The sequence below is a fragment of the Streptomyces sp. NPDC110618 genome, assembly GCF_055657065.1.
Genome location: NZ_JBVKBN010000009.1, coordinates 57,672 through 115,342 on the forward strand (window position 1 = coordinate 57,672; position 57,671 = coordinate 115,342).

The following is a 57,671-nucleotide window of genomic DNA, read 5'->3' on the forward strand; positions in this document are numbered from 1 at the left end:
GGGTCACTCCATCGGCGAGATTGCCGCCGCGCACGTCGCCGGAATGTGGTCCCTGGCCGACGCCTGCAAGCTCGTCGCCGCCCGAGGCCGACTGATGCAGGCCCTCCCGGTGGGCGGCGCGATGGTCGCCGTACAGGCCTCCGAAGAGGAGGTACTGCCGCTGCTGGACCAGGCCGTCGCGGGCATCGCGGCCGTCAACGGCCCGCAGGCCGTGGTGATCGCGGGGGAGGCCGGGGCCGTGGAGTCCGTGGCCGCCCACTTCCGCGCCCAGGACCGCAAGGTCACCGCCCTCCGGGTCAGCCACGCCTTCCACTCGCCGCTGATGGAACCGATGTTCGCGGACTTCCGCGCCGTCGCGCAGGAGTTGACGTACGAGCGTCCCGAACTGCCGCTCGTCTCCACCGTCACCGGCACCCTCGTGGACCCGGCCGAACTGATGACCCCCGACTACTGGGTCACCCATGTCCGCCGCACCGTCCGCTACGCCGACGCCGTGCGCGCACTCGCCGCCCAGGGCATCACCCGATTCGTCGAGCTGGGCCCCGACGGCACCCTCACCGCCCTCGCCCAGGACTGCCTCGACGCCGGCACCGAGACCCTGGTCCCCGCCCTGCGCAAGGACCGCCCCGAGACCGAGGCGCTGCTCGCCGCCGTCGCCACGCTGTTCACGCAGGGCGGCGAGGTCGACTGGTCCGCGCACTTCACCGGCACCGGCGCGCGCACGGTCCCACTGCCGACGTACGCCTTCCAGCGCCGTACGTACTGGCCGACGCCCGACCCGCAGCGCCGCACCGGGGACATCGCCGGACTCGGCCTGGCCTCCGCCGACCATCCGCTGCTCGGCGCGGCCGTCGCCCCGGCCGACTCGGACGGCCTGGTCGTCACCGGCCGTATCTCCCTGCGCTCGCACCCCTGGCTGCGCGACCACGTCGTGTCCGGCGCGGTCCTGTTCCCCGGCACGGGCTTCCTGGAACTCGCCCTGCACGCCGCCGAACAGGTCGGCTGCGACCGAGTGGAGGAGCTGACCATCGCCGTTCCGCTCGTCCTGCCCGAGGACGGCGCCGTGCGGATCCAGGTGCTGGCCGGCGGCCCCGACGAGTCGGGCAGCCACGCCATCAGCGTCTTCTCGCGGTCCGAGGGCGCCTCCGCGGACGATGCGTGGACCCTCCACGCCAGCGGCGTCGCCGTCGCCGCGCGGCGCGACGAGGGCGGCACAGACCTGACCGTATGGCCGCCGCAGGGCGCGATCGCCGAACCGGTCGAGGGCGCGTACGAGCGCTTCGAGGGCCTGGGACTGGCGTACGGGCCGGCGTTCCGCGGACTGCGCGCCCTGTGGCGGCGCGGCGACGAGGTCTTCGCCGAGGTCGCCCTGCCCGAGAGGGAACAGGAACCCGCCGGACGCTTCGGCGTCCACCCGGCCCTGCTGGACTCGGTGCTCCACGCCGTCCTGCACGGCGCCTTCGGCGGCGACACCTCACTCCGGCTGCCGTTCTCGTGGGGCGGTGTGTCGCTGTGGGCCACGGGCGCGCGCGAGCTGCGCGTCCGCGTGGCGCCGGTCGGCGCGGACGCCGTCTCCCTGGACCTCGTCGACATGGCCGGGGGTGCGGTGGCCACGATTGACTCCCTGGTACTGCGTGAGGTGTCCGGGCCCCTTACGACGTCGCAGGACGGGCTCTTCCGGATCGACTGGACCCGACAGCCGGCGGCCATCGGGCCCGTGCCCGAAGTGAGCGCCGGGCTGCCCGCCACGGGTGACGCCGTGTCCGGGGATCTGCTCGTCCGTATCGCGCGTCCGGCCGGTTCCGTGGATCCGGCGGCCGTGCATGCCGTTGCCGCCGACGCGCTCGCGCTGGTGCGCGACTGGCTTGCCGATGAGCGGTTCGAGGCGGCCAGGCTGGTCGTCGTGACGGAGGGCGCGGTCTCCGTCGAGGCGGGCGAGGACGCCGATCCGGTGCTGGCGGCGGTGTGGGGCCTGGTGCGTGCGGCACGGGCGGAAACGCCGGGGCGGTTCGCGCTGCTGGATGTGGACGGCGCGGAGGAATCCTGGGCGGTGGTCGCGGGCGCCTTGGCCTCCGGTGAGCCGGAGGTGGCGGTGCGCGGGGGCGCGGTGTACGTGCCGCGTCTCGGCCGGGCGACGGCCGACGGTTCCCTGGTTGTGCCGGTCGACGGGTCCGCGTGGCGGCTGGACATCGTGGAGAAGGGCACGCTGGAGGGGCTGGCTCTCACGCCGGTCGCGCGGACGGAGCTGGGTGAGGGTCAGGTCCGGGTCGCGGTGCGTGCGGCGGGGGTGAACTTCCGGGATGTGCTGAACGCGCTCGGTATGTATCCGGGGGATGCGCGGGACTTCGGTCTGGAGGGCGCGGGTGTGGTCACCGAGGTCGGTCCGGGCGTGAGTGGACTGGCCGTGGGTGACCGGGTGTTCGGGATGTTCTCGGGTGCGTTCGGGCCTGTTGCTGTCGCGGACGCGCGGACTGTGGCCCGTATCCCGGTGGGGTGGTCGTTCGCGCAGGCGGCATCGGTGCCGGTGGTTTTCCTGACGGCGTACTACGCGCTCAGGGACCTGGGTTCGTTGCGGGCCGGTGAGCGGGTGCTGGTGCATGCCGCTGCTGGTGGTGTGGGTATGGCGGCGACGCAGCTCGCCCGGCATTTCGGTGCCGAGGTGTTCGGTACGGCGAGTGCCGGGAAGTGGGACTCGTTGCGGGCGGCGGGTCTGGATGACCGGCACATCGCGTCGTCGCGTGACACGGACTTCGAGGCGGCGTTCCTCGCCGCGACCGATGGTCACGGCGTGGACGTGGTTCTGGACTCGCTGGCCGGTGAGTTCGTGGACGCTTCGCTGCGGCTGTTGCCGCGTGGTGGCCGGTTCCTGGAGATGGGCAAGACCGACATCCGCGATCCGGAGACGGTCGCTGCTCAGCACCCCGGTGTGGCGTATCAGGCCTTCGACCTGATGGACGTGGCGCCCCAGCGGGTCGGGGAGATGCTCGCCGAGCTGGTGGCGTTGTTCGAGGCGGGCGTGCTGGAGCCGCTGCCGGTGACCTGTTGGGATGTGCGTCGGGCGCCCGAGGCGTTCCGGTATCTCTCCCAGGCCCGCCATATCGGCAAGGTCGTGTTGACCATGTCCGCGCCGCTGAATGTCGACGGCACGGTGCTCGTGACGGGCGGTACGGGTGGGCTGGGTGGGCTGGTCGCCCGGCACTTGGTTGTGGAGCATGGTGTACGGCACCTGCTGCTGGCCAGCCGCCGCGGCCCCGAGGCGCCGGGCGCCGCTGAACTCGTGCGGCAGCTCACGGAGTTGGGTGCCCAGGTCGAGGTGGCCGCCGTGGACGTGGCCGACCGCGACGCCCTGGCCGCCGCCCTGGCGGGTCACCGGCTCACCGCCGTCGTGCACACCGCCGGCGTGGTCGACGACGGTGTGGTGGCCTCCCTGACGCCGGAACGTCTGTCCCGGGTGCTGCGTCCGAAGGCCGACGCGGTCACGCACCTGCATGAGCTGACCCGCGACGCGGACCTGGCGGCGTTCGTCGTCTTCTCCTCCGTCATGGGCACCTTCGGCGGAGCCGGACAGGCCAACTACGCCGCCGCCAACGCCTTCCTGGACGCCTTCGCCGGCGCCCGTCGCTCGGCCGGCCTGCCCGCCACGTCCCTGGCCTGGGGCCCCTGGGCACCCGGCGCCGGGATGACGGCCGAGCTGTCCGAGGCCGACCTGCGCCGTATGGCCCGCTCGGGCATGCAGCCCCTCGCACCGGAGCGCGGACTGGCCTTGCTGGACGCGGCATTGGAGCGCGGCGGCAGCATCGGAGGCGCCACGGTCCTGCCGGTGGAGCTCGACCTCGCCGGCATGCGCCGCCGTGCGGCCGACGAGGTGCCCGCACTGTTGCGCGCCCTGGTCAAGGTACGCGCCCGCCGCAAGGCCGGAGCCGCAAACCGCGCCCACGGCCAGGACCTCACGGCGCGGCTGAGCGCGGCCCTGCCCGCCGACCGGGACCGTATGGTCGCCGACCTGGTGCGGGGTGCCGCGGCCGCCGTCCTCGGCCACGGCTCGGCCGCCGACATCGACCCCGAGCACACCTTCAAGGAGCTGGGCTTCGACTCCCTCACCTCGGTCGAACTGCGCAACCGCGTCAACGCCGCCACCGGTATGCGGCTCCCCGCCACCCTGATCTTCGACTACCCGACACCGGCCGCTCTCGTCCGGCACATCGTCACCGAGCTGGTCGACGGCACCGAACCCGAGGGCGGCGCACTCCTCCCGACGCCGGCCTCCGTCGGTGACGACCCGATCGTCATCGTGGGCATGGCCTGCCGCTTCCCGGGCGGGGTCGGTTCACCGGAGGATCTGTGGCGGCTGGTGAGCGAGGGCGGCGACGCCATCGGCGCCTTCCCGGCCGACCGAGGCTGGGACCTCGACAGCCTCTACGACCCCGAGCCGGGCCGGGCCGGACACACCTACGTCCGCGAAGGCGGCTTCCTCTACGACGCCCCGTACTTCGACGCCGCCCTCTTCGGTATCCCGCCGCGTGAGGCGCTGGCGATGGATCCGCAGCAGCGGCTGCTGCTGGAGACCTCGTGGGAGGTGTTGGAGCGGGCCGGAATCGACCCGGCGAGCTTGCGCGGCTCCCGGACCGGCGTCTTCGCGGGCGCCATGGCCCAGGACTACGGGACCAGGCTGCGCGGCACCTCCGAAGGGGCGGACGGCTACCTCCTGACCGGTAACACCGGCAGCGTCGCCTCGGGGCGCATCGCCTACACCTTCGGTTTCGAGGGACCCGCGGTCACTATCGATACGGCTTGTTCGTCGTCGCTGGTCGCCCTGCACCTGGCCGCCCAGGCCCTGCGCTCCCGCGAGTGCGACCTCGCCCTCGCCGGTGGCGTCACCGTGATGTCCACACCGGACACCTTCCTGGAGTTCTCGCGTCAGCGGGGGCTCGCGGGTGACGGACGTTGCAAGGCGTTCTCCGACGGGGCGGACGGTACCGCCTGGTCGGAGGGTGTGGGTCTGCTGCTGGTGGAGCGGCTGTCGGACGCGCGGCGCCAGGGGCACCGGGTGCTCGCGGTGGTGGCCGGGTCGGCGGTGAACCAGGACGGTGCGTCCAATGGGCTTACGGCGCCGAACGGTCCGTCGCAGCAGCGGGTGATACGGCAGGCGCTCGCCGGTGCCGGGCTCGGTCCGGCCGATGTGGACGCGGTGGAGGCGCACGGCACGGGTACGCCCCTCGGCGACCCGATCGAGGCACAGGCGCTGCTCGCCACCTACGGCCAGGACCGCTCCGCTGATCAGCCCCTGTTCCTCGGCTCGTTGAAGTCGAACATCGGTCATACGCAGGCCGCCGCGGGCGTGGGCGGTGTGATCAAGATGGTCATGGCGATGCGGCATGGTGTGCTTCCGCGCACGCTGCACGTGGACCAGCCGTCGTCGCACGTGGACTGGTCGGCGGGGGACATCGCCCTGCTGACGGAGAACGCCGAATGGACTCGCCCGGACGGCCGTCCGCGCCGGGCCGGTGTCTCGTCGTTCGGCATCAGCGGCACGAATGCCCACGTCATCCTCGAAGAAGCACCCGAGGCCGAGACGGAGATCATCACTGAGGAACGTCCGGACGTCCTGCCTTGGGTGCTGTCCGCCGCCAACGGTGCCCTCCCCGCCCAGGCGGAGCGACTGGCCCACTTCGTGGAGGCCCGTCCGCAGCTCCCGTTGACCGAAACGGCCGTTGCCTTGGCCACCACGCGCACGGTTCTGGAACACCGAGCCGTCGTCCTGGCCGGCGACCGCGACGAACTCCTGCACGCGCTCCACGCCTTGGCGGAAGGCCGCGTTGAACCCGGCATCGTCCAGAACTCGGCCCGGACCGGCGGACGTACGGCATTCCTCTTCGCGGGGCAGGGGTCGCAACGCCTGTGTATGGGGCGGGAGTTGTACGGGACGTATCCGGTGTTCGCGGACGCCTTCGATGCGGTGGACGCGGAACTGCCCTTCGACCTGAAGGCGGTTGTCTTCGGCGACGACGAAGAGGTCCTGAACCGCACGGAGTTCACCCAGCCCGCGCTCTTCGCCCTGGAAGTGGCCCTGTTCCGGCTGCTGGAGTCGTGGGGCGTCCGCCCGGACGTGCTCGCGGGTCACTCCATCGGCGAGATCGCCGCCGCCCACGTCGCCGGAGTCTGGTCCCTGGCCGACGCCTGCAAGCTCGTCGCCGCCCGCGGCCGACTGATGCAGGCCCTCCCGGTCGGCGGCGCCATGGTCGCCGTACAGGCCTCCGAAGAGGAGGTACTGCCGCTGCTCGACGGAACCGGCGTCGACCTCGCGGCCGTCAACGGCCCCCGGTCCGTCGTGATCGCCGGAGCGGCCGAAGCCGTCGAGCCGGTCGCCGCCCATTTCCGCGCCCAGGACCGCAAGGTCACCCCCCTCCGGGTCAGCCACGCCTTCCACTCGCCCCTGATGGAGCCGATGCTGGCGGACTTTCGTACCGTCGCCGAGAGCCTGACCTACTCCCGCCCCCGCATCCCCGTCGTCTCCACCCTGACCGGTGAGGCCGCCAGTGCCGAGCAGTTGATGTCGGCCGAGCACTGGGTGGAACACGTACGGCGTCCGGTGCGCTTCGCCGACTGTGTACGGACCCTTGCCCAGCAGGGTGTCACGAGCTACCTGGAACTGGGCCCCGACGGCACCCTCACCGCCCTCGCCCAGTCCACGGTCGACGACGCCGACGACCGGCTGTTCGTGCCGGTTCTGCGCACGGACCGCCCGGAAACCCGTTCGGTGCTGTCGGCGGCGGCCGAACTCTTCACCCGTGGCGCGGAGCTCGACTGGGCCGCGCTGTTCACCGGGCGGCCGACTGCGTCGACCAGGGTGGCGGCGGACCTGCCCACCTACGCCTTCCAGCGCCGCCGTTACTGGCCGTCGGCCACTACCGTGTCCGCCAACGGCCTCGGCGCGGTCGGTCTGGGGTCGGCGGAGCATCCGTTGCTGGGTGCGGCGGTGGAGCTGGCCGGTGGTGACGGTGAGGTGTTGCTCACGGGCCGTCTGTCGTCGGCCGTGCAGGGGTGGCTGCGTGATCACGTGGTGGCGGGTTCGGTGGTGTTCCCGGGGACTGGCTTCCTCGAACTGGCTCTGCGGGCGGGGGAGTCGGCGGGCTGTGACCGGGTGGAGGATCTGACGCTCGCGGCGCCGCTGGTGTTGCCCGGGCGGGGTGGGGTGCGTGTGCAGGTGCGGGTCGGCGTGGGGGACGCGTCCGGCCGGCGTGCGTTGGAGATCCATTCCCGTGCCGAGGACGCCTTGGACGGTGATGCGTGGACTCTGCACGCGACGGGCGCTCTCGCCGCAGCCTCCGGTCGGCGCGCGGAGCCGGACTTCGCTGTATGGCCGCCGCAGGGGGCCACGGCGGAGCCGGTGCAGGACGTGTACGAGCGTTTCGCCGGTCTCGGTCTGTCGTACGGGCCCGTGTTCCAGGGGCTGCGGGCCGTGTGGCGGCGGGGTGAGGAGGTCTTCGCGGAGGTAGCGCTTCCTGCTGAGCAGGAGACGGGTGGGTTTGGTCTGCATCCGGCGCTGTTGGATGCCGCGCTGCACCCGGTGCTGTTCTCTCCGGTACTGGCCGACGGGCGGGCGCGGCTGCCGTTCGCCTGGTCCGGGGTGTCCCTGTGGGCGTCCGGTGCTCGGGAACTGCGGGTACGGATGACTCCGGCCGGCACTGACACGGTGACGCTGGAACTGGGCGACACCACAGGTCAGTTGGTGGCCACTGTCGAGGCGCTGACCCTCCGGGAGGGTGCTCTCACCGGAGCCGACACGCACCGCCAGAACCTCTTCCAGGTCGACTGGACCCCGCTGGCCACGCCCGTCACCCCCGACCGACAGAACCACGACGCCCACCTGGCCGACGAACTGCCCGGCGACCCGGTCGCACCCGGCACCGACGTCCTGATCCGCGTCAAGCGCCCCGCCGCCGCGGCGGCGGACGCCGCACACGAGATCACCCGCACGCTCCTCGCCCAGGTGCAGACGTGGCTGGCGGAGGAGCGGTTCGAGGGCGCCCGGCTCGTTGTGGTGACCGAGGGCGCGGTGAACGCCGACGGCACGGAGCCCGATCCCGCCCAGGCCGCCGTATGGGGCCTGGTGCGCGCCGCACGCGCTGAAGCACCGGAGCGGTTCGCACTGCTGGACCTCGACGGCACCGACGCGTCCTGGTCAGCGGTGGGAAGCGCCCTGGCCGCCGGTGAGCCGGAGGTGGCGGTGCGCGGGGGCGCGGTGTACGTGCCGCGTCTCGGCCGGGCGACGGCCGACGGTTCCCTGGTCGTGCCGGTCGACGGGTCTGCGTGGCGGCTGGACATCGTGGAGAAGGGCACGCTGGAGGGGCTGGCTCTCACGCCGGTCGAACGGACGGAACCGGGTGAGGGCCAGGTCCGTATCGCCGTACGTGCCGCCGGACTGAACTTCCGTGACGTGCTCAACGCGCTCGGTATGTATCCCGGTGACGCGAAGGACTTCGGTCTGGAGGGCGCGGGTGTCGTCACCGAGGTCGGCCCCGGTGTGACCGAACTGGCCGTGGGCAACCGGGTGATGGGCCTGTTCTCCGGGTCCTTCGGCCCGGAGGCCGTGGCGGACGCCCGCAGAATCGCGCGGATCCCGCGGGGTTGGTCGTTCGCGGAGGCGGCGTCGGTGCCGGTGGTGTTCCTCACCGCGTACTACGCCCTCACCGACCTCGGTGAACTGCGTGCGGGTGAGCGAGTGCTGGTGCACGCGGCGGCCGGCGGTGTGGGTATGGCTGCCACCCAACTTGCGCGGCACCTGGGCGCCGAGGTGTTCGGTACGGCGAGTGCCGGGAAGTGGGACGCGCTGCGGGCGGCGGGTCTGGATGACCGGCACATCGCGTCGTCGCGTGACACGGACTTCGAGGCGGCGTTCCTCGCTGTGACCGATGGTCACGGCGTGGACGTGGTCCTGGACTCGCTGGCCGGTGAGTTCGTGGACGCTTCACTGCGGCTGTTGCCGCGTGGTGGGCGGTTCCTGGAGATGGGCAAGACCGACATCCGCGATCCGGAGACGGTCGCTGCTCAGCACCCTGGTGTGGCGTATCAGGCCTTCGACCTGATGGACGTGGCGCCCCAGCGGGTCGGGGAAATGCTCGCCGAACTGGTGGCGTTGTTCGAGACCGGCGCGTTGAAGCCTCTTCCGGTCACCTGTTGGGATGTGCGCCGGGCCCCGGACGCGTTCCGGTACCTGTCGCAGGCCCGTCACGTCGGCAAGGTGGTTCTGACGGTGCCCGCTCCGCTGGACCCGGAGGGCACGGTCCTGGTCACCGGCGGTACCGGCGGACTGGGCGCGCTGGTCGCCCGGCATCTGGTCACCGAGCACGGTGTACGGCACCTGCTGCTGGCCAGCCGCCGCGGCACCGACGCGCCGGGCGCCGCCGAACTCGTACACGAGCTGACCGAGTTGGGCGCCCAGGTCGAGGTGGCCGCCGTCGATGTGGCCGACCGCGACGCCCTGGCCGCCGCCCTGGCCGACCGACCGCTCACTGCCGTCATCCACACGGCAGGCGTCCTGGACGACGGCGTGATCTCCGCCCTCACCCCCGACCGCCTCACCCGCGTCCTGCGCCCGAAGGCCGACGCGGTCACGCACCTGCACGAGCTGACCCGCGACGCGGACCTGTCCGCCTTCGTCGTCTTCTCCTCCGTAACCGGCACCTTCGGCGGCGCCGGCCAGGCCAACTACGCGGCCGCGAACGCCTTCCTGGACGCCTTCGCGGCCACCCGCCGCACAGTCGGCCTGCCCGCCACCTCCCTGGCCTGGGGCCCCTGGGCGCCCGGCGCCGGAATGACCGCCGAACTGACCGAGGCCGACCTGCGCCGCCTCGCCCGGGCCGGGATGCTCCCACTCGCCCCCGAACACGGCCTCGCACTCCTGGACGCGGCCCTTGAGCTGGACGGCGGTCTGGAGCGGCCCGCCGTCCTCCCGGTCGAGTGGGACATCCCGGCCCTTCGGCGCCGTACCCCGGAAGACGTTCCGGCGCTGCTGCGCACACTCGTCCGCGCCCACGGCCGCCGCAAGGCCGAGGAGGTCGAGGCGCGCGGCGGCAGCGACCTGCGCGACCGGCTGCTCGGCCTGTCCCGCGCCGACCGCGAACGCTTCCTGCGGGACTTCGTCGCCACGCAGGCCGCCGCCGTCCTCGGACACGACTCCACGCACCGGGCCGAGGCCGACCAGACCTTCAAGGACCTCGGCTTCGACTCCCTCACCTCGGTCGAACTGCGCAACCGCCTCAACGCCGCCACCGGCATGCGGCTCCCCGCCACCCTCGTCTTCGACCACCCCACCCCCGCCGAGGTGGCCCGCCTGCTCCTGTCCGAGCTGGCCGACGACGGCTCCGCCGACGCGGGGACGTCCCCGGCCGCCCTTCCGGCCGCGGTCGGTGTCAACGACGACCCGGTCGTGATCGTGGGCATGGCCTGTCGGTTCCCGGGCGGCGTCAGCTCCCCCGAGGACCTGTGGCGGCTGGTGAGCGAGGGCGGCGACGCCATCGGCGCCTTCCCCGCCGACCGAGGTTGGGACCTCGACGCGCTCTTCGACCCCCAGCCGGGCACCCCGGGCCGTACGTACGTCCGCGAAGGTGGTTTCCTCCAGGGCGCCGCCGAGTTCGACGCCACGCTGTTCGGTATCTCGCCGCGTGAAGCCCTCGCCATGGACCCGCAGCAGCGGCTGCTGCTGGAGACCTCGTGGGAGGTGTTCGAGCGGGCCGGGATCGACCCCGCGTCGCTGCGCGGCTCCCGCACCGGCGTCTTCGCCGGCGCCATGGCCCAGGACTACGGCTCCTTCCTCCGCGCGGGTGAGCACGACTCGGGTGGATACCTGATGACCGGGAACACGGGCAGTGTCGCCTCCGGTCGCATCGCGTACACCTTCGGCTTCGAGGGCCCGGCGGTCACCGTCGACACGGCCTGCTCGTCCTCGCTCGTCGCCCTGCATCTCGCCGCCCAGGCCCTGCGCTCCAACGAGTGCGACCTCGCGCTCGCCGGTGGTGTGACGGTCATGGCGACCCCGGAGACCTTCCTTGAGTTCTCGCGCCAGCGCGGTCTCGCGACCGACGGCCGTTGCAAGGCGTTCTCCGATGCGGCCGACGGCACCGCGTGGTCGGAGGGGGTGGGCCTGCTGCTGGTCGAGCGGCTGTCGGACGCCCGCCGCAACGGTCACCGCGTGCTCGCCGTCGTCGCCGGTTCGGCGGTGAACCAGGACGGTGCCTCCAACGGCCTGACCGCCCCCAACGGTCCGTCCCAGCAGCGCGTCATCCGCCAGGCCCTGGCCGGTGCCGGGCTCAAGCCCGCCGACGTCGACGCGGTCGAGGCCCATGGCACCGGCACCCCCCTCGGCGACCCCATCGAGGCGCAGGCCCTCCTCGCCACCTATGGCCAGGACCGCTCCGCCGATCAGCCCCTGTACCTCGGCTCGTTGAAGTCGAACATCGGCCACGCCCAGGCCGCCGCGGGCGTCGGCGGAGTCATCAAGATGGTCATGGCCATGCGCCACGGCGTCCTCCCGCGCACCCTCCACGTCGACGAACCGTCGTCCCACGTGGACTGGACGGCCGGGGACATCACCCTGCTGACCGAGAACACCCAGTGGTCTTGCCCGGACAACCGCCCGCGCCGCGCCGGAGTCTCGTCGTTCGGCATCAGCGGCACCAACGCCCACGTCATCCTCGAAGAAGCCCCCGAGCCCCCGGCCGGTCCGCAGCCCACCACACCGGACACAGACCGCCGTACCGTCCCGCTCCCGCTCTCCGCCGCCGACCCCACGGCCCTGCGCGCCCAGGCGGAACGGCTGGCGGAGTTCCTCGCCGCCGACCCGGGACTCACCCCGCAGGACATCGGGCTCTCCCTCGCCACGACCCGGTCCGCGCTGGAGCACCGTGCCGTCGTCCTCGCCGAGGACCGCGCGCAGGCTCTCGACGGACTGCGCGCCCTGGCCCGCCAGGAGACGACGGCCCGCCTGATCACCGGCACGGCAACCGCGAGCGGCGGACGCACCGCGTTCCTCTTCGCGGGACAGGGATCGCAACGCCTCGGCATGGGGCGGGAGTTGTACGAGACCTTCCCCGTGTTCGCCGACGCCTTCGACGCGGTGGACGCGGAACTGCCCTTCGACCTGAAGGCCGTGGTCTTCGACGACGACGCAGAGGCCCTCAACCGCACCGAGTTCACCCAGCCCGCCCTCTTCGCCCTCGAAGTCGCCCTGTTCCGGCTGCTGGAGTCCTGGGACATCCGCCCGGACGTCCTGCTCGGCCACTCCATCGGCGAGCTGGCCGCCGCGCACGTCGCCGGCGTCTGGTCCCTCGCCGACGCCTGCACGTTGGTCGCCGCGCGCGGCCGGTTGATGCAGGCCCTCCCGCCCGGCGGTGCCATGGCGTCGCTCCAGGCCGCCGAGGACGAGGTGCTGCCGCTGCTCTCCGGCCGCGAGGACGAGGTCGGCATCGCCGCCGTCAACGGCGCCGAGGCGACCGTGGTCGCCGGTACCGCCGAGGCGGTCGGACCGATCGCCGCGCACTTCCGCGCCCAGGACCGCAAGGTCACCGCCCTCCGTGTCAGCCACGCCTTCCACTCGCCCCTGATGGAGCCGATGCTGGCGGACTTCCGTGCCGTCGCCCAGAGCCTCGCCTACAACCGGCCCCGGCTGACCGTGGTTTCCGCACTCACCGGCGACCTCGCGAGCGTGGACGAGCTGATGTCGCCCGAGTACTGGGTGCGGCACGTCCGTCACGCCGTGCGGTTCGCCGACGGAGTGCGTCGGGTCGCCGCCGAAGGAGCCGTCAACTGGCTGGAGTTGGGACCCGACGGCACCCTCACCGCGCTGGCGGCCGCCGAGACGCACGCCGACCCGGCCGCACCGACGCTGCACATGCCCGCACTGCGCAAGGACCGCGACGAGACGACCGCCCTGCTCACCGCCGTCGCCGCCCTCCACACGCGCGGCACCGCACCGCGCTGGACCGCCCTGTTCGTCGGGACGGGGGCCCGCCCGACCACGCTGCCCACCTACCCCTTCCAGCGGCAGCACTTCTGGCCCACCACTTCCGCTTCCGCCGCCACGGCCGGGGACGCCACCACGCTTGGCCTCACCTCGTCCGCGCACCCGCTGCTCGGTGCCGAGGTCACCCTCGCCGAGGGCACCGGCGCCCTGCTCACCGGCCGCCTCTCGCTCGCCGCCCAGCCGTGGCTGCGCGACCACGCCGTCGCGGGCGCCGTCCTCTTCCCCGGCACCGGGTTCCTCGAACTGACCCTGCAGGCCGCCCGGCGCGTCGGCTGCGCCCGGGTCGCCGACCTGACCCTGGAGGCGCCGCTCGTGCTCCCCGAGGACGGCGGCGTCCGCGTCCAGGTCACTGTCGGCGCCGCCGACGCGTCGGGACGGCGCACCGTGTCCGTCCACTCCCAGCCCGACACACCCGACGCGGCCCCCGACGCCTGGGTGCGCCACGCCGCCGGCCTCATCGACAACACCACGGACACCACGGACACCGCCGAGCCCGAGCACGCCGTCGCCCCGGCCGCCGACGCCGAACGCGTCCCCCTGGACGATTTCTACGAGCGCCTCGCCGACCGCGGTTACGCCTACGGTCCCGTCTTCCAGGGCCTGCGCGCCGTCTGGCGGGACGGTACCGACGTGTACGCCGAGGTCAGCCTCACCGCCGGACAGCAGGCCGAGGCCGCCCGCCACGGACTGCACCCGGCACTGCTCGACGCCGCCCTGCACGCCTGGCTCGCCGCCGACCGCACCGGCGCCGACCGCATCGGCTCCGACGACACCGGCGCGGTGCGGCTGCCGTTCGCGTGGAGCGGGGTCACCCTCGACGCCGTGGGCGCCTCCGCCGTACGGGTCCGGCTCACGCCCGTCGACGACGACACCCTGGCGCTCACCCTCACCGACACCGAGGGCAGGCTCGTCGCCCGCGTCGACGCGCTCACCCTGCGTCGGCTGAGCCCCGAGGCGCTGGCCCCGGCTCGGTCCGCCCGTACGGGCGTCGAGGAGTGCCTGTTCCGGGTGGACTGGAGCGCGCTGCCCCTCCCGGCCGAGTCGCCCACGCCGGGCGACACCCCCTGGGTCGTCGTCGGACCGCGCATCGACGGACTCCCCGACCCCGCCGCCGGGCACCACGCCGACCTCACGGCGCTCGCCACGGCCGTGGACGCCGGTATGACACTGCCGGACACGGTGCTCGTGGAGGCCGTACCGGCGCCCCGGGAGCCCGGGGCCGACCCGGTGCAGGCGGCCCGTACGGCACTGCACCACACCCTCGACCTGGTCCAGCACTGGCTGGCCGACGACCGCTTCGCCGCCGCCCGGCTCGTCGTCGTGACCCGCGGGGCCGTACCCGCCGACGGCGACCGCGCACCGGTGGACCCGGCCGCCTCCTCCGTGTGGGGCCTGCTGCGGTCGGCGCAGTCGGAACACCCCGGCCGCCTGAGCCTTCTCGACCTGCCCGCGGCCGGAACCGGCACCGGCGACAGCCCCACCCGCGCCGCAGCCGCCGCCCTCACCACCGACGAACCCCAGCTAGCCCTCCGCGGCGACACCGTCCACGCCCCCCGCCTGGCCCCCGCCGGCACCGGCGGCAGCCTCCTGCCGCCGCCCGGCGAGCCTCTGTGGCGGCTCGATGTCACCACCCCCGGCACCCTCGACAGCCTGGCGCTCGTCGCCTGCCCCGAGGTCGGCGGACCGCTCGCGCCGGGCCAGGTGCGGGTCGGGATGCGCGCCACCGGCGTCAACTTCCGTGACGTCCTGGTCTGCCTGGGCATGCTCGACCGCGAAGTGCCCGGACGCGAGGGCGCCGGTGTGGTCCTGGAGACCGGTCCCGAGGTCACCGGACTCGCCGTCGGCGACCACGTACTCGGCCTGTTCTCCGGCGGCTACGGCCCCGTCGCCGTCACCGACCACCGGCTGCTGGCCCGCGTACCCGACGGCTGGACCTTCACCGAGGCCGCGGCAGCACCCATCGTGTTCCTCAGCGCCTACCACGGCCTCGTCGACCTCGCCGGCCTCAAGGCGGGGGAGCGGGTGCTGATCCACGCGGGCACCGGCGGCGTCGGCATGGCCGCCGTACAACTGGCCCGGCACCTGGGCGCCGAGGTGTTCGCGACCGCGTCCCCCGCCAAGTGGCCGACGCTGCGCGACATGGGCCTCCACGACGACCACATCGCGTCCTCCCGCGACACCGGCTTCGCGGAGAAGTTCCGCGCCACCACCGGCGGACACGGTGTGGACGTCGTACTCAACTCCCTGGCCCGCGAGTTCGTGGACGCCTCCCTCGAACTCCTCGCCCCCCGAGGCCGATTCGTCGAGATGGGCAAGACCGACCTGCGCGACCCGGCCGCCGTCGCCGCCGACCACCCCGGCGTCGGCTACCAGGCGTTCGACCTGCGCGACGTCGACCCCGACCACACCCAGGCGATGCTCACCGCCGTGCTCGGCCTGTTCGAGCGACAGGCGCTGCGCCCGCTGCCGGTCACCACCTGGGACGTACGCCGGGCCCCCGAGGCCTTCCGCCACCTCAGCCAGGCCCGCCACACCGGCAAGGTCGTCCTGACCGTCCCCGAGGTCCCCGTCGATCTCACCCGCCCGGCCACCGGCCAGGACCTGACCGGCACCGTTCTCGTCACCGGCGGCACCGGCACCCTGGGCGCGCTCCTCGCCCGCCACCTCGTCACCCGGCACGGCGTACGACACCTGCTGCTCACCAGCCGCAGCGGCCCCGACGCCCCCGGTGCCGCCGAACTCACCGCCGAACTGGCCGAGTCGGGCGCCGAGGTCACCGTCGCCGCCTGCGACATCGCCGACCGCGACCAGCTGGCGGCGCTCCTGGCCGCCGTACCCGCGCAGCACCCGCTCACCGCGGTCGTCCACGCGGCCGGCGTCCTCGATGACGGCATCCTCGACGGACTCACCCCCGAACGCGTCGACCACGTCCTGCGCCCCAAGGCACAGGCCGCCTGGAACCTGCACGAACTCACCCGCGACCTGGACCTGTCGGCGTTCGTCCTGTTCTCCTCCGTGGCAGCCACCTTCGGCAGCCAGGGCCAGGCCAACTACGCCGCCGCCAACGCCTTCCTCGACGGACTCGCCCACCACCGCCGCGCCCAAGGACTGCCCGCCCTGTCCCTCGCCTGGGGACTGTGGGACACCGACAGCGGCATGGCCGGCACACTCGGCGCGGCCGATGTGCGGCGCATCGGCCGGATGGGCCTGGCACCGCTGCCCGCGGACGAAGGACTCGCCCTCTTCGACGCGGCCCTCGCCGCCGACCAGTCGCTGCTGCTGCCCACCCGCCTCGACCTGCCCGGCCTCGCCCGCCGCGGCACCGAACCGCCCGCCCTGCTCAAGGCGCTGGCCCGCACCCCCGTCCGGCGGGCCGCCGCGCCCACCGCCACGGAGACCGGCCGGCGGGACACCGAGGCACTGGCCGTCCCCTTCGCCGAACAACTGCGCCAACTGCCCCCCGAGGAACGCGAACGGGCCGCACTCGACCTGGTACGCACCCACACCGCGGCCGTCCTCGGCCACTCCGACCCCGACGCCGTCGACGCCGACCGGCCGTTCAAGTCGCTGGGCTTCGACTCGCTCACCGCGGTCGAGATGCGCAACCGCCTGGGCGCCGCCACCGGCCTCACCCTGCGCGCCACGCTGATCTTCAGCTACCCCACCCCCGCGGTCCTTGCCCGGCACCTGCTCGAACAGTGCGCCCCCGAGGGCGACTCCGCGGACGACCCCGAGCAGCGGCCCGCGGACCTGCTGCTCGCCGAACTGGACCGACTGGAGTCGGCCATGGACGCCGTCGAGGGCGAGGGCGCCGCCGAGGCACTCGACGAGAAGGTGACCGCACGCCTGAGAGACCTCCTGGCCCGATGGACCGGAGGCACCGGCGTCACCGGCGCCACCGGCACCCCGTCCACCGCCGGAACCGGACTCGAATCCGCGACGGACGACGAGATGTTCGACCTGATCAACAAAGAGCTGGGCATTTCCTGACCCCGACCGACCCCGGACCGCTCAGGACCCGACGTCTGCGGAACCCCTCGGGGCTCCTCCTAGGAAGTGGCAACGAATGGCGAGCAACGAAGAGAAGCTGCGGGACTACCTCAAGCTGGTCACGGCCGACCTTCGTCAGACACGCAAGCGTCTGCAGGACATCGAGGACCAGCGGCACGAACCCGTGGCCATCGTGGCGATGGGCTGCCGCTTCCCCGACGGAGCCGACAGCCCCGAGGCCATGTGGCGGCTGCTCGCCTCCGGCACCGACGCCGTCACCCCCTTCCCCACCGACCGCGGCTGGGACCTCGACGCCCTCTATGACCCGGACCCGGACAACCCCGGCACCTCCTATGTCCGCGAGGGCGGCTTCCTGCACGAAGCGCCCCTGTTCGACGCCGAGTTCTTCGAGATCTCCCCGCGCGAGGCGCAGGCCATGGACCCGCAGCAGCGGCTGCTGCTGGAGACCTCCTGGGAGACTGTCGAGCGGGCGGGAATCGTCCCGGCCTCGCTCCGCGGCTCCCGCACCGGAGTGTTCATCGGCGCCATCGCCCAGGACTACCTGCCGCGCTCGCGCGGCGCCCAGGCCGAACTCGGCGGCCACCTCCTCACCGGCAGCACCATCAGCGTCGCCTCCGGCCGCATCGCCTACTCCTTCGGCCTGGAGGGCCCCGCCGTCACCGTCGACACCGCCTGCTCCTCCTCCCTCGTCGCCCTCCACCTCGCCGTACGGGCCCTGCGCGCCGGCGAGTGCGACCTCGCCCTCGGCGGCGGCGTCACCGTCATGTCCGGGCCCGAGATGTTCGTCGACTTCGGCCGCCAGCGCGCCCTCGCCGCCGACGGCCGCTGCAAGGCGTTCTCCGCCGACGCGGGCGGCTTCGGCCCCGCCGAGGGCGTCGGCATGCTCCTGCTGGAACGGCTCTCCGACGCCCGCCGCAACGGCCACCCCGTCCTCGCCGTCATCCGCGGCTCGGCGGTCAACCAGGACGGCGCCTCCAACGGCCTCACCGCCCCCAACGGCCCCGCCCAGGAACGCGTCATCCGCGACGCCCTCGCCGACGCCGCGCTCACCCCCGCCGACGTCGACGCCATCGAGGCCCACGGCACCGGCACCCCGCTCGGCGACCCCATCGAGGCCGAAGCCCTGCTCGCCACCTACGGCGACCACCGCGAACGGCCCCTGTGGCTCGGCTCGGTGAAGTCCAACATCGGACACACCCAGGCCGCCGCGGGCGTCGCCGGCATCATCAAGATGGTCCTGGCCATGCGCCACGGCCTCCTGCCCCGCACCCTCCACGCCGACGAACCGTCACACCACATCGACTGGACCGCCGCCGAACTGCGCCTGCTCACCGAGGCCCAGCCCTGGCCCCAGGAGGGCGAACGCCCGCGCCGCGCCGCGATCTCCTCCTTCGGCATCAGCGGCACCAACGCCCACCTGATCGTCGAGGAAGCTCCCGCGCCGACACCCACGGAGGACGACGAGACCCCCACCAAGGAGACGTCCGACCCCCGCCCCGGCGCCCCACTGCCCTGGGTCCTCTCCGCCCGCAGCCGGGCGGCGCTCACCGCACAGGCCGCCCGCCTGCTCACCCACCTCGACACCCGCCCCGGCCAGAACCCGGCCCACATCGGCCACGCCCTCGCCACCACCCGCAGCACGTTCGAGCACCGAGCCGTCCTGACCGGCCGCACCCACGCCGACCTCCACACGGCCCTCACCGCCCTTGCCGCCGACACCGCACACGCGGGGGCTGTCGTCGGGAACGTCCGCCCCGGCGGCCGTCTCGCCGTGCTCTTCACCGGGCAGGGGTCGCAACGCCTGGGTATGGGGCGGGAGTTGTACGGGACGTACCCGGTGTTCGCGGACGCCTTCGACGCGGTGGACGCGGAACTGCCCTTCGACCTGAAGGCGGTTGCCTTCGGTGATGACCAGGAGCTGCTGAATTGTACGGAGTTCGCGCAGCCCGCGTTGTTCGCGTTGGAAGTGGCTCTGTTCCGGTTGGTGGAGTCGTGGGGCGTGCGGCCGGATGTGCTGGCGGGTCATTCGATCGGTGAGATCGCGGCGGCGCATGTGGCGGGGGTGTGGTCGCTGGCGGACGCGTGCAGGCTGGTTGCCGCGCGGGGTCGTTTGATGCAGGCGCTTCCGGCCGGGGGCGCGATGGTGGCGGTGCAGGCTTCGGAGGCGGAGGTCCTGCCGTTCGTCGACGACGAGCGTGTGGGTCTGGCGGCCGTGAACGGGCCGCGCTCGGTGGTGGTGTCGGGTGACGCGGCGGCCGTGGAGGAGGTGGCAGCGCACTTCCGGGCCCAGGACCGTAAGGTGACCGCGCTGCGGGTGAGTCATGCGTTCCACTCGCCGTTGATGGAGCCGATGCTGGCGGAGTTCCGTGCGGTCGCGGAGAGCCTGACGTACGCCCGCCCTCGCATCCCCGTCGTCTCGAACGTCACCGGCCGTCTCGCCACGGCAGCGGAACTCACCTCCGCGGACTACTGGGTGGAACACGTACGCCGCCCCGTACGCTTCGCCGACGGCATGCGCGCCCTCGCCGAGCGCAAGACAGGCCGACTCCTCGAACTCGGCCCCGACGGGACCCTCACCGCCCTCGCCCAGGACTGCCTGGACGGCGGCACCGAGATCTTCGCCGCCGCCCTGCGCAAGGACCACCCCGAACCGGAGAGCCTGCTCACCGCCCTCGCCCAGCTCTTCGTCACGGGCCTGCCCGTGGCCTGGGACGCCACAATCCCGCTGGACGACGCCACGAGCGCGGCCCAGGAACCCCTGGACCTGCCGACCTACCCCTTCCAACGCCGCCGCTACTGGTCCCGCGACACCGGTTCCGCCAGCGGCGACCTGCGTGCCGTGGGTCTGGGGTCGGCGGAGCATCCGTTGCTGGGTGCGGCGGTGGAACTGGCCGGTGGTGACGGTGAGGTGTTGCTGACGGGACGTCTGTCGCCGGGGACGCAACAGTGGTTGAGCGATCACGTCGTGGCGGGTTCGGTGGTGTTCCCGGGGACTGGTTTCCTCGAACTGGCTCTGCGGGCGGGGGAGTCGGCGGGCTGTGACCGGGTGGAGGATCTGACGCTCGCGGCGCCGCTGGTGTTGCCCGGGCGGGGTGGGGTGCGTGTGCAGGTGCGGGTCGGCGTGGCGGATGCGTCCGGCCGGCGTGCGTTGGAGATCCATTCCCGTGCCGAGGACGCCTTGGACGGTGATGCGTGGACTCTGCACGCGACGGGCGCTCTCGCCGCAGCCTCCGGCCGGTGCGCGGAGCCGGACTTCGCTGTATGGCCGCCGCAGGGGGGCACGGCGGAGCCGGTGGAGGGTGTGTACGAGCGATTCGCTGGTCTCGGTCTGTCGTACGGGCCCGTGTTCCAGGGGCTGCGGGCCGTGTGGCGGCGGGGTGAGGAGGTCTTCGCGGAGGTAGCGCTTCCTGCTGAGCAGGAGACGGGTGGGTTTGGTCTGCATCCGGCGCTGTTGGATGCCGCGCTGCACCCGGTGCTGTTCTCTCCGGTACTGGCCGACGGGCGGGCGCGGCTGCCGTTCGCCTGGTCCGGGGTGTCCTTGTGGGCGTCCGGGGCTCGGGAACTGCGGGTACGGATGAGTCCGGCCGGCACTGACACGGTGACGCTGGAACTGGCCGACACCACAGGTCTGTTGGTGGCCACTGTCGAGGCGCTGACCCTCCGGGAGGGCGCTCTCACCGGAGCCGACACGCACCGCCAGAACCTCTTCCAAGTCGACTGGACGAAGGTCCCCACCGAGCCGAGCACCACCGCACCGGATCGCCCCCGCACCGGACTCCCGGCGCCCGGGGAGACGATCACCGGCGATGTCCTCGTCCGCGTCGACCGCCCGTCCGGTGATCTCCCCGAGGCCACCCACGCCCTCACCGCGCACGTCCTGGACCTCGTACGCCAGTGGCTGGCCGACGAACGCTTCGACAACGCCCGGCTGGTCGTAGTGACCCATGGCGCCGTCGCACCCGGCGAGCGCAACGAACCCGACCCGGCCCTGGCCGCCGTCTGGGGTCTGGTGCGCGCCGCCCGTGCCGAGGCACCCGAGCGGTTCACCCTGCTGGACATCGACGACGCCGACGAGTCCTGGTCGGCGGTGGGAAGTGCCCTGGGCTCCGGCGAACCGGAGTTGGCGATCCGTGACGGAGCCGTGTTCGCACCCCGCCTGGGGCGCGCCTCCACCGGCCTTCTCACGGCCCCGGTCGACGGGTCTGCGTGGCGGCTGGACATCGTGGAGAAGGGCACTCTGGAGGGGCTGGCGCTCACGCCGGTCGAGCGGACGGAGCTGGGTGAGGGCCAGGTCCGGGTCGCGGTGCGTGCGGCGGGGGTGAACTTCCGGGATGTGCTGAACGCGCTCGGCATGTATCCGGGGGATGCGCGGGACTTCGGTCTGGAGGGCGCGGGTGTGGTCACCGAGGTCGGCCCCGGTGTGACCGAACTGGCCGTGGGTGACCGGGTGTTCGGGATGTTCTCGGGTGCGTTCGGGCCTGTTGCTGTCGCGGACGCGCGCACCATCGCTCGGGTTCCGTCGGGGTGGTCGTTCGCGCAGGCGGCATCGGTGCCGATTGTGTTCCTGACGGCGTATTACGCGCTCAGGGACCTCGGTGGGCTGCGTGCGGGTGAGCGGATTCTCGTGCACGCGGCGGCCGGTGGTGTGGGCATGGCCGCGACGCAACTCGCCCGGCATTTCGGTGCCGAGGTGTTCGGTACCGCGAGTGCCGGGAAGTGGGACGCGCTGCGGGCGGCGGGGCTGGACGACGAGCACATTGCCTCGTCCCGTGACACGGACTTCGAGTCCGCCTTCCTGGCCGCGACCGATGGCGCCGGTGTGGACGTGGTTCTGGACTCGCTGGCCGGTGAGTTCGTCGACGCCTCGCTGCGGTTGCTGCCGCGTGGCGGCCGGTTCCTGGAGATGGGCAAGACCGACATCCGCGATCCGGAGTCGGTCCCCGGCGGTGTGCTGTACCGGGCCTTCGACCTGTGGGACGCCGGGCCGGACCGGATCGGGCAGATGCTCGCCGAGCTGGTGACGTTGTTCGAGGCGGGCGCGGTGAAGCCTCTCCCGGTCACCTGTTGGGATGTGCGCCGGGCCCCGGACGCGTTCCGGTACCTGTCGCAGGCCCGTCACGTCGGCAAGGTGGTTCTGACGGTTCCGGCGCCGCTGGATCCGGAGGGCACGGTCCTGGTCACCGGCGGTACAGGCGGCCTGGGCGCGCTGGTCGCCCGGCATCTGGTCACCGAGCACGGTGTACGGCACCTGCTGCTGGCCAGCCGCCGAGGCACCGACGCGCCGGGCGCCGCCGAACTCGTACACGAGCTGGCGGAGTTGGGCGCCCAGGTCGAGGTCGCCGCCGTCGACGTGGCCGACCGCGACGCCCTCGCCGCCGCCCTGGCCGACCGACCGCTCACTGCCGTCATCCACACGGCAGGCGTCCTGGACGACGGCGTGATCTCCGCCCTCACCCCCGACCGCCTCACCCGCGTCCTGCGTCCGAAGGTCGACGCGGTGACGCACCTGCACGAGCTGACCCGCGACGCGGACCTGTCCGCCTTCGTGCTCTTCTCCTCCGTGTCCGGCACCTTCGGCGGCGCCGGCCAGGCCAACTACGCGGCAGCGAACGCCTTCCTGGACGCCTTCGCCGCGACCCGCCGCACAGCCGGCCTGCCCGCCACCTCCCTGGCCTGGGGCCCCTGGGCGCCCGGCGCCGGGATGACCGCCGAACTCTCCGAGGCCGACCTGCGCCGCATGGCCCGCGAGGGTATGCGGCCCCTCGCCCCCGACGATGCCCTCGCCCTGCTCGACACGGCCCTGGCCTCCGGCGCAGCGCTAGAACGCGCCGCCGTCCTCCCGGTCCACCTGGAGGTCGCCGCGCTGCGCAAGCGCGGACAGGACGTGCCCGTACTCCTGCGGGGCCTGGTCCGCGCACCCGCCCGCCGGGCCGTGGAGACGCAAGCCGGGGCCGCAGGAACCGCAGACCTGAGCAGGCGGGTCGCCGGGCTGCCCCCGGCCGAGCGCGAGAAGTTCGTACGGGACCTCGTGTGCAGCCAGGTTGCCTCAGTCCTCGGACACGGGTCCGCCGCCGACGTCGACGCCGAGCAGCCCTTCAAGGCCCTCGGCTTCGACTCCCTCACCTCGGTCGAACTGCGCAACCGCCTCAACGCCGCCACCGGCATGCGGCTGTCCGCCACTCTTGTCTTCGACTACCCGACACCGGCCGTCCTCGCCCGACACCTGCTCGCGCAGCTCTCCGAGGGCCAGGACGACACCGTGTCCTCCGCCACCCCGCTGCCCGCGGCACTCGGCACCGGCGACGACCCGATCGTCATCGTGGGCATGGCCTGCCGCTTCCCCGGGGGAGTCGGCTCACCCGAGGACCTGTGGCGGCTGGTCAGTGAGGGCGGCGACGCCATCGGCACCTTCCCGACCGACCGGGGCTGGGACCTCGACACGCTCTTCGACCCCGAACCCGGCCGGGCCGGGCACACCTACGTCCGCCAGGGCGGTTTCCTCTACGACGCCGCCGAGTTCGACGCCACGCTGTTCGGTATCTCGCCGCGTGAAGCCCTCGCCATGGACCCGCAGCAACGGCTGCTGCTGGAGACCTCGTGGGAGGTGTTCGAGCGGGCCGGGATCGACCCCGCGTCGCTGCGCGGCTCCCGCACCGGCGTCTTCGCCGGCGCGATCACCCAGGACTACGGCTCCTTCCTCCGCGCGGGTGAGCACGACTCGGACGGCTACCTACTGACCGGCTCCACCGGCAGCGTCGCCTCGGGCCGCATCGCGTACACCTTCGGCTTCGAGGGCCCGGCGGTCACCGTTGACACGGCCTGCTCGTCCTCGCTGGTCGCCCTGCATCTCGCCGCCCAGGCCCTCCGCTCCAACGAGTGCGACCTCGCCCTGGCCGGTGGCGTCACCGTGATGGCGGGTCCGGAGATGTTCGTGGAGTTCTCGCGCCAGCGCGGTCTCGCGACCGACGGCCGTTGCAAGGCGTTCTCCGATGCGGCCGACGGCACCGCGTGGTCGGAGGGTGTGGGCCTGCTGCTGGTCGAGCGGCTGTCGGACGCCCGCCGCAACGGTCACCGCGTGCTCGCCGTCGTCGCCGGTTCGGCGGTGAACCAGGACGGTGCCTCCAACGGCCTGACCGCCCCCAACGGTCCGTCCCAGCAGCGCGTCATCCGCCAGGCCCTGGCCGGTGCCGGGCTCAAGCCCGCCGACGTCGACGCGGTCGAGGCCCATGGCACCGGCACCCCCCTCGGCGACCCCATCGAGGCGCAGGCCCTCCTCGCCACCTATGGCCAGGACCGCTCCGCCGATCAGCCCCTGTACCTCGGCTCGTTGAAGTCGAACATCGGCCACGCCCAGGCCGCCGCAGGCGTCGGCGGAGTCATCAAGATGGTCATGGCCATGCGTCACGGCGTCCTCCCGCGCACCCTGCACGTCGACGAACCGTCGTCCCACGTGGACTGGACGGCCGGGGACATCACCCTGCTGACCGAGAACACCCAGTGGTCGTGCCCGGACAACCGCCCGCGCCGCGCCGGAGTCTCGTCGTTCGGCATCAGCGGTACCAACGCCCACGTCATCCTCGAAGAAGCCCCCGAAACCCCGACGGACACCCCGGCCCACACCGAGCCCTCCGAGACCCCGGCCATCGTCCCGGTCGTGCTCTCGGGCGCCGCTGCCCCAGCCGTACGCGCCCAGGCGGAGCGCCTCCTGAGCCTGCTCCGGAGTCCGGCCGCGCAGGACGCCAAACTGGCCGACATCGGCTGGGCGTCCGTCACCACGCGCACCGCCCTGGAGCACCGCGCGGTAGTCCTCGCCGCCACCCGGGACGAACTCCTCACCGGCCTCACCGCACTCGCCGACGACGGCACGGCGGCCCCGAACCTCGTCCGAGGCACCGCCCCCCGCACCGGCACGACCGCCCTGCTCTTCGCGGGCCAGGGCGCCCAGCGCCTGGGCATGGGCCGCGAACTCCACGAGACCTACCCGGTGTTCGCGGACGCCTTCGATGCGGTGGACGCGGAACTGCCCTTCGACCTGAAGGCGGTTGTCTTCGGCGACGACGAAGAGGTCCTGAACCGCACGGAGTTCACCCAGCCTGCCCTCTTCGCCCTGGAAGTGGCCCTGTTCCGGCTGCTGGAGTCGTGGGGCGTCCGCCCGGACGTGCTCGCGGGTCACTCCATCGGCGAGATTGCCGCCGCCCACGTCGCCGGAGTGTGGTCCCTGGCCGACGCCTGCAAGCTCGTCGCCGCCCGTGGCCGACTGATGCAGGCCCTCCCGGCGGGCGGCGCGATGGTCGCCGTACAGGCCTCCGAAGAGGAGGTACTGCCGCTGCTCGACGGAACCGGCGTCGACCTCGCGGCCGTCAACGGCCCCCGGTCCGTCGTGATCGCCGGAGCGGCCGAAGCCGTCGAGCCGGTCGCCGCCCATTTCCGCGCCCAGGACCGCAAGGTCACCGCCCTCCGTGTCAGCCACGCCTTCCACTCGCCGCTGATGGAGCCGATGCTGGCGGACTTCCGTACCGCCGCCGAGAGCCTGACCTACGATCGACCGCGACTGCCACTGATCTCCACCGTCACCGGCACTTTCGCGGACCCGGCCGAGCTGATGACCCCCGACTACTGGGTCACCCACGTCCGTCGCACCGTCCGCTACGCCGACGCCGTGAGCACGCTCGCCGCGCAGAACGTCACGCGATACCTGGAGCTGGGCCCCGACGGCACCCTCACCGCCCTCGCCCAGGCGATCCTGGACACGGACGACACCGGCACCGCCGTCCTCGTACCCGCCCTGCGCAAGAACCGCCCCGAGCCCGAGGCGCTGCTCTCCGCCGTCGCCGCGCTGTTCACTCACGGCGGCGCCACCGACTGGCGAGCCCTGTTCCCCGGAGCCGGTACCGGAGCACGTCCCGTCGATCTGCCGACGTACGCCTTCCAACGGCGGCGGTACTGGCCGTCGGTCGGGCAGCGCCCCGGCGATCTGGCCGCCGCCGGACTCGGCGCGGCCGGACATCCGCTGCTCGGCGCCGCCGTCGCCCTCGCCGGTGGCGGGACGGTGCTCACGGGGCGGCTCTCGCAGCGCTCCCACCCGTGGCTGCGCGACCACGCCGTGCGCGGCGCGGTGGTCTTCCCCGGCACCGGCTGGGCCGAGTTGGCGTTGCGCGCCGGGGCCGAGGTCGGCTGCGAACGGGTCGAGGACCTGACGATCCTGGTGCCGCTGCTGATCCCCGAGCAGGGCACGCTCCGGCTCCAAGTCACCGTCGGCGTCGCCGACCCGACGGGACGGCGCACGGTGGAGGTGCACTCCCGTCCGGACGAGGCGCCCGACGACACCCCCTGGACCCTGCACGCCGAGGGCGTCCTCGCGCCCGAAACCGAGACCGCCGAGCCCGCTGATCCCGGCTTCGACCTCACCCAGTGGCCCCCGACGGGCGCCGAACCCCGCCCCGCCGACGACGCGTACGAGCGGCTGGCGGCGGCCGGGCTGACGTACGGGCCCGTCTTCCAGGGACTGCGGGCCGTGTGGCGGCGCGGTGACGAGGTGTTCGCCGAGGTCGCCCTGCCCGAGGAACACGAGACGCTCGCCGGGCGCTGCGCCCTCCACCCCGCGCTGCTCGACTCCGCCCTGCACGCCGTGCTGTACGGCCCCCTCGGCGCGACCGACGGCGCCGGACGGCTGCCCTTCGCCTGGAACGGGCTGTCGCTGTACGCCTCCCACGCGCGCGCCCTGCGCGTACGGATCGCCCCCGCCGGCCCCGACGCGGTCACCCTCGAACTCGCAGACCCGGCCGGCGGCGCGGTCGCCCGCGTCGACTCCCTCACCCTGCGCGAGGTGCCGTCCGAGCTGACCACCGCAAGGCCCTTCAGCGCCTACCGCGTCGAATGGACCCCGGTACCGCTCCCGACCCCGGAACCCGGTACCGCGGTCGTCCTCACGGACCGAGCCGCGGACACCGCATTCCCGGGCCCGCTCCCCACCCGCACCCGCGCCGAACTGAGCCGCGCAATCCATGACGGCGACCCCGCGCCCCGCACGGTGCTCCTGCCCTGGGCCCCGACGGACGCGACGGACACGACGGACGCGTCAGGCGCGCTGGTCCACGCCACCACCGCCGACGCGCTCACCTTCATACAGGACTGGCTCTCCGCCGAGGAGTTCACCGACACCCGCCTCCTCGTCGTCACCCAAGGCGCCGTGGCCGTGGACGACGGTGAGGAACCCGACCCGGCGCTCGCTGCCCTGTGGGGCCTGCTGCGCGCCGCCCGCACCGAGAACCCCGGCCGTATCGTCCTCGCCGACACCGACGGCACGCCCGCCTCCCAGGACACGCTGCTCGCCCTCGCGACCGGCACCACCGAGGACTCGGAACTGGCCCTGCGCGAGGGCACGGCACGCACCCCTCGCCTCGTCACCCAGCCTTTCCCGATCCCCGCGGAAGCGATCCCCGCGGAAGCGATCCCCGCCGAAGCGATCCCCGCCGAGGAGGCACCCGCCGAAGCGATCCTGGCCGAAGCGGCACCCGCCGAGGAGGCACCCGCCCAAGCGTTCCCCGTCGAAGCGGCACCCGCCCCCCACCTCTCCGACGGCACCGTCCTCATCACCGGCGGCACCGGCGGCCTGGGTGCCCTCGTCGCCCGCCACCTCGCCACCGAGCACGGCGTACGACACCTGCTCCTCACCTCCCGCCGCGGCCCCGACGCCCCCGGCGCCGCCGAACTGATCACCGAGCTGGCCGACTTGGGCGCCGAGGCGACCGTCGCCGCCTGCGACGTGTCCAACCGCGCCGCCCTTGAGGCGCTGCTCGCGACGATCCCCGCCGACCGCCCCCTCACCGGCGTCATCCATGCCGCGGGCGTGCTCGACGACGGCGTCCTCGCCTCCCTCACCGAGGAACGGCTGCGAACGGTGCTGCGCCCCAAGGCCGACGCCGCCCACCACCTGGACGCGCTCACCCGCGACCGGGACCTGGCCGCGTTCGTGCTGTTCTCCTCCGTCGCCGCCACCTTCGGCAGCGCGGGCCAGGCCAACTACGCCGCCGCCAACGCCTGTCTCGACGCGATCGCTGTGCGCCGCGCCAGGAGCGGACTGCCCGCCGTGTCCCTCGCCTGGGGCCCCTGGGCGCCCGGCACGGGCATGACGGGCGAACTGAGCGAGGCCGATCTGCGCCGGATGGCACGCGGAGGAGTCCGCCCCCTCGACCCCGGCCACGGCCTCGCCGTACTGGACGCCGTGCTGCGCCACCCCCAGGGCCCCCTGCTCCTCCCCGTCGACCTGGACTTCCGCACCTTGCGCCAACTCGACGACGTACCGCCGCTGTTGCGCGGTCTGGTCCGCGGCGGCGCACGGCGTGCCGCGCACACCGGCGGTCACGGCTCCGGGGGCGGCGAGCTGCGCGCCCGGCTCGCCGCGCTGCCCGCGGCCGAACGGGAGCCGTACCTGCTGAAGACGGTCCGCGAGCTGGTCGCGCAGGTCCTCGGGCACGCGTCCGCCGCGGACGTGGCACCCGGCCAGGCCTTCAAGGCGCTCGGCTTCGACTCGCTGACCTCCGTCGAACTGCGCAACCGCGTGAACGCCGCGACCGGACTGCGGCTGCCCGCCACCCTGGTCTTCGACCACCCCTCGCCCGCCGCGCTCGCCCGGCACCTGCTGACCGCCCTCGCCGACGGCGCGCCCGGCGCGCGGGGCGAGGCACTGCCCGTCCGACGGGATGTCGACGACGACCCGATCGTCATCGTCGGCATGGCCTGCCGCTACCCGGGCGGCGTCGAGTCGCCGGAGGACCTGTGGCGGCTGGTCACCGAGGGCGGCGACGCCATCGGCGACTTCCCGACCGACCGCGGCTGGGACCTGGAGGCCCTGTACGACCCCGAGCCCGGACGCCTCGGCAAGACCTACGTCCGGCGCGGCGGCTTCCTCTACGACGCCGCCTCCTTCGACGCCGCCCTGTTCGGGATCTCCCCACGTGAGGCGCTCGCCATGGACCCCCAGCAGCGGCTGCTGCTTGAGGTGTCCTGGGAGGTGTTCGAACGGGCCGGGATCGATCCGACCGCGCTGCGCGGCAGCCGTACCGGCGTGTTCGCCGGCGTCATGGGGCAGGACTACCACTCGTGTCTGCGCGAGGGCGAGCACGACTCCGACGGCTACCTGCTCACCGGCAACACCGCCAGTGTCCACTCCGGCCGTATCGCCTACACCTTTGGGCTGGAGGGCCCGGCGATGACCGTCGACACGGCCTGCTCGTCCTCCCTGGTCACGCTGCACCTGGCCGCGCAGTCGCTGCGCGCCGGGGACTGCGATCTCGCACTGACCGGCGGTGTCATGGTGATGTCGACGCCGGACACCTTCGTCGACTTCAGCCAGCAGCGCGGACTCGCCTCCGACGGCCGCTGCAAGTCCTTCGGCGCCGGGGCCGACGGCACCGCCTGGTCCGAGGGCATCGGCATGCTCGTCCTGGAGCGCCTGTCCGACGCCCGCCGCAACGGTCACCGCGTGCTGGCGGTCGTCGCCGGGTCCGCGGTGAACCAGGACGGCGCCTCCAACGGCCTGACCGCCCCCAACGGCCCCGCGCAGGAGCGGGTGATCCGCCAGGCCCTCGCCGGTGCCGGTCTCAGGCCCGCCGACGTGGACGCCGTGGAGGCCCACGGCACCGGCACCCCCCTCGGCGACCCCATCGAGGCCCAGGCCCTCCTCGCCACCTACGGCCAGGACCGCCAACAGCCCCTCTACCTCGGCTCGTTGAAGTCCAACGTCGGCCACACCCAGGCTGCCGCAGGCGTCGGTGGGGTCATCAAGATGGTCATGGCGATGCGGCACGGCGTCCTCCCGCGCACTCTGCACGCCGACGAGCCGTCCCCGTTCATCGACTGGACCGCCGGTGACATCGCCCTGCTCACCGAGAACGTGGAGTGGCCCGAGCCCGACGGCCGCCCCCGCCGCGCCGGAGTGTCCTCGTTCGGTATCAGCGGCACCAACGCCCACGTCATCATCGAACAGGCCCCCGACATCGGGGAGGAACAGCCCGAGCACACGAACGAGTTGCCGGTGACGCCGGTACTCCTCTCCGCCGCCTCCGAGCAGGCCCTGCGCGGTCAGGCCGAACGCCTGTGGGCGCGCGTCGACAGCGACACCGCCCTGCGCCCGGCCGACCTCGCCCTCTCCACCGTCCGCCGCCCCTGGCTGGAGCACCGCGCCGCCGTCCTCGCCGCCGACCGCGACCAACTCCTGCACGGGCTGCGCGCCCTGGCCGTCGGCACCCCCGACCCCGCCGTCCTGACCGGCGCGGAGAGCCGGGCGGGCCACCGGACCGCGTTCCTGTTCGCCGGACAAGGCGCCCAGCGACTGAGCATGGCCCGCGAACTGCACGCAGCCTTCCCCGCGTTCGCGGACGCCTTCGACGCGGTCGACGCGGAACTGCCCTTCGACCTGAAAGCGGTCGTCTTCGGCGACGACGAAGAGACGCTGAACCGAACCGAGTTCACCCAGCCCGCCCTGTTCGCCCTGGAAGTGGCCCTGTTCCGGCTGCTGGAGTCCTTCGGCGTCCGCCCGGACGTGCTCGCCGGTCACTCCATCGGCGAGATCGCCGCCGCGCACGTCGCCGGGGTCTGGTCCCTGGCCGACGCCTGCAAGCTCGTCGCCGCCCGCGGCCGACTGATGCAGGCCCTCCCGGCGGGCGGCGCCATGGCCGCCGTCGAGGCGACCGAGGACGAGGTACTGCCCCACCTCACGGACACCGTGGGCATCGCCGCCGTCAACGGCCCGCGCTCGGTGGTGGTCTCCGGCGCGGCCGAGGCCGTACAGGAGATCGCCGACCGGTTCCGCGCCCAGGACCGCCGGGTGACCACCCTGCGGGTCAGCCACGCCTTCCACTCGCCGCTGATGGAGCCGATGCTGGCGGACTTCCGTGCCGTCGCGGAGAGCCTGACGTACGACCGTCCCCGCATCCCCGTCGTCTCCACCCTGACCGGCGAGCCCGCCACCGCCGAGCAGCTGATGTCGGCCGAGCACTGGGTGGAGCACGTACGGCGCCCGGTGCGCTTCGCCGACGCCGTACGCACCCTCGACGCGCAGGGCACCGGCCGGTACCTGGAGCTCGGCCCCGACGGCACGCTCACCGCGCTCGCCCAGGGCACCGTGGACGGCGACGACCCGCTCTTCGCCCCGCTGTTGCGCAAGGACCGCCCCGAACCGGCGAGCCTGCTCACCGCCCTCGCCGAACTGCGCCTGCACGGCGGGCGGATCGACTGGGACGCCGTCCTGCGGCCGACCGGTGCCCGCCTCGTCGACCTGCCCACCTACGCCTTCGCCCGCGAACGGTTCTGGCCCGAGGGCGCCCGCATCGGAGGCCGCCCCGACACCGCCTCCGCCGAGCGCGCGGACTCCGCGTTCTGGACCGCCGTGGAGCGCGGCGACGCCGGCACCCTCGCCGACTCCCTCGGCGTGACCGAGGCGGCCCTCGAAGGGCTGCTGCCCGCGCTGAAGAACTGGTGGCACGGCCAGCAGGAGCAGTCCCGTGTCGACGACTGGCTGTACGGCGTCGGCTGGAAGCCGCTCGGCGCCGTCTCCGCGAGCGCCCTGCCCGGCCGCTGGCTCACCGTCCTGCCCGCCGGGGCGGAGGACGACCCCTTCGTGCGCTCGGTACTGGACGCCCTCACCGCCCACGGCGCCGAACCGGTCACCGTCCCCTGCCCGTCCCTGCCGGAGCGCGCCGACCTGTCCGCCCGCCTCACCGAGGCCGCGGCGGGCGCCCCGGTCACCGGCGTACTGTCCTTCCTCGCCCTGACGGACCCCGGCGCCACGACACACGTGCCCGCCACCGCCGTACTCCTCCAGGCCTGGCTCGACACCGGGCTCACCGCGCCCCTCTGGGCCCTGACCACCGGCGCTGTCCGCGTCAACCGCTCCGACCGGGCCCCCGATCCCGCGCAGGGTGCCGTCTGGGGCCTCGGCCGGGTCGCCGCGCTGGAGCACCCCGACCGCTGGGGCGGGCTCGTGGATCTACCGCCGCTGGTCGACCGGCGTGCCGCGGGCCGCCTCGCCGGCGTTCTCGCGGGCCGCGCCGGAGAGGACCAGGTGGCGATCCGGGCCACCGGTGTCTTCGGGCGCCGTGTCACCCGTACGGCGCCCGGCAGCCTCGGCGCGGGCTGGCGGCCCTCGGGCACCGTGCTGATCACCGGCGGCACCGGCGCGCTCGGCGCCCGGGTCGCCCGGTGGGCCGCCGAACGCGGCGCGGAGCACCTGCTGCTGATCAGCCGGCGTGGACTCGACGCCCCCGGCGCCCCGCAGTTGCGGGACGAACTCGCCGCGCTCGGCGCCCGGGTGACGGTCGCCGCCTGCGACGCCGCCGACCGCGACGCCCTCGCCGCGCTGCTCGCCGAGCACCCCGTGGACGCCGTCGTGCACACCGCGGGCCTCCTCGACGACGGACTGATCGAGGCGCTCACCCCCGACCGGTTCGCGCAGGTGCTGCGCGCCAAGGCGGTCGCCGCCCGGCACCTGGACGAACTGACCCGGGACCGGGAGCTGTCCGCGTTCGTGCTGTTCTCCTCCTTCGCCGGGGCCATCGGCTCCCCGGGCCAGGCCAACTACGCCGCCGCCAACGCCTACCTCGACACCCTCGCCGAACGGCGCCGGGCCGAGGGCCTGCCCGCCACCTCGGTGGCCTGGGGCCCGTGGGCGCAGGACGGGATGGCGGCGGGCGGCGGCCTGGAGGAGTACCTGCGCCGCCGCGGTCTGACCGGACTCGACCCCGACCTGGCGCTCGTGGCGATGGAGCGGCTCGCCTCCGGCGACGACCCGGCCGCCGTGGTGGCCCGCGTCGACTGGGCCCGGTTCGCACCCGCCTTCGCCGCCGCCCGCACCACCGCTCTGCTCACCGGGATCCCGGAGGCACAGGAGGCCCTGGAGGAAGCCGCCTCCGGCGCCGACGCCGACGCGCTGCGCGGACGGCTCGCCGGACTCGACGCCGAGGCCCGTACCGCCGCCCTCGTCGAACTGGTGCGGGAACAGGCCGCCGTGGTCCTGGGCCACGCCCGGATCGACGCCGTCGACCCGACGCGCGCCTTCCGCGAGGCGGGCTTCGACTCGCTGACCGCCGTCGAACTGCGCAACCGGCTCGGCGCGGCCACCGGACTCCACCTGCCCGCCACCTTGGTGTTCGACTACCCGGCACCGGCCGACGTGGCCCGCCACCTGGACGCCGAACTCGCCGGCCCCGCCGACGCGGGTGCGGGCAGCGGCGTCGTCGCCGAACTGGACCGGCTGGCGCGGACCCTGGCCGCCGAGGCCCGCACCGGCGGCGAGGCCCACCAGGAGGTCACCGAACGGCTGCGGAACCTGCTCGCGCTGTGGACCGGCACCGACCCTCAGGCCGACGCGGGCGCCGATGTCCTGGACTCCGCCTCCGACGACGAGATGTTCGACCTGATCGACAAAGAACTGGGGATCTCCTGACCCGGGACGCGGAATCGTGTGACCCCGTAGGGGGCCACGGGACCGTGGACGGCTTTCGCGAGGAAGTGGAGCACGATGGCGAGCAATGAAGAGAAGCTGCGGGACTACCTGAAAAGGGTGACGGCGGACCTCCGCCAGACTCGCAAGCGCCTTCATGACGCCGAGGCGAGCCGTCACGAGCCCGTCGCGGTCGTCGGCCTGGGCTGCCGCTTCCCCGGCGGCGCCGACACCCCCGAGGAGTTCTGGCGCCTGCTCGCCGAGGGCCGGGACACCGTCGGCGACTTCCCCGCCGACCGCGGCTGGGACCTCGACGGCGTCCTCGACCCGGCGGGCGGCACCGGCACCACCTACGCCCGCCAGGGCGCGTTCCTCCACGACGCCCCGCTGTTCGACTCCACGTTCTTCGACATCTCCCCGCGCGAGGCGATGACCATGGACCCCCAGCAGCGGCTGCTGCTGGAGACGTCCTGGGAGGCGCTGGAGCGCACCGGCATCGAACCGGGCACCCTGCGCGGCAGCCGCACCGGTGTCTTCGTGGGCACCAACGGCCAGGACTACCTCGCCCTGATGCTCGGCCGCCCCGAGGAGTCCGACGGCCACCTCACCACCGGCATCACCGCCTCCGTGCTCTCCGGCCGCCTGTCCTACGTACTGGGCCTGGAGGGCCCGGCGGTAACGGTCGACACGGCCTGCTCGTCGTCCCTGGTGGCGCTGCACCTGGCCGTGCAGGCGCTGCGCGACGGGGAGTGCGACCTGGCCCTCGCCGGGGGCGTCACCGTCATGTCGACACCGGGCGCCTTCGTGGAGTTCTCCCGGCAGCGGGGACTCGCCCCCGACGGCCGCTGCAAGGCATTCGCCGAGGGCGCCGACGGCACCGGCTGGGGCGAGGGCGTCGGTGTCCTGGTCGTGGAGCGGCTGTCGGACGCCCGTCGCCTCGGGCACCGGGTGCTCGCCGTGGTCCGGGGCTCGGCCGTCAACCAGGACGGCGCCTCCAACGGGCTCACCGCCCCCAACGGGCCCTCCCAGCAGCGCGTCATCCGCGCCGCCCTCGCCGGAGCGGGCCTGAAGCCCTCGGACATCGATGCCGTCGAGGCCCACGGCACCGGCACCTCCCTCGGCGACCCGATCGAGGCGCAGGCCCTCCTCGCCACCTACGGCCAGGACCGCGCACGCCCGCTCTGGCTGGGCTCGGTGAAGTCCAACATCGGGCACACCCAGGCCGCAGCCGGTGCGGCGGGCGTGATCAAAATGGTCCTCGCGCTGCAGCACGGCGTCCTGCCGCGCACCCTGCACGCCGACCGGCCGACGAACCGTGTCGACTGGTCCGCCGGGGCCGTACGCCTGCTGCACGAGAACACCGACTGGCCCGCGCACCCCGACTCACCGCGCCGGGCCGGGATCTCCGCGTTCGGCGTGTCCGGCACCAACGCCCACGTCGTCTTGGAAGAGGCACCGGCCGAAACGGGCGAGGCCCCCGAACCGGCCGCCCTGCGCCTGCCCTCCGGAGCCGTGCCCTGGACGGTCTCCGGCCGCACCCCCGCCGCCCTGCGCGAACAGGCCCGCAGGCTCGCCGGGTTCGTACGCGCCCGTCCCGCCGCCGACCCCGCCCGTACCGCCGCCGCCCTGCTGACCACCCGCACCCTGTTCGAGGAGCGCGCCGTCGTCTTCGGCTCCGGCACCGGCGAACTCGTCACCGCCCTCGACGCGTTGGCCGAGGGCGGCACCCGTCCCGGCCTGGTCACCGGCTCCGCCGCCACCCCCGGCCGCACCGCCTTCCTCTTCGCCGGACAGGGCTCCCAGCGGCTCGGCATGGGGCGCGAACTGTACGACACCTACGAGGAGTTCGCGGACGCCTTCGACGCCGTGTGCGCCGAGGTCGACGCGGACCTCGAACACCCCCTCATGGACGTCGTGTTCGGCACCGACGCCGACCTCCTGAACCGCACCGAGTACGCACAGCCGGCCCTGTTCGCCCTGGAAGTCGCCCTGTACCGGCTCGCGGAGTCCTTCGGGGTGCGCCCCGACGTCCTGCTCGGCCACTCCATAGGTGAGATCGCCGCCGCACACGTGGCCGGAGTGTGGTCACTGCCCGACGCCTGCCGTCTCGTCGTCGCGCGCGGCAGGTTGATGCAGGCGCTGCCCGAGGGCGGCGCGATGGTCTCCCTCCAGGCCACCGAGGACGAGGTGCGGCCGCTGCTCGACGGGACCCACGTCGACATCGCCGCCGTCAACGGTCCCCAGGCCGTCGTGATCGCCGGAACGGCAGAAGCCGTCGAGACGCTCGCCGCGCACTTCCGCGCCCAGGGCCGCAAGGCCACCGCCCTGCGCGTCAGCCACGCCTTCCACTCGCCGCTCATGGAGCCGATGCTGCGGGAGTTCCGCCGCGTCGCCGAGTCGCTGGAGTACGCCCCGCCCCGGCTCACCGTCGTCTCCGACCTCACCGGCCGCCCCGCCGACCCCGACGACCTCACCGACCCCGAGTACTGGGTCCGGCACGTCCGGCACGCCGTCCGCTTCGCCGACGGAGTGCGCGCGCTCACCGACCTCGGGGTCACCCGCTGCCTGGAACTCGGCCCCGACGGCACCCTGACCGCCCTCACCGCCCAGAGCACCGGCGAGGACCTGCACACCGTCCCCGCCCAGACCAAGGACCGGCCCGGACCGCTCGCCTTCGAGACCGCCCTCGCCGCGCTCCACACCCACGGCGCCGCTGTCGACTGGGCCGCCCGCATCACCGGGGAATCCGCCTGCGCCGAACCCCTGCCCACCTACGCCTTCCAGCGCCGCCGCGCCTGGCTGCCCGCCGGACCCTCCGGAGCCGCCGGGATCCGCGCCGCCGGACTCGGCGCCGCCCGGCACCCCCTGCTGGGCGCGGCCGTCGAACTCGCCGACGCCGGCGGCGTGCTGCTCACCGGCCGCCTCTCCGCCCGCGCCCTGCCCTGGCTCGCCGACCGGGAGACGGCGGGCGCGCTGCTGCTGCCCGGCACCGTCCTCGTGGAACTCGCCGTCCGGGCCGGTGACGAGGCAGGCTGCACCGCGCTGGAACACCTCGCGCTCCGCGAGCCGCTGCCGCTGCCCGAGCGGGGCGCCGTCCGTGTGCAGATCCTCGTCGGCGCCCCCGACGACACCGGCCGCCGCAGTGTCGCCGTCCACTCCCGCCCCGACGACGACAGCACCGACCAGCCCTGGCGCTGCCACGCCGAGGGCACCCTCACCACCGAACCCCGGCCCGCGCCCGCCGCGCCCGGCACCGAGGTGTGGCCGCCCGAGCACGCCGAACCCCTCGACCCCGAGGCCCTGTACGACGAGCTGACCCGGCGCGGCCACCACTGCGGACCCAACTTCCGCGCCGTACGGGCCCTGTGGCGCAGCGGCAGCGACCTGTACGCCGAACTCGCCCTGCCCGACGGGCGTGAGCAGGAGGCCGGTGCCTTCGGGCTGCACCCGGTGCTGCTCGACGCCGCCGTCCAGGCCGCCGCGGCCACCGGCCCCGCACCCGCCGACGGCCACGTCCCGCTGCCCCTCGACTGGCAGGGCGTCACCCTGCACGCCACCGGCGCGGCCACCGCCCGCCTCCACCTCACCGGCACGGGCACCCTCACCCTGAGCGACAGCGAGGGCCGGCCCCTCGCCACCGTGGACACGCTGACCCTGACCGGTGTGCCCACGGCCGACCTCACCGCCACCCCGCGCGCCGACGGCCTGCACACCCTCGACTGGCAGCGGATCCCCGCCGCCGATGTCACCGACACGGGGGAGTGGACGATCCTCGGCCCGGACGCCCCGGCCCTGGCCGCCCACCTCACCACCCAGGGCGTCACCGCCCGCCCCCTTCCCGACCTCACCGCTCTCCGCACGGCCCTCGACGAGGGCGCCCCGGCCCCGACCACGGTCGTCCTCACCCTCGACGCCCCCGAAGAAGTCCCCCTCGCACCCGCGGCCGAGCACACCACCGCCGCCGTACTGGCCACCCTCCAGCAGTGGCTGTCCGACGAACGCCTCGACGCCGCGCGCCTCGTCGTGCTCACCCGCGACGCCGTCGCGGCCCGCGACACCGACACCGTGTCCGGCCTCGCGCACGCCCCCGTCTGGGGCCTGGTGCGCACCGCGCAGTCCGAGCACCCGGGCCGCTTCCTCCTCGTCGACCACGACACCCCGGGCACCCTGCCCGTGGCCGCCGTACGGGACGACGAACCCCAACTCGCCGTCCGCGAAGGCGTACTGCTCGCCCCGCGAGTGACCCGCGCCGCGCCTCCCGCCGGGGACGCCGCGCCCTTCGGTCCTGCCGGTACCGTCCTGATCACCGGTGGCACCGGCGCCCTCGGCGCCCTCGCCGCCCGCCACCTGGTCGCCCAGCACGGTGTACGGCGCCTGCTGCTGGTCAGCCGCTCCGGCCCCGCCGCCCCGGGTACCGACGCCCTGCGCGCCGAACTGACCGCGCTCGGCGCCGGCGACGTACGCGTCGAGGCGTGCGACGTCGCCGACCGGGACCGGCTCGCCGCGCTGCTCGCCACCGTGCCGGACGAGCACCCCCTCACCGCCGTGGTGCACACGGCCGGTGTCCTCGACGACGGGCTGCTCACCTCCCTCACCGCCGACCGGCTCGGCGGCGTCTTCCGCGCCAAGGTCACCGCCGCCGTCCATCTGCACGACCTGACCCGGCACCTCGACCTCACCGCGTTCGTCCTGTACTCCTCCGCGGCCGGTCTCCTCGGCAACCCCGGCCAGGGCAACTACGCCGCCGCCAACACCTTCCTCGACGCCCTCGCCCAGCACCGCCGCGCGGCGGGCCTGCCCGCGACCTCGATGGCGTGGGGACCCTGGGAGACCTTCGGCGGGATGACCGCCGACCTCGACCCGGCGGTCACCGCCCGCACCTCCGCCCAGGGCGTCATCGCGCTCTCCGCCGCCCACGGCATGTCCCTCTTCGACTCCGGCACGGCCACGGGTCACGCCCTGCTGCTCGCGACGCGGCTCGACCCGGGCGCCCTGCGCGAGCGCGCCGAGGCCGGTGAACTACCGCCGCCGCTGCGCGGGTTGCTGCGGGTCACCGTCCGCCGCGGTGCCGGGGCCGGGAGCGGCGCGGGCGGCGGGTTCGCCCGCAGGCTGGCCTCGCTGCCGCGCACGCGACGCCACCGTGCCGTGGCCGAACTGGTCACCGGACAGGTCGCCGCACTCCTCGGCTACCCCGACGCCGGGTCGGTCGGCACCGCCAAGCCGTTCAAGGAGCTGGGCTTCGACTCGCTCGCCGCGGTCAACCTGCGCAACCGGCTCAACCAGGAGACCGGCCTGCGCCTGCCCGCCACCCTCGTCTACGACCACCCCACCCCGGCCGCCCTCATCGACCGCCTCGCGACCGAACTCGGCGTGGACGACACGCGGCAGGCCGTGGAGAGCACGGCCCCGGCCCCCGCCGCCGACGACGACCCGATCGTGATCGTCGCCATGGGCTGCCGCTTCCCCGGCGGCGCCGACTCGCCCGAGGCGCTGTGGGAGCTGGTCTCCTCCGGCGGCGAAGGCCTCGGCCCGTTCCCCGCCGACCGCGGCTGGGACCTCGACGCCCTCTACGACCCCGACTCCGACCGGCCGGGCACCACGTACGTCCGCGAGGCCGGATTCCTCTACGACGCCGGGGAGTTCGACGCCGAACTGTTCGGGGTCTCCCCGCGCGAGGCGCTCGCCATGGACCCCCAGCAGCGGCTGCTGCTCCAGACGTCCTGGGAGGTCTTCGAGCGGGCCGGCATCCCGGTCGCCGCCCTCAAGGGCAGCCGCACCGGCGTGTTCGCGGGGGTCACGTACCACGACTACGCGTCCGGCATGCAGATGGGCACCGCCGGCAATGTGGCCGCGGGCCGGGTGTCGTACGCCTTCGGACTGGAGGGCCCCTGCGTGGCGGTGGACACCGCCTGCTCCTCCTCGCTGGTCGCCCTGCACCTCGCGGCCCAGGCGCTGCGCTCCGGCGAGTGCGACCTGGCGCTCGCGGGCGGTGTCGCCGTGATGTCCCGGCCCGACCCCTACGTCGCCTTCAGCCGGGAGCGCACGCTCGCCGCCGACGGCCGCTGCAAGCCGTTCTCCGACGCCGCCGACGGCACCAACTGGGCCGAGGGCGTCGGCCTGTTGCTGCTGGAGCGGCTCTCCGACGCCCGGCGCCACGGCCACCCCGTCCTCGCCCGCGTCGCCGCCAGCGGCGTCAACCAGGACGGTGCCTCCAACGGGCTCACCGCGCCCAGCGGACCCGCCCAACAGCGCCTGCTGCGACAGGTCCTGGCGCAGGCCGGGCTGAGGCCCGCCGACGTCGACGCCGTCGAGGCCCACGGCACCGGCACGCCCCTCGGCGACCCGATCGAGGCCCAGGCCGTCCTCGCCACCTACGGCCAGGACCGCGAACAGCCCCTGTGGCTGGGCTCGATGAAGGGCAACGTCGGCCACACGCAGGCCGCGTCCGGAGCCGGTGGTGTCATCAAGATGGTCATGGCGATGCGGCACGGCGCCCTGCCCCGCACCCTGCACACCGGCCGCCCCTCCTCCCACATCGACTGGTCGGCTGGAGCGGTGCGGCTGCTGAGCGAGGACGTGCCCTGGCCGCGCGGCGAACGGCCGCGCCGGGCCGGTGTGTCGTCGTTCGGCATCAGCGGCACCAACGCGCACGTCATCATCGAAGAGCCGCCCCGGGACGGGGACCGCCCGCTCGACGGCCCCGACTCCCCGGTCGATGCCCCTGCCGTCGACGGCATCCCGCCCGGGGCCCACCCCCTCCCCGGCGGCATCCCGCTGCCCCTGTCCGCCCGCACCCCCGAGGCGCTACGGGGCCAGGCGGCCCGCCTGCATGCCTTGTTGGCGGAGTCGCCCGGCCTGCGCCTGCCCGATGTGGCCCTGTCCTTGGCCACCACCCGGTCCGCGCTGGAGTACCGGGCCGTCCTCACCGCCGACGACCGCGACACCGCGCTGTACGCCCTGAAGGCCCTCGCCGACGGGGACACCCCGCACCCCCCGGCCGCCACCGCTCCTTCCCTCGCCCTCCACATCCCGCCCGCCGACCCGCGCTGGACCGCGGACACCGCCGCCCTGGCCGAGACCTGCCCGGAGTTCGCCGCCACGCTCGACGCCTGTGGACGCGCCCTCGCCCCACTGGTCGACTGGAACCCGGCCGACGCCCTGACTGCCCCCGGGTGGCAGGAGCGCCCCGAGATCGCCGGACCGCTCGCCTGGGCGGTGACCGTCGCGCTCGCCGCCCATCTACGCGCCTACGGAGTCGACTTCGCCGCAGTCGGCGGACACGGCCCCGGCGAGATCGCCGCCGCCTGCGCCGCCGGGCTGATCACCCTCGACGCAGGCGCCCGCCTCGTCGTACCGGCGCAGCCCGCGCCCGCCGTCCGCTTCACCGACACCGGCGTCCCCTTGGCCTCCGCCGCCACCGGCACCCTCCTGCACCCCGACGACCTCGCAGCGGCCCACGCCTGGACCACCGCCCTCGCCGCCCCGCCCGCCGACCCGGCGACCTCGCCACGCCTGCTCGCGGACTCCGGCCACCGCACGATCGTCGTCCTCGGCGAACAGCCCCCGGCCGAAGGCGTCGACGCCGAGCTGCTCCCGCTGAACGGCACTGGTCTCACCCGACTCCTCGCCGCACTCCACACCCGCGGCACCGACATCGACTGGACGGCAGTGCTCGCCCCCACCGGCGCCCGGCGCGTGCCGCTGCCGACGTACGCCTTCGCCACCCGCCGCTACTGGATGACTCCCGAGCCCTCCACTCCGGCCGCCCCGGACCGGCACCCCTTGCTGGACACCTGCGTCGAACTGCCCGACCCCGGAGGCATGTTGCTCACCGGTACCCTCTCCCGGGCCGCTCTGCCCGGCGGTGGTGACCCGAAGCCCACGGGACCGGTGACCGCGCCGGGGCCGGTGCTTCTGGAGCTCGCCGTACAGGCCGGCGACCGGGTGGGCTGCGACCGGATCGCCGAACTCACCACCCAGGCGCCCCTGGTGGTGCCCGAGGGCGACGAGGTACGGCTGCGGGTCACCGTCGGCGACGCCGGGCGGTCCGGTGAGCGGCCGCTGCGGATCCACTCCCGGCCCGCGGGTGCCCTGCCCGGCACCCCGTGGACCCTCAACGCCCGCGCCGTGCTGTGCGCGGGCGAGCCCCGCGCCGCCTTCGACCTGGAGCTGTGGCCGCCCGCCGAGGCCGAACCCGTCGCCCTGGACGGCCGGTCCGTCCCCGAAGGGCTGCGCGGGCTGTGGCGGCGCGGCGAGGACCTGTTCGCGGAGGTCGCCGTCGCCGATGCCGCCGGGTACGCGCTGCACCCGGCGCTGCTGGACACCGCCCTGCACGCGCTGCCCGTGGCAGGGGAGGACGCGTTCGGGAAGGCCCCCGTGCCCGACTCCTGGCACCAGGCCGCCCTGTACGCCGAGGGCGCCCACGAACTGCGGATCCGGCTGACCCGCACCGGCACCGACACCGTCGCCGTGGAGGCCGCCGACGACCTCGGGCTGCCCGTCGCCGCGGTCGGCGCGATCCGCCTCGCCCCCGGGGACCGCACCGCGCTCACCGCCGCCCGGGGCGGCCCGCTGTTCCGCCTGGAATGGCCGGAGACCGGCGCCGAGGCCCCACGGGACAAGCCCCGCTGGGTGCTCGTCGGACCCGATGTCCTCGGCGCCCGCGCCGCCCTGATGAAGGCCGGTGTCTACACCGAGGCCCACGAGAGCCTCGCGGCCCTCGCCAAGGCCCTCGACTCCGGAGTGCCCGCGCCCGAGGCCGTACTGACCGGGCTGCTGCCGGGCCTAGACGACGCCGCGCGAGCGGTCGGCGACGCCGCCCGGCTCGCCGCCGAGTGGCTCGCCGAGGACCGGTTCGCCCGGATGCGGCTGGTCTTCCTCACCCAGGGCGCGCCGGGCGCCGCCGACGGACCCGAGGGACCTCGGGCCGCCGGTGCCGCCGTGTGGGGGCTGATCCGGTCCCTGCAACTGGTCGAACCCGGGCGGCTGGTGCTCGCCGAACTGGACGGGGCGCGCCCCTCCTGGCGGGCGCTGCCCGCCGCCCTGTCCCTGCCCGAGCCCCAACTCGCCGTCGTGCGCGGCGCGGTGCGCGTTCCCCGGCTGGCCGCGGTCACGGCGCGGGCGGGGGAGTCCGGGCTGCTCGTCGAACCCGGCGACACCGTCCTCGTCACCGGCGCCGGAACCCCGGCCGCCGCCGCCCTCGCCCGTCATCTCGTCGCCGGGCGGGGCGTGACCCGGCTCGTGCTCGCCGATACGGCCCCCGGCGACGGCCTTGCCGCACGCGCCGACACGGCCCCCCGCGACAGCCTCGTCGCGCTCGCCGCCGAACTCACCGCCGCGGGCGCCGAGGTGACCGTCACCGACTGCGACCTCACCGACCGCGATGCCGTCACCGGACTGCTCCGCCGCACCCCCGGCGGGCGCCCCGCGACCGTCGTCGTGCACGCGGCCCGGCTCCCGGAACCGCGCGACGGCGCCGACGCCGAACAGGAGCTGCTGGAACGGGAGACGATCGCCGCCCGGCACCTCGCCGAGCTGACCGGAGTGGGGGATCCCGGCACCTGCGTGCCGCTGCTGCTCCTGTCGTCCGCCGCCGGTGCCCTCGGCGCCCCCGGCCGCGGCGGCGAGGCGGCACTCGGCGCCTACCTCGACGCGCTCGCCCTGCGCCGCCGCGCCCAGGGCCTGCCCGGCACCTCGCTCGCCTGGGCCCGCTGGGACGCCGACGGCACCCCGATGGGCGCGGCCCCCGCGGGCGTCGCTCCACTGCCCCGTACCGCGGGCCTGGACCTTTTCGACGCCGCCTGCGCCCTCGACGCCCCGGCCGCCGTCCTGCTGCGCCCCGACCCGGCCGTCCTCGCCGGACGGCCCGACGACACGGCTCTGCCCGCACCCCTGCGCGCGCTCGCGGGCCCGCCGCCCCGCCGCCGCGTGGGGCAGCGGGGCGGTGCAAGCGGCCTGAGCACGCTCCGGCGCAGGCTCGCCGGACTCGCCGACGACGAACGCGAGGCGGTCCTGGTCGAGTTGGTCCGCGCCGACGTCGCGGCCGTCCTCGACTACCCCTCGCCCGATGCCGTCGACACCACCCGCGGCTTCCGCGACATCGGCCTGAACTCCCTCACCGCCTTCGCGCTGCGCAACCGGCTGCGCGAGACCACCGGACTGCGCCTGCCCGCCGCCCTGCTGTTCGAGGTAGACACGCCCGGACGGCTCGCCGCCCACCTCAGGGAGGAACTCCAGCGCCTGTGACCCGTCCCCGCGTCCCGTCCCCTGGACACCGAGGCCGCACACCCCGCACGGCACACCCACGACACGCAAGGAGAACCACCACTCATGAAGACGGACGGTGTCTACGTCGACACGGTCGGGGCGTATATCCCGGAGCAGTGGGTGAGCGTCGAACAGGCGGTCGCGGAGGGCCTCTACGACGAGTACTCCGTCCAGTACGGCACCGGACTGACCGCCGCCTACATCGCGGGTGACCTGCCCGCGCTCGACATGGCGGTGCGCGCCGCCCGGCAGGCCTTCGGCCGGTCCTCGTACGACATCGAGGACCTCGACTTCCATGTGCACTGCACGGCCGTCCAGCACGGCCCCGAGGGCTTCTACCCGCCCGGCTTCGTGCTGCGCGAACTGGGCGCGAGCGGTGTCGCCAGCACCGATGTGCGCCAGCACTCCAACGGCCTGCTGGCCGGTATCGAGGTCGCCGTGGGACAGCTGACCGGCGCGGCCGGGGCCCAGACCGCGCTGGTCACCGCCGCCGAGAACTTCACCAGCCCGCTCATCGACCGCTGGACCGGCTTCGGCACCGGCTTCACCGCCAGCGACGGCGGCGCCGCCGTACTGCTCAGCGGCGACAGCGGCTTCGCGGCGCTGCGCGCGCTCAACTCCGGGACGCTGCCCGAACTTGAGCAGTGGCACCGGGGCGAGGAGTCGCTGCTGCCGTTCCGCGGCGAGGAGCGCAAGGCGTCGGGCACCATGGACCTGCTCACCTACTTCAACCAGCACGTCATGCCGCTCGACAAGTGCATGGAGATGATCCGGGACTTCGAGCTGGACATCGTGCACCGCTCCCTGGTCGACGCCGGGCTCAACGCCTCCGACCTGCGCTGGGTGGTCGCCGCCAACAGCGACTCACGGATGATCGACCAGATGAAGATGCAGCCGCTCGGCCTGCCCATGTCCCGCTCCACCTGGGACTTCGGCAAGGAGTACGGGCACATGGGCGCCTGCGACATGGCGGTCTCCCTCAACCACCTGCTGCTCAACGGCATGGTGGCGCCCGGCGACCACATCCTGATGACCACCTCCGCGTCCGGCTGGGTGTCCACCTCCGCCGTACTGACCGTGCTCGAACTGCCTGCCTGGGCCAGGGAGAACACCCTCTCCTGACCCCGCACGGCACGGCGCCCCGGCACCTGGAGAAGGTGCCGGGGCGCCGTGCCGTGTGCCGTGTTCAGTCCGTGCGGCGGGCGTACACCATCGAGTAGCGGAACACCTCGGGCAGGTTCGCCGCCCGCTCCACCGTCACCTCGAAGCCCTGGGCGTCGAGGATGCCGCGCACCGCGTCCAGCCGGCCGTCGAGGTCCTGCACCTCGATGACGGTCTGCCGCACGCGCCGCCAGTCCGCGTCGTCCAGGCCCTCCATGACCTCCAGTTCGGCGCCCTCGACGTCGATCTTCAGCAGGTCGACCGGGCCCTCGGGCGCCCACTCGCGCAGCACGTCGGAGAGCCGGCGCACCTCCGCCTCGACCTCGATGCCGGCCATGATGCTGTCCACGGCCTCCTGGCCGATCTGCGCCACGGTCAGCTCCTGGCCGACCTTCTTCTGCTCCGGGTAGCGGGTGGAGTTGCCGGGGAGCGCCGGGTAGAACGTGAACCGCACCTGTTCCTCGGCCTTGCGGCCCAGCGCGGCGCGCACCACCTCGACGTCCTTCGCGCCGTGGCTGTCCAGGTTCTCCACCAGCGCCCGGTGGATCGCCGGGATCGGCTCGAAGGCGAGGATGCGCGCGCCGGGGAACTCCTGCTTGACGAAGAGGGAGAACAGCCCCACGTTGGCGCCCGCGTCCACGACCCGGGAGGAGTCGGAGAGCTGGATGCCGTGCTTGAGGTAGGCGCGTTCGCCGAATATCTCGTTGTGGATGAAGTCGACCTCGGAGAACAGCGCGCCCTCCGTCTGCGGCACGACGACGGAGAAGCCCTCCGCCAGCTGAACCGACCTGATCTCGGTCATGAAACGCTCCCTGAGCCGTGGAATTGCTCCTCAGTCTGGCGCGGTCGACTCCGTGGATTTCCTAGTCTTTTCGCGTGGGCCGGGCAGGGCTCAGGCGTCCCGGCCGCGCAGGACCAGATAGCCGCCGAGCACCGCGCCGGCCACCCACAGCAGCATGATGAGCAGGCCGCCGCCGGGCCCGTAGGGCACGTCGTCGTTGGGCACCACCCGGGCCATCGCCGCACCGGCCTGGTCCGGCAGATAGTGCGCCACCTCTTTCGCGCCCGGCACCGAGGCGAGGATCTGCGTCACGAGGAAGAACAACGGCATGAGGATGCCCATCGAGAGCATGGAACTGCGCAGCATCGTCGCCACGCCCATGGAGAACACCGCCATGAGCGTCATGTAGAGACCGGCACCCAGCGTCGCCCGCAGCACGTTGTCGGCGCCGATGGTGGTGCTGTGCGAACCGAGGGCCGCCTGCCCGGCGAAGAAGGTGACGAAGCTGGTGACCATGCCGACGACGAGGGCCGCGCCGGTCGCCACGGCGAGCTTGCTGGCGTAGAAGAGGCCGCGGCGCGGCACGGCCGCGAGGGAGTTGCGGATCATTCCGGTGCTGTACTCGCCGCCGATCACCATGACGCCGAAGGCGATGATGGCGAGCTGACCGAGGACCCCGCCGGTGAAGCTGGTGCCTGCCGGGTCGAAGGTGAGCCTCTCCTGCTGGGACAGGTCGTCGTACTGGGCGTTGGACAGGGCGCTGATGAGCGTGCCGAAGGCCACGGTGACGGCGAAGGCCGCGAAGAGCGTCCACGCCGTGGAGCGGACCGTGGTGAGCTTGGCCCATTCCGAGCGCAGGGCCGCGACGGGTGCGGACATGGTTCAGGACTCCGTTCGCGTGGTCTCGGGCGCCACCGGGTTGCCGGCCGGGACGGCCCCGGTGGGGAGAGGTCCGGTGCGGTACTCGGCGGCCTCGCCGGTCAGGGCGATGAACGCCTCCTCCAGCGAGGCGTGCTGGGGGCTCAGTTCGTGCAGCAGGACGCGGTGCTCCAGGGCGAGTTCGCCGATCCGTTCCGCGGGGGTGTCGTCGGCGACCTCGAAGGTGCCGGTGTCGTCCTCGGTGGCGGTGATCCCGGCGGCGGCCAGCACGTCCCGCAGCTTCTCCGGCTCGGGGGTGCGCACGCGTACCGAGGAGCGCGAGTTGCGGTCGATGAACTCCCGCATGCTCGTGTCGGCGAGCAGCCTGCCCCGGCCGATGACCACCAGATGGTCGGCGGTCAGCGCCATCTCGCTCATCAGGTGACTGGAGACGAACACGGTACGGCCCTCGGCGGCCAGCCTCTTCATCAGCGTGCGGATCCAGTGGATGCCCTCGGGGTCGAGACCGTTGACCGGCTCGTCCAGCATCACGATCTCCGGGTCGCCGAGCAGCGCCGCCGCGATACCGAGCCGCTGGCCCATGCCGAGCGAGAAGCCCTTGGGCCGCTTCCGGGCGACCGCGCCGAGGCCGACCTCCTCCAGGACCTCGTCGACCCGGCCGAGCGGTATGCCGTTGCTGAGCGCCAGGCATCTGAGGTTGTCGTAGGCGCTGCGCCCGCCGTGCATGGCCTTGGCGTCCAGCAGGGCGCCCACGTGCCGCAGCGGATGCCTCAGCCGCGCGTAGGGCTGTCCGTCGATGTGGACGTGGCCGGAGGTGGGGCGGTCCAGGCCGAGCATCATCCGCATCGTGGTGGACTTGCCCGCGCCGTTGGGCCCCAGGAAGCCGGTCACACAGCCGGCCCGGACTGTGAAGGTGAGGTCGTCGACCACCACCTTGCGGCCGTACCGCTTGGTCACTCCCGCAAGCTCGATCATGCCGGTCACGCTAGGCGGAACAGATGACTCCAGTCCGGGGGCGGGGGAATTGTCTGGTGGTTCTCGCAGTCCCCGCGAGTCAGTTCCCGCCAGTCGGTCGCCGCGAGTCAGTCCGGGGGTCAGCCCCTGAGAGTTCCCGGGGGTCAGCCCCTGAGAGTCACCGGGGGGTCAGACCTTGAGAGTCAGTCGCCCAACAACCCCGCACAGTACGGCAGATACGCGTCCAGCAGGGCGTCCAGGTACTTCTCGTCCGGCGTCGCCCGGAAGTCCGGCACGAAGTGCCGCAGCCGCTCCAGCGACACCCGGGTCACGGCGGGCGGGCCCGGCCGCTCGACCCGGCGGGCGGTGACACCCAGCCGCTGCTCGATCGCGGTCACGACAGACTCCACGGGCTGCGGGATGCCCGAGGCCACGTTCAGCACCTCGCCGCTCACCCCGTCGGCCAGCAGCCGCCCGACCGCGTGCATGAGGTCCTGCACGTCCAGCAGGTCGCGGTGGGCGCCCCGGAGCACCGTCACCTCACCGGCCCCGATGTTCCGGACGAGGGTGGGCAGCAGCTGGTGCGGGCGCTGGTGGCCGCCCACCGCGTGGCTGAGCCGCAGCACCAGGTACTCGACACCGGAGGAGCGCACCACGCTCTCCAGCGCCAGCTTGTGCCGCCCGTAGGTGTTCGGGGGGCGCACCGGGTCGCTCTCGGCCGCCTTCCGCCCCTCGCCGGTGAACCCGTACATCGCGAAGGACGAGGTGGAGAAGAACAGCACCTGGCGGCCCTCGCGGGCGCAGGTGTCGAGCGCGTCGTAGAGGACCTGGGCCTCACGGTCGTACTCGGCGGGCTCCGCGGTGGTGGTCCGGGACACCCCGCAGGCCAGTGCCGTCACGGCCGGGAAGCGGTCGCCGAAGGACTCGGCGAGATTGCGGGCGAGGAAGCCGTCACCGACGATCCGCACGGGCCACCCCCTCGTCCGTGGCCGCCGCGACCGTGACCGTCTCGCGGACGTCCGGGAGCTGAGGGGTCAGCTCGGGTACCGACCGCAGGGCGACGACCAGGGTCCGCGCCTGCACGTTCACGTAGTGGCTGTACTTCAGCAGCTCACCGAGCTGACGGAGCGTCATCCACTGGTAGTCGTCCGGGATGTCGTCCGGGCCGTCGCCGTCGGCCGCCACGATCAGGTAGCGGCTCTGCGCGTCGAGGAACCGGCCGCCCTCCTCCGACAACACGGTGTCGAACAGGATCTGCTCCGGGCGGGCCCGCTCCACCAGGTCGAGGAAGCGGGGACGGGCGGAGGCCGGCAGGTGGGCGTAGTTCTCCGGCGTGCACTGCACCGTGGGGCCCAGCTCGATGACGTCCAGATAGCCGGGCTCGACACGGGCGTGCACCAGGCAGTGCGGCACGCCGTCGATCACCCGCACCAGCATCGCCACCACGCCCAGGCCGTGCGGCTCCAGCAGCGGCTGCGACCAGGACGCCACCTCGCGCCGGCCGGAGGAGACGTCCACCGGCACGATGCTGAAGTACAGGCCCCGTTCGTGCGCGATGCGGTCCTCGCCGACGTGCCAGCCCTCGCTCTCGATCTCCCGGAGCGGCACCAGTTCGGTGGCGACCTCCCGCTCGCTCTGCTGGGTGGTGATCCAGTTGCGGATCGCCACGTCGGAGTGGAGCGCGGGGGAGGGGCCGGGGCCGTGCTGCCAGTCCGGCAGACACGACAGGACGGTACGGGAGTCCATGTTGACCAGGTTCTCGTACCGCAGCAGGGCATGGAGTTGACGCAGCGTCAGCCAGCAGAAGTCCTCGCGGGCCTCCACCTCGGGCCCCACCTCGACCACCATGTTGCGGTTGCGCTTGCAGAAGAACCACGAGCCCTGCTCCGACTGCAGTACGTCCGCCAGCACGCGGTGCCCGCGCTGCCACGGCTCCCGGAAGCACTCCAGGTACGGCACGGCCGAACCGCCGTGCACGCGCGTGTAGTTGCTCTTGGTGGCCTGCACGGTCGGCGACAACTGCACGCCGTTGACGTTGCCGGGCTCGGCCTTGGCCTGCATCAGACAGTGCAGCACGCCGTTGATCTCGCGCACGGCCAGACCGAGGATGCCTATCTCCGGCTGCCGGATGATCGGCTGGCTCCACTCGGCCACCGGCCCGAAGTCGGTGCGCACATGCAGGCCGCGCACCGAGAAGAAGCGTCCGCTGCGGTGCGCGAGATCGCCGGTCTCCGCGTCGAAGTGCCAGCCGGACAGCTTCGCGAACGAGGTGCGGCGCACCACCTGTTGGTGCTGGGGGCGCCGTTCGTCCAGCCACGCGAAGAACTCGACGTCGGACATGGCCTCACCGCCCGTCGCCGTGGCGGACAGGGCGAGCCGCGCGGCGAGGACCGCGTCGCTGGGGGAGTCGGGACCGGTCGCGTTGAGCTGGGGCATCGCTGTCTCTCCATCGGATCGATGACGGCCCGCGGCGCCCGCCGCGGACGCGGGAACTAGGCGGGTGCGGGCGGCCGGGAGGCGTACGCGGACGGCTCGTTGCCGGGTTCCTCGGCCGTACGGCGTACGGGTGCGGCGATCGCGGTGAGCACCAGACCCGCGTCGACCAGCCAGGCCCCCTCCAGCACGGGCCCGCCGACCGCGTCGGCGAACGCGGGCGGCAGCGGCACCAGCAGCCGCGCCGAGAACGTGCCCCGCACCCCGCTCCCCTCGGCGTACGGTGCGACGGTGAGGCTCAGCCGAGCCTGGTCGAAGCCGAGCATCGAACGGGCCGAGGGGAACCACGCCTTGTAGACCGACTCCTTCGCGCTGAACAGCACCCGGTCCCACGGCACTTGGGGCTCCACCGCCCGCAGCCGGGCCAGTTCGGCGCGCTCAGCGGGCAGCGACACGGCCTCCAGCACGCCGTCGGGCAGCGGTCCGGCCGTCTCCGCGTCGATGCCGAGCGCCGCCAGGTCGGTGGCGCGGGCGACGGCCGCCACCCGGTAACCGGCGCAGTGCGAGAGCGCGCCCACCACTCCCTCCGGCCACAGCGGCTCACCCCTCGGCCCCGGCAGCAGCGGCCGCGCCGTCAGGCCCAGCGCGGCCAGCGACAGCCGCGCACAGCGCCGGGTGGTGGCGAACTCGCGCCGTCGCCCGTCCACCGACCGGGCGACCACCGCCTCCTCCTCCGGGAACAGGGGCGGCGCCGACAACTCGCCACGGACCTCGGTCACTTCGGCGATGTCCGGCAGAAGTCGGCGCATCAGGGCCGTCATCGGGCACCTCGCCTCGGGAGGATCTCGCGCAACAGGGGATCGGGCATACCGCGGGCCTGCCACTCGCGGGGATAGCCCAGGGACACCTCGCGGTGCGGCACGCCGTCGTGCCAGGTGGTGCGGGGGATGTGCAGATGGCCGTAGACGACGGTCGCCGCCCGGTAGCGGCGGTGCCAGTCGTGGGTGGCGGTGGTGCCGCACCACAGGGCGAACTCCGGGTAGCGCAGGATCCGGGTGGGCTCGCGCACCAGCGGGAAGTGGTTGACCAGCACGGTGGGCAGGTCCGGGGGACAGGCGTCCAGCCGCTGCCGGGTGTACTCCAGGCGTGCCCGGCACCAGGCGGCCCGGCCGGGGTAGGGGTCGCTGTGCAGCAGGAACTCGTCGGTGGCGACGACCCCCGCCTTCTCGGCGCGGGCCAGCGCGTCGGCGCGGCTCACCACCCCGGGCGGCAGGAACGAGTAGTCGTACAGCAGGAACAGCGGCGCGATCAGCACCGGCCCGTCCGGGCCCGGCCAGGTGACGTACGGGTCCTCGGGAGTCAGCACCCCCAGGGAGCGGCACAGTTCGACCAGGTGCCGGTAGCGGGCCTCGCCGCGCAGGGTCACCGGGTCGTCGGGGTGCGTCCACAGCTCGTGGTTGCCCGGCACCCACACCACCTTCGCGAACCGCTCGGCGAGCAGCCCGAGCACCCACTCCACGTCCGCGGCCAGCTCGCCGATGTCACCGGCGACGATCAGCCAGTCGGACGGATCGGGCGGCCGCAGCCCGCGTACGACGGCACGGTTCGGCTCGTAGGCGACATGCAGATCGCTGACGGCGAAGAGCCTGCCGCCCGCGCCGCCGCTCACCGCGGGGCCGCCGCACCGCTCGTGGGCAGGGCATCCGGGATGGTGGGCATGGGAACTCCTCGGGGGGGCGTCGGCCGCGTCGATCCGCGGGCCGGCGATCAGCTTTATGCCACCGGCCCGTACGCCCGCACAACGCGCAACCGGCGTTCGCGGCCAAGGACAGGGGAAACGCCCAGACTTCGCCCCGCCGCGCCTTTCGGCACCGCGCCGCTGACGGATAGTGGCGCCACAACACGCCAACGAAGGACGGACGAGCAGCGTGAGCGTTTCCCCCGCCGACGACGGCCTGTGGTGCCGGCGCTTCCACCCGGCTCCCGAGGCCCCCCACCGTCTGGTCTGCTTCCCCCACGCGGGCGGCTCGGCCAGCTACTACCTCCCCGTCGCCGCGGCCCTCAGCCCGCGCGTCGACGTCGTCGCCGTGCAGTACCCGGGCCGCCAGGACCGCCGGGCCGAGCCGCTGATCGACGACATCGCCACCCTCGCGGACCGGGTGCACGGCGCCCTGCGCGGCTGGGACGACCGCCCCCTGACCTTCTTCGGGCACAGCATGGGCGCGCTTGTCGCCTTCGAGGTGGCCCGGCGGTTCGAACGGGACGGCGGCGGCCCGGTACGCCTCTTCGCCTCCGGCCGCCGCGCGCCCTCCCGATACCGCGACGAGAACGTGCACCAGCGGGGCGACGACGGCATCATCGCCGAGGTCAAGGCGATGAGCGGCACCGACGACCGGCTGCTCGGCGACGAGGAGTTGATCCGGATGATCCTCCCGGCGCTGCGCGGCGACTACAAGGCGGTGGAGACCTACCGCTGCGAACCGGGCGCCACGGTGGCCTGCCCGGTCACCGCGATCGTCGGCGACAGCGACCCCAAGACCTCCGTGGACGAGGCCGACGACTGGCGCGGCCACACCACCGCCGGCTTCGACCTGCACGTCCTGCCCGGCGGCCACTTCTACCTCAACAGCCGCGCCGCCGACGTGCTGCGGCTCCTCGACAAACACTTCGCCACCCAGCCCGCCCCCCAGGCCGGCTGAGGAGGAGGCACCCGTGACCGACCCCCAGAACCCCGCGCTGGTACGGATCGAGCGGGGCGTGGCCGACGACGAGGAACTGGCGGCCCTGACGGCCCTCCTCCTGTCCCGCGCCGCCGCGGCCCACACCCCCGACACCGCCCCGCACCCCCGCACCACCGCCCGCTGGGACCGCCTGGACCGCCACCGCGCCTACCGCTCCCCACACAGCTGGCAGGCCCCAGCCTGACGGGGACGCCGGCAGCCCATTCCCCGGCACAGACACGGGCCCGTGGCCCGCTGGGACCGCTGCCGTGTCTACGGGTCCCCGCGCAGTCGGCTGGCCTGGGCCTGTCGGGAGGGCGTGGGGCGGCACGGCTTCCGGCCGGGATTGGGCCCGTGGCCTGCTGGGACCGCTGCCGTGTCTACGGGTCCCCGCGCAGTCGGCTGGCCTGGGCCTGTCGGGAGGGCGTGGGGCGGCACGGCTTCCGGCCGGGATTGGGCCCATGTCCCGCTGGAACCGCCACGGTGTCTACGGGCCCTCGCGCAGTCGGCTGGCCTGGGCCTGTCGGGAGGGTGCCGGACTTCCCGCGCCCTGGCACGGGCGTGTGCCCGGGCCGCGGCCTGTGGGGACCGCTACCCCGTCAACCAGTCCCGGCACGGCTGGCAGGCCCCGGCCCGACGGGGGATGCCGGGCGGCCCAGGTCCTCGGCACGGGACCGGGCCCGCGCCGAGGACCGCTGGGAACGCGCCGCGCCCGCCGGTTCCGGCACGGACGGCAAGGCCCGGCCTGACCAGAGGGCGCCGGACTTTCCGCGCCCCCGGCACCGGCTCGCGCCCCCGGCACCGGCTCGCGCCAGCGCACCGCCGCCGCGCCTACTGGCCGCGCAGTCGGCAGGCCTGGGCCTGACCAGAGGGTCGGGTGGCCCCGACCTGGGTCCGCGTACAAGCACCCGCCATGGGGTGACCGCATGGCCGGCAGCTCCAGGCCTGACGGAAGGGCGCCGGGCGGCCCGCGCCCGCGCACTCCCGCCGCGCTGGGGCTTTCGGATCGCCGCCCCGTTCCTGGTCCCCGAGCAGATGGCAGGCGCCTGGGCCCAACCCCGGACGCCGGGCGGCCCAGCCCCTCGGCAGCTGCCCGCGCCCGCGCGCCGCCGCACGCTGGGACCGCCTGGACCAGCCGCCGTGTCCACCGTCCCCCGCACAGGCAGCAGGCCCCCGCCTACCCCAAGGCCGCCGAACCACCCGCCTCAGCGCGGAGCGCCTCGCCCCGTTACGCCGCCCCCTGCGGTCGTACCGCATCCGCCGGGTCGCCCGGGCTGTCGGTACCGTCCAGGAGGCCCGCCTCCGCGAGGGCGGTGGCCAGGCCGGAGCGGCCGGAGGTGGACATCTTGCGGTAGCAGTTGGTCAGGTGCTTCTCCACGGCCCGGCGGGAGACGCCGAGGGAGTCGGCGATGGCCTGGTTGGTCAGCCCCTGGACGGCCATCCGCGCCACGAGCCGTTCCGCGGAGGTGAGCGGGGTGCGGGCGGTGGTGCCGGTCGCCGCCGGGCCGAGCAGTTCCTGCGCCCGCCCGGCGATGCGCTCCGCGCCGCACTCCACGGCCAGCTCCAGACAGCGGCGCAGCGCGGCCTCCGCCTCGGTGGCGTGACGGGGTGCCACCGTCTCCGCGAGGCGAAGCAGTACCGACGCTCGCAGGTGCAGATCGGTGGAGGATTCCAGCACCCCGGCGGCCTCGCGCAGCAGTCCCGGCGCTGCGGCCTGCTCGCCCACCACGGCCCGCAGTGCCAGCGCCCGGCCGAGCGCCGAGGGGGCGCCCCAGCGCCGGGCCTGCTCCAGGTACTGCTCGGACAGCTGCTCGGCACGGTCGCTCTCGCCGGTGCGGTGCAGGGCGCGGGCCGCCCAGTAGGCCGCGGGCACCACCAGGGGGTTGCGCCAGCCCGCCCGGTCCAGGGCGTACCCGGCGTCCAGGTAGTGCTCCACGGCCGCGCCCGGATCGCCGCGGGTCTCCGCCTCCATGCCGCGCACCAGGGTGAGCAGCGCGGCGAGTTCGCAGTTCTCGTGCAGTCCGCGAAAACGTTCCGGGACCGCGGCGACCAGTTCGGGCTCCCGCGCCCGCAGCGCCACGGCGACCAGGGCCAGCGCCGACAGCGTGGTGGCCTCCTCGGGGGCGACGGCGGCCCCGGCCCGTACCGCCCGTTCCCGCGCGGCCGCCAGCCGGCCCTGGGCGAGCAGCACCAGCGCCTGTTCGGCCAGGACGACCGACTCCTCCAGCCTGCCGCCCCGGCGCACGGCGTCCACCAGGGCCTTGTCCAGCCAGGGCAGCAGCCCGGCCACCGAGTCCGCGGCGACCGCTATCGGCACCAGCAGCGGCAGCATGGTGTGGACGTGCGCGGCGGAGGCGGGTTCGTGGTCCAGGACCCGGTGTGCGAGCGCTCCCACGCGGGCGGCGGGCAGGCCCGCGGAGACGGTCGCCGCGTGCAGCAGGGCGACCAGCAGCTCCCGCTGGTCACCGGTGGCCGTCTCGGGCGGTTCGTCCAGCCGGGACAGCCGGTCCGCGGCCGACGCGAGCACTTCCGGGTCGTTCTCGCACAGGTAGTACATCCGCGCCTGCAACCGCTGGCGCAGCGAGCGGTGGGCGGCCGGCGGGCCGCCGGGGCCCGCGAGGGCGTCCGCCGCGCCGAGTTCGTCCGCCGTGCGCCGCAGCAGATCGGTGAGCGACAGCAGGGTGGCCGCCGGCGCCACGGGCGTCAGCGCCGCCAGTGCCGTCGCGCGCGCCACCGGGCCGGGCAGCAGCGGGAAGGCCTGCGCCACATGGCGCACGGCCACCGAAGGCGCGAAACTGCGCTCCACCTGGGCCAGTTCCACCAGCAGCCCGGCCCGCGCCTTGCTGTGCGGCGGGATGTCGCGCAGGGTCCGGCGCAGATAGCGGGCGGCGGCCTCGGGCGCCCCACGCCGTACCGCGGCGTCGGCGGCGCGCCGCAGCACGGCCACCGCGTCGTCGTCCAACTGCGCGGTCGTGGCCAGGAGATGACCGGCGACCCGCTCGGGCGCACCGCCCCGGTAGCGCAGCAGCGCGGCGGCCCGCAGATGCAGCCGGTTGCGCTCGTCCGGGGAGGTGCCCTCCTCGATGACCTCGTGCACCGCCCGATGGGCCAGCCGCAGCGTGTCCTGCCGGGTGACCAGCGCCAGCCTGCGCAGCCGCCACAGGCTCTCGTCCAGGTCCACCGGGTCCAGCCCGGCCAGTTCGCCCACCATCTGCCGGTCGGCGTCCTCGCCGAGCACCATCAGCGACCGGGCCGCCGCGAGCACGTACGGGGGCTGCTCCCGCAGGCACTGCAGGAGCCGGCGGCGCAGCGCGGGCGGTACGAGCGCGGCCACCGCGGGCGCCTCGGCCGCCACCGGCGCCACGCCGCGGGTCTGGCACTCCTGGAGCAGCGACACCAGGTGCAGCGGATTGCCCCGCGTGGCCTCGTGGCAGGCCGTCGTGAACTCCGGGTCGGCGGGCACGCCCAGCCGCTCCAGCAGCATCCCGTCGACGGAGTCCGGGCCGAGCGGCGCGGGCAGCAGGGTGTGCTCGGCGGCGGCGAGCGGCCGGACCCCCTGCCGCTCCGCCGCGGGCTCGCCCTCGCAGAGCGTGACCGCGACCAGGATCCGCCGCTGGGTGACCTGTTTGACCAACTGGTCCAGCCACTGCAGCGATTCCTCGTCGGCCCAGTGCACATCGTCGACGAGGAGCACCGGCACCCGGTCGTGGGTGATGTTCTCCACCATCGACAGCAGCGCCCGCACGGCCGTCGCCGCCCGCTGCCGGGGCGACTCGGTGTCGCCCTGGAGGAACGCGAGGGCGGCCCGCGCGGGCCCGGAGCACCACCGGGCCACGAAGGAGCCGGACGTCAGCACCGGCTCCAGCAGCTGCCGGGTCACACCGAGGGGGAAGTCGCGCTCGGCCGGGGCGGCGTAGGCGCGCATCACCAGGGCGCGGGGCGCGGGCGCCGCACCGGACGACGGTCCGGCGGTGAGCCGCACCGCGAGTTCGCCGATCTCCGTCAGCAGCGCGGACTTGCCCGAGCCCGGCGGGCCGCTGATCACGACGAGCGATCCGCTGCCGTGCTGGGCGAGCCGCAGGGCCTCGGCCGCCACCTTCAGTTCGTTCTGCCGCTCAAGCAACATGCCAGCGGCCTCCTCGTGCGGTGTGGTTGAGCATGGGGGGTGGACGGGGCGGTACGTCGGCCGGTGACGTCAGGTCGCCCGTACGGGGTCGCCGAACCGGACCGCCGACGCGGTGTCCGCCCGGGGCGGCGGGTGCAGCCCGGCAGTCTCCCGAGTGACGAGGGCCTGCGCGAACCGGCGCGCCGCCGGGCTGTGGCCGAGCCGGCGCAGCGCGCGCTCGGTGAGCCGGGCCGCCTGCGGGGCGGGGGAGGCCAGGCCCCGGCGCAGCTCGGTCCAGGCGAGCGCCGAGTCGGTGCCCCAGCGCTCGGCCAGCCGCAGCTCCTCGGCGAACAGCTCGGCCGCCCGCTCCTCGTCGCCGCAGCCGAGGTGGGCCAGCGCCGCGAGGGAACGCCACGCCAGCAGTGCCGGGTTGCGCCAGCTCCGTGCGGTCAGCCGCCGGCCGCACTCCTCGGCCTCGGCGAGCGCCTGCCGGGGCCGCCCCCGGCACAGCATGAGCTGCGCGCGGCTGTAGAGCAGCTCGGTCCAGGCGCTGCACTCCTCCGCGCACGGAGGCAGTTCCACCGAGGCCAGCCGGTCGGCGTCGGCGAACCGCTCCCGGGCGATGAGCACCCGGATCTGCGCCGCCCGCAGCGCGGTCAGCCGACTGGGATGCCAGGCGTGCAGGGGCGCCAGGGCACGGCAGGCGGCCAGGTCGCGGGCGGCGGTGTCCGGGTCGCCCGCCCGCAGGTTCAGCCGCGCCCGCAGCATCAGCCCCCGGGCGACGACGGTCGGGCTGGCCCGCTTGCCGGCCTCGGCGAGCGTGGCGTCCAGCGCGTCGCGCGCCGCGGCGTGCGCGTCCGCGAGCGACAGCACGGACACCGCCGCGAACCGCGGGTACA

Annotated in this window: 15 protein-coding genes (2 of these 15 cut by a window edge); 6 read left to right on the forward strand and 9 right to left on the reverse strand. The window is 74.1% G+C overall.

Going from position 1 to position 57,671, the window contains the following annotated elements; translation table 11 throughout:
* The 4 genes from ACZ7L7_RS17675 to ACZ7L7_RS17690 form a co-directional block, all read left to right on the forward strand.
* Nucleotides 1-17,011: the 3' portion of an SDR family NAD(P)-dependent oxidoreductase gene (locus ACZ7L7_RS17675; RefSeq protein WP_472076402.1), read on the forward strand. 4,877 nt of this gene lie to the left of the window's left edge; only the last 17,011 of its 21,888 coding nucleotides appear in the window; its start codon lies off the left edge, out of view; the stop codon is at nt 17,009-17,011.
* 76 nt (nt 17,012-17,087) lie between these two features.
* Nucleotides 17,088-33,476 (forward strand): type I polyketide synthase, encoded by a 16,389-nt coding sequence (locus ACZ7L7_RS17680; RefSeq protein WP_472076404.1) that lies wholly within the window; start codon nt 17,088-17,090, stop codon nt 33,474-33,476.
* Nucleotides 33,477-33,551: 75 nt separating this feature from the next.
* The gene (locus ACZ7L7_RS17685; protein ID WP_472076406.1) at nt 33,552-43,718 is read left to right on the forward strand and encodes an SDR family NAD(P)-dependent oxidoreductase; all 10,167 of its coding nucleotides are present in this window, start codon (nt 33,552-33,554) and stop codon (nt 43,716-43,718) included.
* 84 nt (nt 43,719-43,802) lie between these two features.
* Complete coding sequence (locus ACZ7L7_RS17690; protein WP_285511706.1) at nt 43,803-44,861, forward strand: ketoacyl-ACP synthase III family protein; 1,059 nt, start codon at nt 43,803-43,805, stop codon at nt 44,859-44,861.
* A 64-nt stretch (nt 44,862-44,925) separates the two neighbouring features.
* Here the strand turns inward: ACZ7L7_RS17690 and ACZ7L7_RS17695 are convergent, their stop codons facing one another.
* From ACZ7L7_RS17695 to ACZ7L7_RS17725, 7 genes are all read right to left on the reverse strand, one after another.
* Nucleotides 44,926-45,702, reverse strand: a complete 777-nt coding sequence (locus ACZ7L7_RS17695; protein WP_261720101.1) for an FkbM family methyltransferase — start codon at nt 45,700-45,702, stop codon at nt 44,926-44,928.
* 90 nt (nt 45,703-45,792) lie between these two features.
* On the reverse strand, nt 45,793-46,560 hold the full coding sequence (locus tag ACZ7L7_RS17700; RefSeq protein ID WP_285511707.1) for an ABC transporter permease: 768 nt from the start codon (nt 46,558-46,560) through the stop codon (nt 45,793-45,795).
* 3 nt (nt 46,561-46,563) lie between these two features.
* A complete protein-coding gene (locus tag ACZ7L7_RS17705) occupies nt 46,564-47,535 on the reverse strand; it encodes an ABC transporter ATP-binding protein (protein WP_471428771.1) in 972 nt (323 codons plus the stop codon).
* Between the two features lie 182 nt (nt 47,536-47,717).
* Nucleotides 47,718-48,482: an NAD-dependent epimerase/dehydratase family protein gene (locus tag ACZ7L7_RS17710; RefSeq protein ID WP_285511709.1), complete on the reverse strand. Its 765-nt coding sequence runs from the start codon at nt 48,480-48,482 to the stop codon at nt 47,718-47,720.
* Nucleotides 48,466-49,950, reverse strand: coding sequence for an NDP-hexose 2,3-dehydratase family protein (locus ACZ7L7_RS17715; RefSeq protein ID WP_285511710.1), 1,485 nt, complete (start codon nt 49,948-49,950; stop codon nt 48,466-48,468). Before ACZ7L7_RS17715 ends, ACZ7L7_RS17710 begins: the two co-directional genes overlap by 17 nt.
* A gap of 56 nt (nt 49,951-50,006) precedes the next feature.
* Entirely contained in the window at nt 50,007-50,768 is a 762-nt protein-coding gene (locus ACZ7L7_RS17720; RefSeq protein WP_285511711.1) for a 4'-phosphopantetheinyl transferase family protein, read from the reverse strand.
* On the reverse strand, nt 50,765-51,616 hold the full coding sequence (locus ACZ7L7_RS17725) for a metallophosphoesterase family protein (protein WP_285511712.1): 852 nt from the start codon (nt 51,614-51,616) through the stop codon (nt 50,765-50,767). Before ACZ7L7_RS17725 ends, ACZ7L7_RS17720 begins: the two co-directional genes overlap by 4 nt.
* A 259-nt stretch (nt 51,617-51,875) precedes the next feature.
* Between ACZ7L7_RS17725 and ACZ7L7_RS17730 the strand changes: the two genes are divergently transcribed.
* Both ACZ7L7_RS17730 and ACZ7L7_RS17735 read left to right on the forward strand, forming a co-directional pair.
* Nucleotides 51,876-52,646 (forward strand): thioesterase II family protein, encoded by a 771-nt coding sequence (locus tag ACZ7L7_RS17730; protein WP_285511713.1) that lies wholly within the window; start codon nt 51,876-51,878, stop codon nt 52,644-52,646.
* 13 nt (nt 52,647-52,659) lie between these two features.
* A complete protein-coding gene (locus ACZ7L7_RS17735; RefSeq protein WP_285511714.1) occupies nt 52,660-52,872 on the forward strand; it encodes an acyl-CoA carboxylase epsilon subunit in 213 nt (70 codons plus the stop codon).
* 1,023 nt (nt 52,873-53,895) lie between these two features.
* On the opposite strand, the gene ACZ7L7_RS17740 is transcribed toward ACZ7L7_RS17735, so the two are convergent.
* Entirely contained in the window at nt 53,896-56,793 is a 2,898-nt protein-coding gene (locus tag ACZ7L7_RS17740; RefSeq protein WP_453605686.1) for an AAA family ATPase, read from the reverse strand.
* A 69-nt stretch (nt 56,794-56,862) separates the two neighbouring features.
* On the reverse strand, nt 56,863-57,671 hold the end of the coding sequence (locus tag ACZ7L7_RS17745; protein ID WP_472076411.1) for an AAA family ATPase. Its footprint extends 1,876 nt past the window's final position; 809 of the gene's 2,685 nt are visible here — the last part of the coding sequence; the start codon falls outside the window, past its right edge; it ends in the stop codon at nt 56,863-56,865.

Excerpts from the sequence above, each read along its gene's own strand:
- ACZ7L7_RS17680 (WP_472076404.1), top strand. The coding sequence starts at position 17,088 with ATGGCGAGCAACGAAGAGAAGCTGCGGGACTACCTCAAGCTGGTCACG.
- ACZ7L7_RS17705 (WP_471428771.1), bottom strand. The coding sequence starts at position 47,535 with ATGATCGAGCTTGCGGGAGTGACCAAGCGGTACGGCCGCAAGGTGGTG.
- ACZ7L7_RS17695 (WP_261720101.1), bottom strand. The coding sequence starts at position 45,702 with ATGACCGAGATCAGGTCGGTTCAGCTGGCGGAGGGCTTCTCCGTCGTC.
- ACZ7L7_RS17700 (WP_285511707.1), bottom strand. The coding sequence starts at position 46,560 with ATGTCCGCACCCGTCGCGGCCCTGCGCTCGGAATGGGCCAAGCTCACC.
- ACZ7L7_RS17685 (WP_472076406.1), top strand. The coding sequence starts at position 33,552 with ATGGCGAGCAATGAAGAGAAGCTGCGGGACTACCTGAAAAGGGTGACG.
- ACZ7L7_RS17715 (WP_285511710.1), bottom strand. The coding sequence starts at position 49,950 with ATGCCCCAGCTCAACGCGACCGGTCCCGACTCCCCCAGCGACGCGGTC.
- ACZ7L7_RS17720 (WP_285511711.1), bottom strand. The coding sequence starts at position 50,768 with ATGACGGCCCTGATGCGCCGACTTCTGCCGGACATCGCCGAAGTGACC.
- ACZ7L7_RS17740 (WP_453605686.1), bottom strand. The coding sequence starts at position 56,793 with ATGTTGCTTGAGCGGCAGAACGAACTGAAGGTGGCGGCCGAGGCCCTG.
- ACZ7L7_RS17690 (WP_285511706.1), top strand. The coding sequence starts at position 43,803 with ATGAAGACGGACGGTGTCTACGTCGACACGGTCGGGGCGTATATCCCG.